This window comes from Streptomyces sp. RPA4-2 (assembly GCF_012273515.2).
Taxonomy (GTDB): domain Bacteria; phylum Actinomycetota; class Actinomycetes; order Streptomycetales; family Streptomycetaceae; genus Streptomyces; species Streptomyces kaempferi.
Genome location: NZ_CP050975.2, coordinates 9,515,999 through 9,572,480, shown reverse-complemented (window position 1 = coordinate 9,572,480; position 56,482 = coordinate 9,515,999). Strand labels below are relative to the sequence as shown.

Annotated in this window: 50 protein-coding genes and 1 pseudogene (1 of these 51 only partly in view); 29 read left to right on the top strand and 22 right to left on the bottom strand. The window is 70.1% G+C overall.

What is annotated here, in order from left to right; genetic code table 11:
* The first annotated feature begins 406 nt into the window (after window positions 1-406).
* Both HEP85_RS42285 and HEP85_RS42280 read left to right on the top strand, forming a co-directional pair.
* Window positions 407-535: a hypothetical protein gene (locus HEP85_RS42285; protein ID WP_365769223.1), complete on the top strand. Its 129-nt coding sequence runs from the start codon at window positions 407-409 to the stop codon at window positions 533-535.
* 35 nt (window positions 536-570) lie between these two features.
* Window positions 571-900 carry a transposase gene (locus tag HEP85_RS42280; protein WP_168532723.1) on the top strand — a complete coding sequence of 110 codons (330 nt, stop codon included), beginning with the start codon at window positions 571-573 and terminating at the stop codon, window positions 898-900.
* Window positions 901-1,233: 333 nt separating this feature from the next.
* On the opposite strand, the pseudogene HEP85_RS42275 reads toward HEP85_RS42280, so the two are convergent.
* From HEP85_RS42275 to HEP85_RS42265, 3 genes and pseudogenes are all read right to left on the bottom strand, one after another.
* Window positions 1,234-1,500: pseudogene (locus HEP85_RS42275) on the bottom strand (transposase family protein); the annotation flags it as partial.
* Between the two features lie 77 nt (window positions 1,501-1,577).
* The gene (locus tag HEP85_RS42270) at window positions 1,578-2,138 is read right to left on the bottom strand and encodes an SUKH-4 family immunity protein (protein ID WP_168532721.1); all 561 of its coding nucleotides are present in this window, start codon (window positions 2,136-2,138) and stop codon (window positions 1,578-1,580) included.
* A 245-nt stretch (window positions 2,139-2,383) separates the two neighbouring features.
* The gene (locus HEP85_RS42265) at window positions 2,384-4,192 is read right to left on the bottom strand and encodes a glycoside hydrolase family 76 protein (protein WP_168532719.1); all 1,809 of its coding nucleotides are present in this window, start codon (window positions 4,190-4,192) and stop codon (window positions 2,384-2,386) included.
* 400 nt (window positions 4,193-4,592) lie between these two features.
* On the opposite strand from HEP85_RS42265, the gene HEP85_RS42260 reads away from it, so the two are divergent.
* The 3 genes from HEP85_RS42260 (at window position 4,593) to HEP85_RS42250 (ending at window position 9,613) form a co-directional block, all read left to right on the top strand.
* Entirely contained in the window at window positions 4,593-7,505 is a 2,913-nt protein-coding gene (locus HEP85_RS42260; protein WP_248002388.1) for a trehalase family glycosidase, read from the top strand.
* 480 nt (window positions 7,506-7,985) lie between these two features.
* Entirely contained in the window at window positions 7,986-8,918 is a 933-nt protein-coding gene (locus tag HEP85_RS42255) for an NADP-dependent oxidoreductase (RefSeq protein ID WP_168532717.1), read from the top strand.
* A 215-nt stretch (window positions 8,919-9,133) separates the two neighbouring features.
* Window positions 9,134-9,613 (top strand): MarR family winged helix-turn-helix transcriptional regulator, encoded by a 480-nt coding sequence (locus HEP85_RS42250; protein WP_168532715.1) that lies wholly within the window; start codon window positions 9,134-9,136, stop codon window positions 9,611-9,613.
* A gap of 402 nt (window positions 9,614-10,015) precedes the next feature.
* Here the strand turns inward: HEP85_RS42250 and HEP85_RS42245 are convergent, their stop codons facing one another.
* Window positions 10,016-10,891 (bottom strand): helix-turn-helix transcriptional regulator, encoded by an 876-nt coding sequence (locus HEP85_RS42245; RefSeq protein ID WP_168532714.1) that lies wholly within the window; start codon window positions 10,889-10,891, stop codon window positions 10,016-10,018.
* 465 nt (window positions 10,892-11,356) lie between these two features.
* Here HEP85_RS42245 and HEP85_RS42240 point away from each other — a divergent pair, with 465 nt between their 5' ends.
* The gene (locus HEP85_RS42240) at window positions 11,357-12,196 is read left to right on the top strand and encodes an SDR family NAD(P)-dependent oxidoreductase (RefSeq protein WP_168532712.1); all 840 of its coding nucleotides are present in this window, start codon (window positions 11,357-11,359) and stop codon (window positions 12,194-12,196) included.
* A 175-nt stretch (window positions 12,197-12,371) separates the two neighbouring features.
* Complete coding sequence (locus HEP85_RS42235) at window positions 12,372-13,148, top strand: SDR family oxidoreductase (RefSeq protein WP_168532710.1); 777 nt, start codon at window positions 12,372-12,374, stop codon at window positions 13,146-13,148.
* 136 nt (window positions 13,149-13,284) lie between these two features.
* Here HEP85_RS42235 and HEP85_RS42230 read toward each other — a convergent pair whose 3' ends face one another.
* Window positions 13,285-14,478, bottom strand: a complete 1,194-nt coding sequence (locus HEP85_RS42230; protein ID WP_248002387.1) for a hypothetical protein — start codon at window positions 14,476-14,478, stop codon at window positions 13,285-13,287.
* 278 nt (window positions 14,479-14,756) lie between these two features.
* Between HEP85_RS42230 and HEP85_RS42225 the strand changes: the two genes are divergently transcribed.
* Together HEP85_RS42225 and HEP85_RS42220 are read left to right on the top strand one after the other, a co-directional pair.
* Window positions 14,757-15,203: a hypothetical protein gene (locus tag HEP85_RS42225; RefSeq protein ID WP_168532708.1), complete on the top strand. Its 447-nt coding sequence runs from the start codon at window positions 14,757-14,759 to the stop codon at window positions 15,201-15,203.
* A gap of 259 nt (window positions 15,204-15,462) precedes the next feature.
* Window positions 15,463-15,867, top strand: coding sequence for an SsgA family sporulation/cell division regulator (locus HEP85_RS42220; protein WP_369658082.1), 405 nt, complete (start codon window positions 15,463-15,465; stop codon window positions 15,865-15,867).
* A gap of 87 nt (window positions 15,868-15,954) precedes the next feature.
* On the opposite strand, the gene HEP85_RS42215 is transcribed toward HEP85_RS42220, so the two are convergent.
* From HEP85_RS42215 to HEP85_RS42205, 3 genes are all read right to left on the bottom strand, one after another.
* On the bottom strand, window positions 15,955-16,659 hold the full coding sequence (locus HEP85_RS42215) for a TetR/AcrR family transcriptional regulator (protein WP_168532706.1): 705 nt from the start codon (window positions 16,657-16,659) through the stop codon (window positions 15,955-15,957).
* A gap of 142 nt (window positions 16,660-16,801) precedes the next feature.
* Window positions 16,802-17,029 carry a hypothetical protein gene (locus HEP85_RS42210; protein WP_369658081.1) on the bottom strand — a complete coding sequence of 76 codons (228 nt, stop codon included), beginning with the start codon at window positions 17,027-17,029 and terminating at the stop codon, window positions 16,802-16,804.
* Between the two features lie 73 nt (window positions 17,030-17,102).
* Window positions 17,103-17,507 (bottom strand): hypothetical protein, encoded by a 405-nt coding sequence (locus HEP85_RS42205; protein WP_168532702.1) that lies wholly within the window; start codon window positions 17,505-17,507, stop codon window positions 17,103-17,105.
* Between the two features lie 145 nt (window positions 17,508-17,652).
* Here HEP85_RS42205 and HEP85_RS42200 point away from each other — a divergent pair, with 145 nt between their 5' ends.
* Window positions 17,653-18,198, top strand: coding sequence for a hypothetical protein (locus HEP85_RS42200; protein WP_168532700.1), 546 nt, complete (start codon window positions 17,653-17,655; stop codon window positions 18,196-18,198).
* A gap of 261 nt (window positions 18,199-18,459) precedes the next feature.
* Here the strand turns inward: HEP85_RS42200 and HEP85_RS42195 are convergent, their stop codons facing one another.
* Window positions 18,460-19,026, bottom strand: coding sequence for a YbhB/YbcL family Raf kinase inhibitor-like protein (locus HEP85_RS42195; RefSeq protein WP_168532698.1), 567 nt, complete (start codon window positions 19,024-19,026; stop codon window positions 18,460-18,462).
* Window positions 19,027-19,268: 242 nt separating this feature from the next.
* On the opposite strand from HEP85_RS42195, the gene HEP85_RS42190 reads away from it, so the two are divergent.
* The gene (locus tag HEP85_RS42190; RefSeq protein WP_168532697.1) at window positions 19,269-19,724 is read left to right on the top strand and encodes a MarR family winged helix-turn-helix transcriptional regulator; all 456 of its coding nucleotides are present in this window, start codon (window positions 19,269-19,271) and stop codon (window positions 19,722-19,724) included.
* 305 nt (window positions 19,725-20,029) lie between these two features.
* On the opposite strand, the gene HEP85_RS42185 is transcribed toward HEP85_RS42190, so the two are convergent.
* Together HEP85_RS42185 and HEP85_RS42180 are read right to left on the bottom strand one after the other, a co-directional pair.
* Complete coding sequence (locus HEP85_RS42185) at window positions 20,030-21,724, bottom strand: serine protease (RefSeq protein ID WP_369658080.1); 1,695 nt, start codon at window positions 21,722-21,724, stop codon at window positions 20,030-20,032.
* Window positions 21,725-22,330: 606 nt separating this feature from the next.
* Window positions 22,331-22,864: a DUF4232 domain-containing protein gene (locus tag HEP85_RS42180; protein ID WP_168532695.1), complete on the bottom strand. Its 534-nt coding sequence runs from the start codon at window positions 22,862-22,864 to the stop codon at window positions 22,331-22,333.
* Between the two features lie 316 nt (window positions 22,865-23,180).
* Here HEP85_RS42180 and HEP85_RS42175 point away from each other — a divergent pair, with 316 nt between their 5' ends.
* Complete coding sequence (locus HEP85_RS42175; protein ID WP_168532693.1) at window positions 23,181-23,900, top strand: hypothetical protein; 720 nt, start codon at window positions 23,181-23,183, stop codon at window positions 23,898-23,900.
* Window positions 23,901-24,082: 182 nt separating this feature from the next.
* Here HEP85_RS42175 and HEP85_RS42170 read toward each other — a convergent pair whose 3' ends face one another.
* The 7 genes from HEP85_RS42170 to HEP85_RS42140 form a co-directional block, all read right to left on the bottom strand.
* On the bottom strand, window positions 24,083-25,573 hold the full coding sequence (locus tag HEP85_RS42170) for an alpha/beta fold hydrolase (protein WP_168532691.1): 1,491 nt from the start codon (window positions 25,571-25,573) through the stop codon (window positions 24,083-24,085).
* 88 nt (window positions 25,574-25,661) lie between these two features.
* Window positions 25,662-27,026 carry a carotenoid oxygenase family protein gene (locus HEP85_RS42165; RefSeq protein ID WP_168532689.1) on the bottom strand — a complete coding sequence of 455 codons (1,365 nt, stop codon included), beginning with the start codon at window positions 27,024-27,026 and terminating at the stop codon, window positions 25,662-25,664.
* A 37-nt stretch (window positions 27,027-27,063) separates the two neighbouring features.
* Window positions 27,064-27,504, bottom strand: coding sequence for an SRPBCC family protein (locus tag HEP85_RS42160; RefSeq protein WP_168532688.1), 441 nt, complete (start codon window positions 27,502-27,504; stop codon window positions 27,064-27,066).
* Between the two features lie 91 nt (window positions 27,505-27,595).
* Window positions 27,596-29,071, bottom strand: coding sequence for an MFS transporter (locus HEP85_RS42155; RefSeq protein ID WP_369658079.1), 1,476 nt, complete (start codon window positions 29,069-29,071; stop codon window positions 27,596-27,598).
* Window positions 29,072-29,186: 115 nt separating this feature from the next.
* Window positions 29,187-31,187 carry an ATP-binding protein gene (locus HEP85_RS42150; protein WP_168532687.1) on the bottom strand — a complete coding sequence of 667 codons (2,001 nt, stop codon included), beginning with the start codon at window positions 31,185-31,187 and terminating at the stop codon, window positions 29,187-29,189.
* A 142-nt stretch (window positions 31,188-31,329) separates the two neighbouring features.
* The gene (locus tag HEP85_RS42145; RefSeq protein ID WP_168532685.1) at window positions 31,330-31,722 is read right to left on the bottom strand and encodes a nuclear transport factor 2 family protein; all 393 of its coding nucleotides are present in this window, start codon (window positions 31,720-31,722) and stop codon (window positions 31,330-31,332) included.
* A gap of 97 nt (window positions 31,723-31,819) precedes the next feature.
* Window positions 31,820-33,070, bottom strand: coding sequence for a cytochrome P450, cyclodipeptide synthase-associated (locus HEP85_RS42140; protein ID WP_168532683.1), 1,251 nt, complete (start codon window positions 33,068-33,070; stop codon window positions 31,820-31,822).
* A gap of 369 nt (window positions 33,071-33,439) precedes the next feature.
* Between HEP85_RS42140 and HEP85_RS42135 the strand changes: the two genes are divergently transcribed.
* Window positions 33,440-34,384 (top strand): ADP-ribosylglycohydrolase family protein, encoded by a 945-nt coding sequence (locus HEP85_RS42135; RefSeq protein WP_168532681.1) that lies wholly within the window; start codon window positions 33,440-33,442, stop codon window positions 34,382-34,384.
* Between the two features lie 107 nt (window positions 34,385-34,491).
* Here HEP85_RS42135 and HEP85_RS42130 read toward each other — a convergent pair whose 3' ends face one another.
* Window positions 34,492-35,703 (bottom strand): alpha/beta hydrolase, encoded by a 1,212-nt coding sequence (locus tag HEP85_RS42130; RefSeq protein ID WP_168532679.1) that lies wholly within the window; start codon window positions 35,701-35,703, stop codon window positions 34,492-34,494.
* A 117-nt stretch (window positions 35,704-35,820) separates the two neighbouring features.
* Between HEP85_RS42130 and HEP85_RS42125 the strand changes: the two genes are divergently transcribed.
* The gene (locus HEP85_RS42125) at window positions 35,821-36,750 is read left to right on the top strand and encodes an Lrp/AsnC family transcriptional regulator (RefSeq protein ID WP_369658078.1); all 930 of its coding nucleotides are present in this window, start codon (window positions 35,821-35,823) and stop codon (window positions 36,748-36,750) included.
* A 202-nt stretch (window positions 36,751-36,952) separates the two neighbouring features.
* Here the strand turns inward: HEP85_RS42125 and HEP85_RS42120 are convergent, their stop codons facing one another.
* Window positions 36,953-37,786: a PIG-L family deacetylase gene (locus HEP85_RS42120; protein ID WP_168532675.1), complete on the bottom strand. Its 834-nt coding sequence runs from the start codon at window positions 37,784-37,786 to the stop codon at window positions 36,953-36,955.
* Window positions 37,787-38,562: 776 nt separating this feature from the next.
* Here HEP85_RS42120 and HEP85_RS42115 point away from each other — a divergent pair.
* The 7 genes from HEP85_RS42115 to HEP85_RS42085 all read left to right on the top strand — a co-directional run bounded on the left by HEP85_RS42115 (window position 38,563) and on the right by HEP85_RS42085 (window position 44,404).
* Complete coding sequence (locus tag HEP85_RS42115) at window positions 38,563-38,844, top strand: hypothetical protein (RefSeq protein WP_369658077.1); 282 nt, start codon at window positions 38,563-38,565, stop codon at window positions 38,842-38,844.
* A 193-nt stretch (window positions 38,845-39,037) separates the two neighbouring features.
* Window positions 39,038-40,192 (top strand): inorganic phosphate transporter, encoded by a 1,155-nt coding sequence (locus HEP85_RS42110; RefSeq protein WP_168532671.1) that lies wholly within the window; start codon window positions 39,038-39,040, stop codon window positions 40,190-40,192.
* A 19-nt stretch (window positions 40,193-40,211) separates the two neighbouring features.
* A complete protein-coding gene (locus tag HEP85_RS42105; RefSeq protein WP_168532669.1) occupies window positions 40,212-40,445 on the top strand; it encodes a hypothetical protein in 234 nt (77 codons plus the stop codon).
* A gap of 57 nt (window positions 40,446-40,502) precedes the next feature.
* The gene (ppk2, locus tag HEP85_RS42100) at window positions 40,503-41,408 is read left to right on the top strand and encodes a polyphosphate kinase 2 (RefSeq protein WP_168532667.1); all 906 of its coding nucleotides are present in this window, start codon (window positions 40,503-40,505) and stop codon (window positions 41,406-41,408) included.
* Between the two features lie 494 nt (window positions 41,409-41,902).
* Complete coding sequence (locus tag HEP85_RS42095; RefSeq protein WP_168532665.1) at window positions 41,903-42,277, top strand: hypothetical protein; 375 nt, start codon at window positions 41,903-41,905, stop codon at window positions 42,275-42,277.
* A gap of 211 nt (window positions 42,278-42,488) precedes the next feature.
* Complete coding sequence (locus tag HEP85_RS42090; RefSeq protein ID WP_329294211.1) at window positions 42,489-42,860, top strand: metalloregulator ArsR/SmtB family transcription factor; 372 nt, start codon at window positions 42,489-42,491, stop codon at window positions 42,858-42,860.
* Window positions 42,861-43,237: 377 nt separating this feature from the next.
* On the top strand, window positions 43,238-44,404 hold the full coding sequence (locus HEP85_RS42085; RefSeq protein WP_168532661.1) for a hypothetical protein: 1,167 nt from the start codon (window positions 43,238-43,240) through the stop codon (window positions 44,402-44,404).
* A 60-nt stretch (window positions 44,405-44,464) separates the two neighbouring features.
* On the opposite strand, the gene HEP85_RS42080 is transcribed toward HEP85_RS42085, so the two are convergent.
* Complete coding sequence (locus HEP85_RS42080; protein WP_168532659.1) at window positions 44,465-45,070, bottom strand: GPP34 family phosphoprotein; 606 nt, start codon at window positions 45,068-45,070, stop codon at window positions 44,465-44,467.
* A 319-nt stretch (window positions 45,071-45,389) separates the two neighbouring features.
* Entirely contained in the window at window positions 45,390-46,316 is a 927-nt protein-coding gene (locus HEP85_RS42075) for an SGNH/GDSL hydrolase family protein (RefSeq protein WP_168532657.1), read from the bottom strand.
* A 566-nt stretch (window positions 46,317-46,882) separates the two neighbouring features.
* On the opposite strand from HEP85_RS42075, the gene HEP85_RS42070 reads away from it, so the two are divergent.
* The 8 genes from HEP85_RS42070 to HEP85_RS42035 form a co-directional block, all read left to right on the top strand.
* Window positions 46,883-47,410 (top strand): hypothetical protein, encoded by a 528-nt coding sequence (locus HEP85_RS42070; RefSeq protein ID WP_168532655.1) that lies wholly within the window; start codon window positions 46,883-46,885, stop codon window positions 47,408-47,410.
* A 511-nt stretch (window positions 47,411-47,921) separates the two neighbouring features.
* The gene (locus HEP85_RS42065; RefSeq protein ID WP_369658076.1) at window positions 47,922-50,057 is read left to right on the top strand and encodes a hypothetical protein; all 2,136 of its coding nucleotides are present in this window, start codon (window positions 47,922-47,924) and stop codon (window positions 50,055-50,057) included.
* Window positions 50,058-50,143: 86 nt separating this feature from the next.
* A complete protein-coding gene (gene pelF, locus HEP85_RS42060; RefSeq protein WP_248002383.1) occupies window positions 50,144-51,673 on the top strand; it encodes a GT4 family glycosyltransferase PelF in 1,530 nt (509 codons plus the stop codon).
* Window positions 51,670-53,046, top strand: a complete 1,377-nt coding sequence (locus HEP85_RS42055; protein ID WP_369658075.1) for a hypothetical protein — start codon at window positions 51,670-51,672, stop codon at window positions 53,044-53,046. Before pelF ends, HEP85_RS42055 begins: the two co-directional genes overlap by 4 nt.
* A gap of 209 nt (window positions 53,047-53,255) precedes the next feature.
* Window positions 53,256-54,257, top strand: a complete 1,002-nt coding sequence (locus HEP85_RS42050) for an SDR family NAD(P)-dependent oxidoreductase (RefSeq protein ID WP_168532651.1) — start codon at window positions 53,256-53,258, stop codon at window positions 54,255-54,257.
* A 31-nt stretch (window positions 54,258-54,288) separates the two neighbouring features.
* Complete coding sequence (locus HEP85_RS42045; protein ID WP_168532649.1) at window positions 54,289-55,002, top strand: sugar phosphate nucleotidyltransferase; 714 nt, start codon at window positions 54,289-54,291, stop codon at window positions 55,000-55,002.
* A gap of 7 nt (window positions 55,003-55,009) precedes the next feature.
* Window positions 55,010-55,936, top strand: a complete 927-nt coding sequence (locus HEP85_RS42040; RefSeq protein ID WP_329294197.1) for an NAD(P)-dependent oxidoreductase — start codon at window positions 55,010-55,012, stop codon at window positions 55,934-55,936.
* Window positions 55,933-56,482 carry the 5' portion of a spherulation-specific family 4 protein gene (locus HEP85_RS42035; protein ID WP_168532647.1) on the top strand. It continues 113 nt past the right edge of the window, so 550 of the gene's 663 nt are visible here — the first part of the coding sequence; the start codon lies at window positions 55,933-55,935; the stop codon falls past the right edge of the window. The genes HEP85_RS42040 and HEP85_RS42035 overlap by 4 nt, the downstream gene beginning before the upstream one ends.

Here is a 56,482-nt window from a genome sequence, read left to right as displayed (position 1 = left end):
GCCTCGCTGTGAGGGTTAAGGGTCGGTCACTGCCCGGCCGCGCGCCGTCGTCGGTCTCGGCCTGCCGCACCAGCCGCGCAGGGCCTCGGGGTGGATGTCGAACTGGTCGGCGATGTGACACCACGAAGGGCTCGGAGGTCGTTTACTACGTGGGCAAGGAAGTGCTGGTGGTGAAGACGCCATACAACATCCACGCCTTCCAGTACTCCGCCGATCAGTGGGCGCAAGGTGTCCATGGCGGCCGGTACGTCTTGATAGACCCCGGAGGCACACCGTGAGGTCTAGGCCATTCGTACGGCGGGAGGGAACGGGTTACTCCGTCCGGTTCGTCGGCGAGCAGTGCACCGTCGTTAGAGACGCTCTGCTGTGGCTTGCCCATCGACGTGGGGAGGAACCGGCCCTGACTGTGCGAGCAGGTTGCGGCAGGCAGCGGTTGGAGCAGCTCCACGAGCGGCTCGTCACAGGCGAGACCGCGACCTTCTCGCTGGAGGAACTGCACACTCTGCATGCCGTCCTGCTTGAGGTCCCCTCGTAACGTGGAGTCCGTGATACCAGGGGAAGTTGAGGTTCATGGGGTCCAAGCAACGGAAGTACGACGCGGAGTTCCGTGAGGGTGCTGTACGCATCGTGATCGAGACCGGGAAGCCGATCCCGGAGGTCGCCGAGGATCTCGGGGTGCATCCGGGGACGCTGCACAGCTGGGTCTCGCGGTGGCGCCGCAACGGCTCGGCCTCCTCCGACCGGCCCGCGCCCTCCGCCTCGGGCGGCCAGCTGCGCGATGGCGAACGCGCGGAACTGGAGCGGCTGCGGCGCGAGATGACCGAGAAGAACGAGCACATCCGCGAGCTGGAGATGGAACGTGATGTCTTCAAACGCTGCATGGCCTTGTGGGTGAAGTAGCTGCGGCGGACCCGGCCCAGCTGGCCGGAGTGATCAGCGACTGCAAGGTCGAGCAGAACATTCCGCACACCACAGCATGCCGCGTGCTGGGGGTATCGGAGTCGTGGTTCTACAAATGGCGGGATCGGCCCGTCACTGCCCGCGAGGTGCGGCGCGGCCAGCTCACCGACGCGATCAGGCGCGTCTTCGACGCCTCGGGCGGCACCTACGGCTCCCCGAAGATCTGGATCACGCTCGCGCCTAGTGGCGTTCCTTCGCGATACACGTCCCGCCCGGGGGCGTCCGAGTTCGAGCGGATGGCCACTACGTTCTGGAGCAGGCCGGGCGCGGACAGGGCCCGAGCTGGTTCACGATCCGACCTGCGGCCGACTTCGAGATCCCGAACAGGGGAGCCAGCTGCCGCAGGGTCAGGTTCGTCCGCCAGTAGGCAGCGACCAGCAAAACCCGGTATTCCAGCGGCAGACTCCACGGACGGCCCCTGCAGACCAGGTGCGGACCTCCGCGCCGCAGCACGGTGATCAGCTTTCCGAACTGCTTCGGACTCAGCCCGGAGTACGGCGCTGTCCAAGACGGCTCCGACGCCGTGATCACAGCCCCCACAAGAAGATCATCTCAGTGGCTGGCCCGGCATCCCCACGTGCTCCAGATACACGGGCCGTGGCTCTACCGGGCCAAGGTCAGTAGAGCCATCGATCCAGGAGCCCTGGCCAGAGAAACCCCTCGTAGCCCTTGAAGGCCGCAGGATCGACTTCCTTCAGCTCCTCGGCCAGCCGATTCAGCTCGGCGAAAGCCCGCTCTTCCTCCTCTTCGGAGAGGTACTCCTCAGGGCCGTCCGGCTCGCCGAGAAACTCTGAGGCAGCGACGCAGCTGCCGTAACGATGAAGGACGTCGAGCCACACGTCGACACTCGAGTTGGCGAACCATGCCTCCCCGTCCGGCATGACGAAGTAGACCACCCCGGTCTCCGGCTCGACGCCGAACAATGACCGCTCGGCCGGCTCATCGAGATCCGCCTGCTCGGTGAGACGGTAGAGCGGACCGCGGAACGTGAGCAGAACCGGATCAGCCTCGCTCTGAATCACGACTCGCTCGATGAGACGCGGCGCTACCGGAATGCCCACCTCGACTAGCTGCACCTTCATGAAGTCCGGGATCCGCCAGTCGGCCACCACGTCCCGTCTGGCACGCGTGACATGGCCGAGACCGGCCCACTCAGTCAGCTGGTCATACGTCGCCATCGAACGGTCCTCTTCGGTCGGCTGCAGTGCCGACCCTACCGAGCCGGGCCTCTGCTCAGAGCACGGCAGCACTTGCGGGACAACCCTTAGCCAACGCACCCGATCTCCGACCTCGTCGACTACGGCGTGATCGGCGACCTCCTCGCAGCCGTCCCGTAACTCACCGACGAGATCAAGACCCGCAAGGGCTGATCCACAGTGCGTCCCCCGTGCGGGTGCGCCCACCTCCCGAAGCCCGCGGCCGTTCAGCCAGCGGCGGCGGTGAGCGCGCCGAGGGCGCCGGCCTGGGTGCGCCAGTCGGTCTGGTTGGGGGTGGTGCCGGCCCAGCGTTCGCCGAAGGTGTTGAGGGAGCTGCGGTCCTGTGCCCACAGGGTGTCCGCCTGCTTTTGGACGTAGTTCTGGTAAGTGCTGGAAGCGGTGGCCTTCGCTAGGTCGGCGAAGTGCCGCATGAAGATGCCCTTGAACTGCTTCTGGTTGTCGTCGCAGGACGCCGAGCCGATGTCGCAGGATTCGGTGAGCACTCCGGCGCGGGTCAGCGTCGCGCTCGTGATCGCGGCGTCGGCCAGGGTCCGCGCGGTGCTCAGCAGCGAGCTGTCACCGGTCGTCCTCCACAACTCGGTGAAGCCGCCGATGGCCAGTCCCTGGTTGTAACTCCACACGGTGCTGCCGTTGTTGGCGCAGGCCGAGGTCAGCCCGTCGTTCACCAGCCCCGAGGAATTGATCATCCCGCTGGACCTGTACCAGGCCGCGGCCGACTTTGCCCGCTGGAGCCATACGGTGTCGCCCGGGATGCGCTGATGCAGCGCCGTGGTCAGCCAGAGGTACTGCCCGTTGGTCACCGCGTTCTTGTAGGTGCGTTCGCGGTCCCACCACACGCCGCCACCGCACGTGCCGGTGTCCCAGTACCGCTGGACGTACTGGCCGATGGTGACCGCCTCGTTCAGATAGCGGGAATCGCGGGTGTAGTCGTACGCGTCGAGCCAGGCGATGGCCCACCAGCCGGAGTCGTCGACGGCGCGGCTGATGAAGTCGCCCTCGATCGCGTCCGAACTGCGCACGCCGGCGGCGAAGGTGCCCTTGTTCTGGTCGAAGGTGCGCGCGATGACCCAGTCGTAGTCGTGCGTGCCGGTGGTCCTGGCGAAGTCGATGAGGGAGGTGAGGGTGGCGGCGGAGTTCCACCAACTGCTCGGCCACCAGCCGTTGTAGGGGTCGTACGAGGCCATCAGCGCGTCAGCCGCCGCACGCGCTCTGCTCGGCGCGGGCCTGACCCATGCCGTGCAACTGCCCTCCTGGTGACCGGCTTCGCGCCCGCAGGCGCGGACCGCGCCGCCGTAGAGGAGGCCACGCGGGTCGCGGGTGGCGTACATCGCGGTACGGGTGGTGGTGGTCCCGGACGGGATGCTGGTGCGGCCGAGTGAGGAGCCGTCCGGCCAGGTCGAGCCGCCGTCCCAGGAGCGGTCGAGCCAGATCTCGTCGCCCGCACCGCCGGTGTCGATGGCGGCCCAGGCCATGGAGTTCCTCTGGTCGACATGCAGCCGGATCGCGCGGCCGTAGAGGGTGGTCGAGGGTACCGGCTGGTCGTCACCGGCCGCTTGGCCGGCGTCGGTCCCGTCACAGAGGGTGTCGCAGACGCTGGGGTAGGCCCAGTTCGTGCAGCCGACGGCGGCGGCGTCCCCGCAGGCCCGGACCAGTCCTCGTCTGTGGTTGCGCGGGTCGGTGATGTTGTACATCAGTGTCCTGGTACCGGTCCAGGTGGCCGGGATGCTCGCCTTGCCCAGCAGTCCTTCCCAGGTGGCACCGCCGTCCCAGGAGCGGTCAAGCCACACAGAGTCGCCGGTCACGCCGCTGTCGATGCTGGCCCAGGCCATGTCGTCCGTGACCGACACGTGCAGTTCGAGACGACGGCCATTGAGGTCCTTGTTCGGCACCGGAAAGCTCTCCTGGTGGGCCAGCGAAGGATCCTGGGTGTCACAAGCCAGGACGCACACCGCGTTGGCGGCGGCCGCGGGCGTCGTAGCCAGGCCCAGCCCGACGGCCGCAAGAAAAGCCGCCATCAGGTAACTGAGCAGCCGCGGAGGTCTGACAACGATGTCGGATCTTCTTGAAGGCACCTCAACCCGCCTCGATTTCACCATGAGGAGACGTCGTCAGCGGGCCCGTCGTCAGCCGACAGCCTCGATATGCCCGCCAGGAACCGAGCGTTGGTCCATACCTGTCCTCGAAGGAGTGAATAGGCTTGGTGCGACCCTGTCAATACCTCAAGACGGCTGCGATACACAGGAGTTCACGGCAGGCTCGACAGGTTGACACTTCGTTTTCCGGCACCCATCATCGGTGCAACTTCGGCGAGGCACCTCGCACACCCACTGCTCGATCAGTCGTGGCCTTCGTAGGCACATGTTTTGAATCGATTCAAGCCTGCCCCGTTCCCGCACCCGATCCGGGAGGTCCCCCATGCGCCGCCTCCGTCCGCTGCCGAACAGACCGCCCGGCCCATGGCGTCTGCTCGACCTGGCCATGGTCATGGTCGTGGCCACCGTGCTGGCCACGGCTCCCGCGCCGTCCGCCGGCGCCTCCCCTCCCGCATCCGTGGCCGCGTCAGCGACGACAACAGCCCCGCCCCAGGCGGAAACTGACGCGCTGAACTTCTCACCGACCTCACGCACCCTCAAGCCGACCACCGTGCGCTCCACGTCCGGCAATGTCACGAACCCGCAGAACGTCCTCAGCGGGCAGCCGACGCGGATCTCCGGCTCACAGTCGGCCATCACCCTCGACTACGGCAAAGAGGTCGGCGGCCTGGCGACGTTGTCCTTCGGCAGCACCAGCGGCAGTGGCCAGCGAGTGGGCATGGCCTTCAGTGAATCGTCTCTGTACGCGGGCACCGACAGCGACCGGAGCAGTGGGCGCGACGGCGAGGACGGGGCTCTCTACGCCACGGCCTCCGCCGACGGAACGTACACGATGCCCACCGCGAGGCTACGGGGCGGCTTCCGCTACCTGACGGTCTTCCTCGACACCTCGGGATGGGTTGACCTCACGGGCGTCAGTCTCAACTTCACTGCGGCTCCGGGAAAAACCAACCCGGCCGACTACGCCAACTACTTCCTCTCCAGTGACGACCTGCTGAACCGCATCTGGTACGCCGGGGCGTACACGGTGCAGCTCAACACGATCGCCTCCAACCAGGGCCGCGTCTGGCCCCCGCCGGCCTCGGAGTGGGACAACAGCGCCACCGTCGGGGTGGGCGGCTCCGTCCTGGTCGACGGGGCCAAGCGCGACCGTACGGTGTGGCCCGGCGACCTGGGTATCGCCGTGCCCACGCAGTACGCGTACTCCAACGACCTGGCCTCGACTCGCGACGCGCTCACCACGATGTACAACGCGCAGTCGACGGACGGTGAAATCCCGTGGTCGGGCCCGCCGTTCAACCTCACCGGTTCCGACACCTACCACACCTGGACGCTACTGGGGACGGCCACGTACTACACCTACTCGGCCGACCGGGCGTGGCTCGACTCCGAATGGGCCGACTACAAGCGCGGGATGGCCTTCATCATCAACAAGATCGACGGCAACAACCTGCTCAACGTGACCCGCACCCAGGACTGGGCCCGGGTCGGCCAGGGCGGTGAGAACGTCTCGGCCAACGCGCTGCTGTACGCCGCGCTCAAGGCCGGTGCCGCCCTGGCCACGGTCGAGGGCGACAGCTCACTCGCCGCGAGCTGGACCGGCAGGGCGGCCGCGATCAAGACCGCGGCCAACTCCCTGCTGTGGGACTCCTCGAAGGGTATGTACAAGGACAACCCCACCAGCGGGTTGTACCCGCAGGACGGCAACTCGCTCGCCGTCTGGTACGGGCTCACCGATTCGACGGCCAAGTCGCGGAGCGTCATCACCGGGCTCGGGGCACGCTGGGGTGCCTACGGCCCCACCACCCCCGAGTGGGGCGGCAACGTGTCACCCTTCGCAGGCGGGATGGAGCTCAACGCCCGCTTCACCGCCAATGACGACTACGGTGCGTTGGCGCAGATCCGCCGCACCTGGGGCCACATGTTGAACAGTGACATCGGCACCAAGAGCACCTTCTGGGAGGGCATCAAGGCCGACGGGGGCCTCGCCTACGGCGGTTCATTCATGAGCCTGGCCCACGGCTGGTCCACCGCGCCCACCTCCACGCTCACCTTCGATGTACTGGGCACCGCACCGGAGTCGGCGACCGGCGCGTATCGCTTTGTGCCGCACGCAGGCGATCTGACCAGTGCCCAGGGCCGCATCACCATGCCGCAGGGCGCCGTCGACGCCTCCTGGTCCCGTGCCCCTGCCGCCGGCACGTATACGGCGCACCTCACCAGCCCGGCGGGGACCACCGGTCGTATCGGCGTCCCGAAGTTCGGCGGCGGCAACATAGCGGTGTCCGTGAACGGCAACGTCGTCTGGAGCAACGGAGCCTTCACTCCCACCGGTGGTATCACCGGCGCGAGCCAGGACGACGCCTACGTCTACCTCACCGGCGTCGCCCCGGGCAGCTACACCGTGACCGCCACAGGGCAGGGCAATCCGCCGGCACCCGCCGAGCCGGGTACCGGTGCCCTGCGCTCGGGCTTCACCCGGTGCGCGAGCGAGGGCGGCACCTGCGCCTTCAGTGGCACCCGGGCGGTGGCCTACGGAGCGGGGGCCTACACGTACAGGACAGCGACCGACCGCATCGCCTGCACCAACGCCTCCTTCGATGGCGACCCGGCGTCGAATCTCGTCAAGTCGTGCTACGTCGCCGACGCGGGCGGCCCTCCCGGATACACCCGTTGCTCCGCCGAGGACGGCACCTGTTCCGTTCCCGGCTACAACCGCGACGTGGCGTACGGCGCCAACGGCAACTTCGTCCACCAGGTCACCAACGGTTCCGTCGCCTGCACCAACGCCCACTTCGGCGATCCCATCGACGGCGTCGCCAAATCCTGCTATCTGCCGCCCGCGGGCGGGCCGTCCGGTGGCTGGACCAAGTGCGCGGACCAGAACGGCACTTGTCCGGCCGTCGCCGGCCAGCCGGTGATGTACGGCGCTTACGGCGCGTTCACCATGATCACGGCCACCAGCGATACCCCGTGCACCGACGCCACGTTCGGCGACCCGATCCCCGGCGAGTCGAAGGCCTGCTACACCTACACCGGCGGCCCACCCGGCTATGCCACCGCTTGCTCCGCCGAAGAAGGCACGTGTGGCTTCAGCGGACAGCAGACCGTCGCCTACGGCGCACGAGGCCGCTTCGTCTACAGGACTTTCACCGGTGGTACCCCTTGCACCACGGCGGCGGTCGGCACGGATCCGCTGCCCGGCGTGCGCAAGACCTGCTACCTCACGTCCTGAGGGGCAGGACAGTGCCAGAGCGACGGTCCGGTACCGGTCAGGAGCGTTCGCCCGACGGCCTTCAACGGACCTTCTGGGAGCGATCCACCTGCGACACCCCGCTGACCTGGTGCCGGATCAGGCAACGTTCGGCCCTCTTGTGAAGTGATGCGCCGCCCAGGCCCTGCCCTGGGCGGCGCATGGCCGTCCCGCCGGACATGATCAATGCGGCCGCCCGGCGAGGTCGTCCCCGTATACCGGTGGGACGACCAGGACAGGCCGGGCGGTCTCCCTCGCCTGCACAGCAGGGCCGCCAGGCATCCCGCGCCTCACCACCACCCCCGAGCCCACCGGCAGGCAACACGCCATGACACTGTTGACACATCAACAATGAGGCCTATTGTGGATCCGTCAACAAACATCTTGGCGTGACCGACCCCAAAATGAAGCGACTCCCGGTCCTGGCGTGCACTGACGTCGAACACCTCGAGGAGAACCCCCGTGAAGGCACTTGTCGCCCGCTCCTACGGGCCCGTTGAAAATCTGACCCTCGCGGACGTGCCGAAGCCCACTCCCGGACCGGGCCACGTCCTGGTCCGCACCGAGGCTTCGGCGTTGAACGCCATCGACCTTGCCCTGATCACTGGAGCGGTCAAGGATCATCTGCCGATCCAGCACCCCTTCGTACCGGGTGTCGACGTAACCGGCGTCGTCGAGGCTGTCGGCGAGGGCGTGTCCCGTTTCAGCGTCGGGGACCGCATCCTTGCCTGGAACGGCGTGCCCTCCGGCGGCCTCGCCGAGTACACCCTCGTCCAGGATGCCCCTTCCGCCGCTCTGCGCCCGGCCACACTGAGCCCGGCGGAGTCGGCCGGGCTCCCGACCGCCGCGCTCACGGCGGCCGCACTCATCGATGAAGCCACACCGCGGGCCGACGAGAAGGTGCTCGTGGTCGGCGCCTCCGGAGGCGTCGGCTCCTTCGTCGTACAGCTCGCCAAGCGGACCGGCGCCAAGGTCCTGGCCACCGCTCGAGCCGACGAGGAGGACCTTCTGCGTCGGCTCGGTGCCGACGCGACCGTCAACTACCAGACCTCTGACGTCACCGCCGAGGCCCTGCGCTGGGCCCCGGGCGGCGTCGACGTCGTGATCGACCTGACCCATGCGGGCCCCGCATTGGCCGGCGCCGCTGCCGCGGCACGCCCAGGTGGCCGTCTGGCCTCCCCCTTGATGGGCCCCTCCGCCTTCGACCGCGGCGTCACCGCCGTCTACACCGGCACCCGCACCCCTGCGGGCCGGCTCGAAGCCCTTGCGGCCCAAGCGGCCGAGGGGCACCTCCACGTCGAGATCGGTGCGCGCTACTCCTTCACGGATGCGCTGCGGGCACTGGCCGACTACGCCCACAAGCACCTGCACGGCAAGGTCGTCATCACCTTCTGACCTGTTCCAGCGACCTTCCGGCTGCCGAGCCAGGTGCGGCCCGTGTTCGGAAGAATCGCCACGGCGCGCGGGAACAACGGCCCGTCGGCAGCGACATCCCGATCAGGTCGCACGTCACGCACAGGGACCAGTCATCAGCGGAACGTTCCAGTCCGAGTGCCGTCTCCAGGCAGCACACATTTTGTTGGCATGTCAACTTTTGATATCGTCGCGGCATGGCACGAGAGCAGTGGCTGAACAAACAAGAGGCTCATGTTTGGCAGTCGTTCCTGGATCTGCGTCGTCGCATCGAGTCCGTGATCAACCAGCAACTCAGCGAGGACGCCGATCTGTCCTCGGTGGACTACGAGCTCCTCGTTCCCTTGTCCGAAGCCCCGGATGGAGTACTCCGATTCCGGGAACTGGGGCGCATGGTGGGCTGGGAACGCAGCCGCTTGTCCCATCAAGTGCGACGGATGGAGCAGCGGGGACTCGTTCAGCGTGAGGATTGCGCCACCGATGCCCGTGGTTTGATGATCCGCCTCACGCCGACAGGCCGTGCGGCCATCACTGCCGCCGCGCCGGAACACGTCAAGGTCGTACGACGGTACTTCTTCGAGTCCCTCACCAAAGAAGAGCTGGCCACTCTGGCGGACGTCTACGACCGCCTGCTCGCCAAGATCAATTCAGACGTGCCCGGTAGCGATACACCCTGACTCCTTCGTCCCCGGGACAGCCATCCGGTTGAGGGGACCAGGACGGAGTACCTCTGGACCACGGCCAGGACGTCGACCGCGGTCAGCGGCGGGACGGCGCCGGCCGGAGCGCGTGACCGCGCCCATGACGGTCGGCGCGGTCGTATGCCGGATACCGCTTCACCCGGGTAGCCAGGCCGCGGTGTCCCCGGGTGTCTCACACTCACCTTCGCTCTGGGTGGCGATGGCCCGGGGCGGCAGTATCGAGGACGCGAGTCGCCGCGATGGACCGGATCCCCCGGACCGACCCAACACCCTTGACGCACGTCGCCATTTGACCGTGACCATCGAACGTGACACCGCCTGCTCCGCAGCAGTCCGCGATGCAGCGACCGGCGCAAGTGCCCCCTTCGGGTCCCGTCCTCACTCCGGGTCGACAAGTGGGGCACGCTGAAGAGTCGGCAGCGCGCTCAGGGAGCCGAGCAACGCCAGAGCGTCGGCGGAGGGACTGCCCGGTTCGGCCTGATAGACGACCAGTTGCTGGTGAGGGGCGCTGTTGACGGTGAAGGCTTCGTAGTGCAGCTCCAGGTCGCCGACCTCGGCGTGGTGGAAGTGCTTGGCCTCACGGGTCTTGCCCCGTACGTCGTGGCGGGCCCACAGCGCACGGAACTCGGCGCTCTTCATGGACAGTTCGCCGACGATTTCGATCAGCCGCGGGTCGTCGGAATCGGCCCCGGCCGCCCGTCGTAGGGCGGCCACGCATGAGGCGGCGGCACGGTCCCAGTCACGGTAGAAGTGGTGCGCGGCCGGATCGAGCAGGGTCATCCGCAGCAGGTTGTCGCACGACGTGAAGCCAGTGAACAGCGCGGCCGCCAAGTGATTGTGGGCCAGGATGTCCAAGGCGTTGCCCAGGACGAAGGCGGGTGTGTCGCGCCAGGTCTCCAGGAGCCTCCGCAGATGTGGGCCGACGCGTTCGACGCGGTGCGCTCGACGTGTGCGGCGTGTCGTGGGGGTGGCCACTCGATACAGGTGTTCCACAGCGTCGTCGTCCAGGCGCAGGGCCTTGGCTACGGCTTCCAGGACCTGCCGTGAAGGATGCCGTTCGCGGCCCTGTTCCAGGCGCATGTAGTAGTCGGTACTCACACCGGCCAGGGTGGCGACTTCCTCGCGGCGCAGACCGGGCACCCTGCGGCGGCCGGAGGCGGGAAGTCCGACGTCCTCGGGGCGCAGCTGAGCACGTCGTGCGCGGAGGAAACCCCCCAGCGCGTTCTCGGCGGCGGGATGCTTGTCCGTGTTCATGCCGTCGAGGTTAGAACGCTCGAAAGCCCTGCGTCGGGCCGGAAGGGGGGTGCGCTGCTCCCAGGATTTCCGGCCCCCCGCGCAGTCGACCGCCACGGTGGTCTGATCACCTCCCATGGCGCGCACCGCGAAGCGGAGCGGGCGGCTGTGCCATCCGTTGTCCAACGGTCCTGCTGGCCTACTGGCCTACTGGCCTGCGAAGACTAGACTCGAGGTTGCCGCTCGGCACGCGCGTCACCACAGCTGCCGGCCGAGTTCTGAGTACGGGCAGGGTCGTGCAAATGCGGGCGCGTCCACCGTCGGCCCAGCCCATGACAGCCCCATGCCGAACGGGGCTCTCCGTATCCTGGGTGTATTTCTCCCAGGAAACTCCCGGCCTTCCTGTCTCTCTCGCTGCCTCGCAGTATCGAATGCATCGGAGGAAAGCTCCGGTGGACATGTGAACGAGAGAAGAGAGATCTCATCATGACTACGTGGTTCGTCACCGGCGCGTCCCGGGGCATCGGCGCGGAGATCGCCCGTGCCGCACTCGCGGACGGCAACAACGTCGTGGTCGGCGTACGGAACCCGGAGCGGGTGCCCGCCGATCTGAGGAATTCCGACAAGGTACTCGCGGTCGCGCTGGACGTGACCGACCACGACAGCATCCCGCAGGCCGTCGACGCGGCCGTGGACCGGTTCGGCGGAATCGACGTCCTGGTCAACAACGCCGGCCGCGGCCTGCTGGGCGCCCTGGAGGAGATCACCGACGCCGAAGCGCGCTCCCTGTTCGACCTCAACGTCTTCGGCCTGATCAATGTCACCCGCGCCGTCCTGCCCGTCATGCGCAAGCAGGGCGCCGGCAAGCTCGTCCACATCGGCTCCCGTTCCGGCTTCGAGGGCGAACCCGGCGTCAGCCTCTACTCCGCCTCGAAGTTCGCCGTCGCCGGCATCAGCGAGGCCCTCTCCGCCGAGATGGCACCCTTCGGCATCCAGTCGATGGTCGTCGAACCCGGCGTCTTCCGCACCGACTTCCTCGACGCCAGCTCCCTCTCCGTCGCCGCGAACCGCATCGCCGACTACGACAACACCCCCGCCCACGTCACGCTGGACTGGATCGACCAGGCCAACCACGCCCAGCTCGGCGACCCCGTCAAGGGCGCCGCCCTCATCGTCGAGGCCGCCTCCGGCGAAAACCTCCCCACCCACCTCTACCTCGGCCGCGACACCCTCGAACGCCTCGACGCCAAGTACGAGCAGGTCCAGAAGGACCTCGCCCCCTGGCGCGAGAAGTCCGCAGCCACCGCACACGACGACAACACCTGAGCCCCACCCCCACCCAACACCAGGGCCTGAGTGCTGTGCCCTGTGCGCGAGCCTCACCACCGTCACCACCGCACGTCTGGACCGCACCCCCTCACGGCCCAGCTTAAGCCACCCCCGGCCCGCCACGGATTCCCCCCACGAATCCCTGTTCCCCCCGCATACGAAGGAACCTGTCATGCCTGCTCTCCTGTCCGGCTCCCCCCTCACGGGCCGTGTCGCCGTCGTCTCCGGTGCCTCCAGCGGCATGGGCGCCGCCACCGCCGAACGCCTCGCCGAACTCGGCGCCACCGCCGTCGTACTCGCCCGCCGCAAGGACAAGCTGCAGGACGTCGTCCACCGCATCGAGGCCGCCGGCGGCACCGCACTGGCACTCCCCGTCGACGTCACCGACCGCGCCGCCGTCCAGACCGTCGCCCACCAGGTCGCCGACCGCTTCGGACACGCCGACCTGGTGTTCAACAACGCCGGCGTCCAGCTCATCTCAGGCATCGAGGAACTCAAGGTCGACGACTGGCAGCGACAGATCGACCTCAACATCACCGGCCTCATGAACGTCATCGCCGGCTTCCTCCCCCACCTGACCGACTCCGCCCAGCAGGGCAAGCCCGCCGACCTCATCAACACGTCCTCCATCGCGGCCACCCGCATCCTGGAGAAGTTCTCGGTCTACTCCGGGACCAAGGCCTACATCAGCCACCTCACCCGGCTCCTGCGCGTCGAACTCGGCCCCAAGATGGTCCGCGTCGCCACCATCGAACCCGGCATGGTCGACACCGAACTCCCCGACCACGTCACCGACCCCGATGCCTCCCGGCTGATGGCCGACCTCATCCACGACATCGACTGCCTCCAGTCCACCGACATCGCCGAGACCGTCGCCTTCATGGCAGCCCTCCCCCGCCACGTCAACCTCACCGAAATCACCATCATGCCCACCGCGCAAGCCATCTGAGCCACAGAACCCGGTGGGGCTGCCGTCCACCACGGCAGCCCCACCGGGATGCGCGTTCCTGACCGGACAACCTCACCCAGGACCAACGAACCGCGCTCACCGGATCCGGAGTTGAGTGGCCAGCGGGAGGTGCACTTCAGGCACCTGCTGCGCTGACGGACCTGATCTCTTCCAGCAGTGCCGGGTAGTCCTCGCCGTAGGTGGCAACGGCGGCATACACCGCGTCCAGGGCGGCACGGAGCGGATCGGCTTCGGCGGCGCCGGTCACGGCGGGCAGGGCCAGGTGCGGCTGCGACATCCGCAAGGACGGATCCGGCGCGCCGACGGTGACCGCCATGACGTGCGGCGCCGCCCCGGTCCGGGGTACCGGGGGTCCGGGCGCGTACTGCCGGTTCACGGCGGCGGCGGGCCCCATCGGTCGGGGCGCCTGCTCGGGCTTCGGCATCGGCTCGCACCCGGTGCCGAGCGCGGGCGGCCGGGAGGAGGGCCGCTGGGGCGGGACGGGTAAGCCGACGGTCCGCTGGGGGACGCGCGGGTCGCGGGCCAGGGTCTGCCACATGAGGGACGGCTCGTCGAAGGGCGGTGGCAGCGGGCGGCCTTCGGCCAGAGCGGTAAGCGCCGCGGCGATCCAGTCGAGGCATGCCACACCGGCCGCCTCGCAAGCGCGGCGAGCCGCCAGCAGGGCCACGGCGCGCTGGACATCGGGGCCGGCGGCATCAAGGGCATGGACGAGTACGGGGTCGAAGCTCCGCAGGCCGCGGACATTGCCGCCCACCGCGCGCAGGGCCTGGCTGGGCAGCCGGCCACCCCACTGCCAGCAGTCCAGGGCGAGCCGCTGCTCCCTCTCGTCCTGTTCCTGTCGCAGGCGGGCTTGGCGTTCGGCTTCGGCTCGCTCGTCGGGAGTGGGTGGCGGCGGCCGCTCGCGGGCGTAGCCGTGCCAGTAGGCGGCGATCGCCGCCGTCTGCTTCAGGACGCGGTCCGCAGCGGGCTCGGCAGGCCACAACTGTAGGAGGTAGCTGTCCAGTTGGGGCTCGTCGTCCATGCGGGTGTCTTCCCGACGGGCCTGGTCCATGCCCTTCGCGCAGTAGCGCACCCGGTAGTCGGTCTCCTCCAGGCCCAGGCCCCAACAGGCCTCGCCCGCCCACTGCATGAGCGTGCTGTGCGGCGAGGCCGGACGGAAGGACACCTCCACGACGTCCTCCCACACCGCGTCCAGAGACGGGGCCTGGTCGTGGACTTCGACGGTGAAGCCGACGTTGCCGGGCGCGCGGGAGTTGGACCGCAGTGGTCGCCGCAGGCAGCAACCGCGATGGCCGCTGCGGCAGGTCACCCACTGCCGAGGCACCCCGCGCGCCCTGCTTGACCGCTACCAGGCTCGACTGTTGCGGCGCCGCTCATGCCGGTCCATCCCTTCCGACCTGCTGTGATGAGCCTCACCGATAACATGAGGCATCCCTCGAGTACGCTGGCAGGGCCGAACATGAGGGTCCCCTCCGAATGGCCCTCATAGCCCGGTACCCGTTGATTCGGAATCTCCGGATCACAGATCACGGACATGGCAGCGACCGCCTGACCGGCGGAATCGAGGCCCATTACAAGGAGACGACTATGCGCAGGTGGATCAGGCGCGTCTCGCTCGCTCTCGCTTCCACGGCGATGGCGAGCGGCGCACTTGTCGGAGCCGGCGGCTCGGCATCAGCGGCGGCTTCGGAGCCCCTCGAGCGCACCCAGTCATCGATCTCCACCTTCGGGACCGACGGTGGACGTAACGGCTACCGCGACCACCGCGACGACGGGTACGGAATCGGTCACCACGGGGAACGGGATGACTGGCGGGACGAGCACCGTGGCTCGTACGCCGACGGCGAGCTCCGAGGCCACCACCGTGGCCGGCATCACCACCACGAGCGGGAAGAGCGTCGGGACGGTCACCACCGGTACGTGCGGTACGGGGACCGGTGGGTCGAGGTTACGTCGCGGCCCGGTGCCGGTGCCGGTGTCGGTGTCGGTATCGACCGCTGGTACCTGGACCAGCTCCTGTTGGTCCAGCGCTGACGCGGCTGCGGGGCCTCGCGGGCGGCTAGACGAGTCACGAGGACGTGGCCCGGCGGTTGCGTCCCGGCCCCGCCCGATGACCGTGCGCCGGGCCGACATCGGACCCGGCCAAGGAGATCGCTTCCCGGCCGAACGACGCACACGCGGAAAGCGCGTGCGCTGATTTCGACTTCCAGTACTTCCGGCCGTGCCGGGCGACCGGAAGTAGCCGGACGAGCGGGATTATGGGAGTTGAGGAACAGTGAGATCGATCAGAACCGTGGTGTACGAGCTGCCCGTAGAGTTTGTCGTGTCCCACGACCTGTCAGTACCGATGGGGGTAGCACTGCGGTACGAGGCGGACGATCCCTATGCCGTTCGCGCCGCCTTCCACCCACTTGCTGAGGGCAGGACGGTCGAGTGGCTCCTCAGCCGTGACATGCTGACCGAGTCCCTGAGCGAGAACACTGGACACGGAGACGTGCGGATGTGGCCGGCCGGTGGCTCGGAACGGGGCGCGCTGTACATCGCCCTCCGTTCACCTGCGGGATCGGCCCTGCTGAAACTCCCCGCACAGGGCGTGGAATCCTTCCTACGCGATACGCGGTCCGTGGTACCACAGGGGGCCGAGTCCAGCCGCTTCGACGTGGACGCCGAGCTGGCAGAGTTGCTGGCGGGAAGCTGAACGCCCCCTCGGGCGTGGGGCTCCGGTCGCCGACCGCGACACCGGCCTGTATGCCCTATCGCCCGGCGGCCTCGCCCGCCGGGACGGTCATGCCTCCTCGAGGCACTCGCGGCATTCCTCTTCAGGGCACTCGAGAGTGGTGAGGGTCTGGTCGACCTGCCGACGGGTCAGCGGGGGCTCGGGCAGCTCGTGGGCGCCCTCGGTACGGAAGGCGTCGAGCATCAGGTGAAGGTGGCGGCGCCAGGCGGTGGGGGCCACGGCACGGGTGGCCCGGATGATCCCGGCCTGGGACCAGATCACGAAGATGATGTCTTCCGGGGTGACATCGTCGCGCAGCTCGCCCTGCTCCTGGGCGTTGCGGAAGATTTGACCAGCCAGTTCTTGCGCACGCTCGAACATTCCCCTGCCGAGCGCGTGGACGGGCAGCCGGGCCGAGGCGAGGTCATTGAAAGCGCGGTCACAGGCCTGCAGCTCACAGAGCTTCTCCAGGTAGTGACAGAACCCCTCCCAGGCGTCATCCATGGCCGCGGCCTCTTCGGCGGCGCCGAACAGGTCCGTGAACTTCGCGGTGAACAGCTCTTCGACCAGGTCGAGTCGGGTGGGGAAGTGCCGGTAGACCGTCCCGATCGCGACGCCGGCATCGCGGGCGACGCCTTCCAGGGAAGCATCCACGCCCTGCTCGGCAAAGGCCTTGCGGGCGGCGGCCACGATCGCATCCCTGTTGCGCTGCGCGTCACGGCGCAGCGGTTTGGCCGACGCCCGGGTCGCGGACAGGACATGTGGGTGGCTCATGAACCCATCCTAACCTGAGGGGTCCCTCGGATTCGCGGATGTGACCTTTCTCATGACACGGACCGCAATATGCGCGAGTCACCGGAGAGACCCGTGCCGTCCTTCACATCCGCTCGCCAGGCCGAACCCTACGGGCATCGCCTCAACGCTGCCCCAGACGCTGGTTCTCCGCACTCGACCTCTTCTTCCTCGATCTGAGGCGGGTGAAGATCCAGAGCACCGCGCAGGAGGTCAGCAGGCCCCCGACCAGGTGGATCAGAGCGTCCGCCAGCTTCCCGGCGGAGAACCCGAAGCTCAAGGAGAACACGGCGAACACGAACTTCAGGACCGCGTTGCCCAGGAGCATGAAGGCAACGGGCGCCAGCGACACCTCGCGCCAGCCCTTGCGCGGCTTGTGCCCAACTCCTTTTCCTTGTCCGTCGGCCGCACCGCAGGACACACCCCTATCGCTCATCCGCAAGGAAGCAGTTCTCGGAGCGGGCAGCGGTGGCGGTGAGATCACGCGCGGCCACATCGACCTCCTCCTCAGTCGGGTGCTGCCGCAAAATCGCGGCTTCCGCACGAGTCCCGGCATCGAAGCAGGTCGGATTCCGCACCACGATCACACTGAGGATCTTCACCTGCGTGGCATCCAAGTCCGACTGCACGTCGACGTCGTCGTCATCGAAGGACACCAGTTGCTGATGCTTCCGGTACTGGCCGGCCCGCGTCGTGAACTCGTGGTTCGCCTGTTCGCACGTCGCGGACCGCTCGGGCCCGCCGCCGTGTCGCGTCGCCCCGACGACATACCCGCCCAGGGCGAGGGTGACTGCTCCCGCGCAGGCCGGCGCGATCATCGAACGCTTCATGGCCGTGGATCGTATACGCCCAGGTGAGGCCACTCACCACCGCCTGATGTGCCAGCCCCGCGCCTCGACGCGGCTGTCCCGCACAACAGGCCCAACGAGTGTTGTCCCGCTGAGCGTTGTCAGTGCTCGTTCATAGGATCACGGCATGTCCGATGCCTTTACCGTCCTGTGGACCCATGACACCTGCCGTGCCCTGCGCAAGGGAGGCCGCGTGGGTGAGCGTCCGCCAGTCGCCTTCGGCGGCATCCATTCCTCGCTGCCCTCCTGGTCGGGTGCCCGTGTGGGGGACGAGGTGTACGCGCTGCACGTCAACCGATGCATCGTGTTCGTGGTGAGCCGGATGCGGGTGATCGACATGGAGCGGCGCGACTGCTGCGGCAACGCCCCCGAGACGAGGCAGGACCCGGCGTTTCCCGGGCACGGCGACTGGTCGATGCTGGGCGCCGGCGGCTGCGGCGCCGCGGCGGTCCACGTGGACGCGACGCCCGTACGCTTCGACACCCCGCTCCCCGGCGATCTTCTGGCGGGGCTTGCCTGGCGTAACCGCCGCGGCCTGACCCGCGGTCTGAAACACGTGGTGGACGGCCGTCTCGAACGCTCGGCCAGTCTCCAGGGGTTCTACCGTCTGACTCCCGAGTCCGCCGACGAGTTGGCGAAGGTCGTCGGCGACGCCCCGCGAACGCCGGCGTGACACGGAGACCCAGCGACTCACATGCGTGGAAGACGTTCGGTCGGCGGCAGGGCGGTCGGCGGCGGGATCGGGTCGCGGTCGCTGGCCGGTCGTCACCTCACCAGCGAGCGAACGTGAGGGGGCTCCCCAGCTACTGTGCTCGACCGCGAGGACGACGCGACTCCCGCCGGCAGGTCACCTCAAGTGGCACACCTGTCCGGAGACCTCACTCTGTCCCCGCGCACAGAGCCCGACACCGCCAACTGCGGCGCCGTGGCGGTGTCATCGGATTTCGTATGTTCCGTCCAGCCGGGCGCGGCCGGTGGCATGGCCTGCGATGGCGGCGGTCACGCCGTCGAGGGTGAAGCCGGCGGGCAGCCTGGGGGCCTTGTCGAGGGCGAAGAGCTGGAAGACGTAGGAATGGGGTCCGTGTGATCGGATCGGCATCGGTCCGGCCCAGCCACGACGGCCGAGCGCGCCCTTCCCGTGCCGGATCCCGGGAATCGGGCTGGGGTTGACGAGGGCGTTCTCCGGGATGCCGTTCAGCGCGGGGTCGATGCCCAGCGTGAGCGCATGGATGGCCGGTTTGCCGACAGGGACGTCGGGGTCCTGCACGATGAGCACGAGCTCAACGGTGCCGGCCGGCGGGGGCGTCCAGTCGAGGGCCGGTGAGATGTTCGCGCTGAACAGTCTGCCGCGGTGCTTTTCCGGTATGGGTGCGCCGTGGTCGAAGGCGGGACTGGTCAGGGTGAAGTTCTCTGGGGCCTGCAGGTCGGGGCGGGCCCAGACGAGGGTGTGGTGGCCGGCGCGCCGGTTGCGCAACGCGACGCCGAGGGGGTTTGCGGGCATGGCTTCGACGCTTCCTCACTCTGAAACCGGCTACCGGTGAGCCTGGGCCACGGTCGTCGGCGGGCGGCGCGGTCGGCCCCCGAGGAGCGGGGCCGCACCGTCCGCGGTGACCTGCCTGACTGGCTGCGCATCGCCTCTCCGGCTCTCCACGCGCCTCGTGACACGGGCACTGTGAAGTGGGCGCGGAAGTCGCGCTCACTGGTTAGGCACAAGAAAGATCTCTTTAGGTATACTAATGAGCTATGGAGAAGCATGCAACCGAAGGGCGGTCCGCCGGGGTCGAGGAGGCCGACCTGGGCGGGCAGGTGCGCTCCGCCGTCGGCCGTCTCTACCGCCGCTTCCGCAGCGAGCGTCCCGAAGGCGGCCTCGGAGATGTGGCACTCGAGGTGCTCACCCGTCTCCACAAGCACGGACCGCAGACCCTCACCGAACTCAGCGCGCACGACCGGGTCTCCCCCGCCTCCATGAGCCAGACCGTGAACCGCCTCACCTCAGCCGGCTACGCCGTACGCACCAGCGACCCGGGCGACCGCCGCAAAGTGCTCTTCCGCGCCACCGCGGAAGGCGACGAACTCGCCGGCGCCACCCGGGCACAGCGCAACGCCTGGCTCGACGAACAGCTACGCGCGCTCAGCGCCGATGACCGCGCGGTCATCGCCCGCGCCGCGGCACTGCTCAGCGATATCGCCGGCTCCTGAAGATGTCGGCGACGACATGCGGACAGCCCCGGCCGGGACGGATCCCTGCCGGGGCTGTCGACGTGCGTGGTCGTGAAGGGCGGTCGCCTACGCGGCGAAAGGCTCCATGAGGCTTCAGCCGAACGATCGTCCTCATGGGCTGGGGGTGAGGCCCGGGGACACTGTCCCCTTCACCACCACGCTTGGTCCAACCACACCGCACTCGCGGATGTTCCCGGCGCCGTCCGGGAGTTCAGGATCGATGTGCTGCCCCCCGGCGCGGTCCCGTGCCGAGGACATCGGGGGTGGAGCGCGGTCCCTGGGGCTCAGCCGGCGTGAACCAGGGTCTCCTCGCTGCCGAGTCGGGCGGCGCCCGTGTCCATGTACAGGGTGGTCTCGCCGTCGGACCAGCGGATGACGAGGTCGTCGGTCCGGTGGTTCCCCGTGAAGTCGCCGGTCGTCATGACCGTGTCGTGCGTCCAGAGTCCGTTGGGGTTCAGGATGCGCTGTTCGGTACCGAGGCCCGACGCGGTCGTGCCGACGTAGTTGTCGAGTTCGCCGTCGGTCCAGCGCACCATGAGGTCCCACTTCTGGTTGCCGGAGAACTCACCGCTGGTGAGAAGGGTGGCGTTCTTCCACGTGTCGTTCCTGTCCTTGAGCCTGTGCTCCTGGCCGAAGGTGCCCGCGCTGACATTGGTGTAGAGAGTCACTTCGCCGTCGGCCCAGCGGACGATCAGATCGGTGACGTACTGGGAGGCGTTGAAGCGGCCCGCCGCGATCTGCGTCGCGTTCTTCCACAGGTCGTTGGGCTTGATCATCTGGGTGCCGGCCCGGTCGAGGCCCTTGGTGCCGACGTCTCCGTAGAGCGTGACCTCACCGTCCACCCAGCGGACCATCAGGTCGAAACGGTTCGACCCGGTGAAGTCGCCCGCGGTGATGGTCCTGGCGTTCTGCCAGGTGGGGTTCTTGGGCAGTAGCTGCCGCTCGCCTGTGAAGTGGCCGCGTCCGTCGCTGTTGTAGAGCGTGACCTCGCCGTCGGTCCACGCCACGACCATGTCACTGTGGCCCTTGCCGTCGAAGTCGCCGGAGGCCATCGGGCCGGCGTGTTTCCAGATCGCGCCGGAGCCCATGGTGTAGGGCAGCGACGGCTGTTCGTAGGGGCCATAGTCGGGGTTGCGCCCCTGTTGGGCATCGGCGTAGAGGCGGAGGAAACGCTCACCGTGCAGCGGGCTGTAGGTGATCTCGTTGTATCGCGGATCCGACCCGCTCACATCGGGGCCGCCCTGAAGGAACCCGCCCACGTTGCCGATGATCGTGCCGGTGTCCCCGGAAGGGTCCAGCTCGGAGAAGAAGGGGCCGCCGGAGACTCCGCCCCACATCCCGGCGCAGTAGATCTGCATCTGGTAGTAGCCCGACAGCGCGGTCGTGTAGATGTCGGGGCAGCGGACCGCCTGGTCCGTCGGGTTGTGGGCGATCTTGGGGTAGCCGATGACGGTCACCTTGTTGGCGTAACCGGGTGTGCGGGCCAGGGTGTTGGCGCCCACGACGTCCTGGACGTTCTTACGGCCGTTCGGCTTGAGGCTCGCGAAGGCGTAGTCCAGGTCGGAGGTCTTGGCCTTGTCCCAGGTGGCCCTCTTGTCGCGGAACCACTTGTCGACCGCCCAGACCCCATAGGGCTGCGCGGCCGCAGTCCTGGTGTGGTCGTACCTGGGTACGAACATGGAATGCGAGCCGGCGCAGTGCCCCGCGGTGAGGATCAGGTTGTGTCCCCCGCTGCGTACCACGCTGGCCGTGCAGCGGTGTCCCTTCAGCCCCTTGTCCTCGCTGAAGATCGTGCCGACGGACTTGATGCCCTTGAAGTGCTGGGCGGTGACGCCGTCGGCGGAGGGTCGCCGGGCCGCCGCGGTCGATCCCTCCGGCGGGGCGGTACGGCCCGAGGGGTCGGTGGCCGAGTCCATGCGCTCGGGGGTCCAGAAGCGGATGGCGGCCTCGGCCGTCCAGTCGCCATCGGCGGCCGGCACCGCCGCGTCCGAAGCCGAGGGTTCGGCGGACGGGCCGGTCGGGTCCGCGGGAGTCGGACCGGTCGGATCCGTGGGAGTCGGGCCCGTCGGGTCGGCGGAGGTCAGGCCCGTCGGGTCCGCGGAAGTCGGGCCGGACGGGCCCGTGGAAGTCCGGCCGGTCGGCGGCTTCGGCGCGGGGGCAGCGCTCCGCGAGGTCCTGGAAGGGTCGGCGTAGGGGTGACGGGGACGGGGGCGCGGTGCTTACCTGGGCCACGGCGGCGGTGCCCAGCAACGCCACGGCGCTCAGTACCGCGACGGCCCCGAGCCGTATTCGTCTGCCGGGCGATTCGGTTCTCTGCATTCAGGATTCTCCAAGAGGCAGGCCGGACGGCACCAGGACCCGACGGGCAGGCGCCTGCCGTGGGACAGCGGGCGGGACACCGCTGCGGAGTCCGACGCGTGATCCTCCGCCGACGACCTGCTCCGCACATACCGCGCGCGACAGCAACCCCCGTTGCGTTCCCCCGTGCCGCCGTACGGCGGCTTTCGATCGACCGTGGTCAGCGGTCGCAGCCGTCATGATCGCATGGCGGGCACGCGAATGCTCACTATTCATACAGATTTGCGTCAGTTTAGTTCGGGGGCGCCCAGCAGCATGTCGAGGTCACACACCTGGGCCCGCCGGTGGTGCCCCTTCGCATCGGTCAGTTGCACACGGGAGCCGTAGTCGTGCGTCGTGGGGTGCGGGGGCCGTACGTCGACACGTGGGTCGTAATCGGCCATGACCTCACAGGACCCGGACGGAGAGCCGACCGCGTCGTAGAAGACCGGGATCGCGATGCTGTGGCCCGGCTTCAGCACCAGATGGACGGGCGTGGGCTTCTTCGGCCTGGAGTCGGCCGACGGCCCCTTGCCGATGTACACACTCAGCTCCGGGTAGCCGTCGAAGGCGCAGGGCTTCGATCCCTTGTGCGCGGCGCTGAGCGTCGCCGTCGGCGTGTTGTGCGGCTTGCCCGGGAGAAGGGTCATCTTCCAGCTCAGCTGGGGCGTCCGGCACGCTGCGATCCGGGTTCCCGAGGCGCTGTCGCCCTTGCCGCACGCGGTGGCACCCAGCAGCAGCATCAGACCGGCCGTGCAGACCGCCGCTGTCCGCCGTGACATGAGATCTCCCCCGGGCGACGCCGCTCCCGCGGGACCGAGTGGCCACCGCTCCTGCCTCGCCGGACAACTAGATGCGGGCATGCGCGCAGAGGTTCCACAACGGCCGGCGGGATGACCAGCGGCCGGGCACGCGGGATCGCCGCGGTCCGGCGACGGGAAGCCGGGCAACAGCTGCATCCGTGCCGTCCTCGTGCACGCCGGATCCGAACGTCGGCACGGGCAGCCGGGTGACGCAGGGCCCGGCGCCGGCCCATCCGGCCGAATCGCCGGCCCACCTGCCGTACGGACGGACGGAAAGTACGGTAGGAAAACCCACGTGAATGAACTGCTCACCGAAGTCGTCGAGGCCCATGGCGGGACCGGACGCTGGCAGGAACTGACGCAGGCGCGAGCCACCCTTGTCAGTGGTGGCGACCTGTTCGCCATCAAGGGCCTGCCGCAGGATGTGACGCCCCGCACGATGACCGTCAGGCTGCACGAGGAGTACGCCTCGGTACAGCCCTTCGGCGCGCACGACCAGAAGACCGGTTTCACGGCCGGGCGAGTGAGCATCGAGAAGCTCGACGGGCACGTGGTCGCCGAACGCGTGGACCCTCGGGCGTCTTTCGCCGGACACACACTCGAGACACCCTGGGACCCGCTGGACCGCGCCTACTTCAACGGCTACGCGTTGTGGACCTACCTCACCACGCCCTTCCTGCTCGCCATGCCCGGCTTCACGGTCACCGACATCGAGCCGTGGCGGGAGGGGGACGAGGTCTGGCCAGGGCTGCGCGCCACCTTCCCGCCCCGGATCGCGAGCCACAGCACCCACCAGGACTTCTATTTCGGTCCCGACCGGCTCCTGCGGCGCCACGACTACCACGTCGACGTGGCCGGCGGATTCGCCGCCGCCCAGTACGTCTACGACCTCGCGGAAGCGGACGGCATCGTGCTGCCCACCAGACGCCGGGCCTACCGCCGCGACACCGACGGTCGCCCCCTCCTGGAACAGGTCATGGTCTCCATCGACCTCAGCGACGTCCACTTCAGCTGACACGAGCCTTCTCTCGACGCCTGCCTTCCCGCGCGGCCTCGCCGGTCGCGAGGTGATCCGGCGCGGGCGGTTGTTCACGCACTCCGCCCTCTGAGCGGCGAGGTCGCCGCTCAGAGGGCTCGGAGGGCCGGGGTGACCGCCGGGCGCGCGGCCGGCGGTCACCTTCGGTGGGACGAGGCTCCTCAGTCGGTGCAGGTGGTGCCTGGGGCCGGCAGCGCGCGGGTGGTCAGGTAGCGGTTGGTGGCCTTCTGGACGCACTCGGAGACCAGGAACATGCTGTAGTCGTCGCCTTCGCGGCCGAGTACGACGCTGCCGGGCAGTTGGGCGGCCATGGCCGCGCCCGCACGGTACGGGGCGAGGGCCTGGTGGGTGGACTGGAGGACCAGCGCGGGCGGTGCGCCGTGGACCGGGGCCCCCGCCTTGACGGGCTCGGCCGGGGTGGGCCAGCCGAGGCAACCGGCGATGGTCTTGTAGGAGCGCACGGCGCCGCCGAGGTGCGGGGACACCCGGGCGAGTTCCTTCCGCAACCGGGTGAGCTGGGCGAGGGTGTGAACCGGGCGGGTGTTGTCGAGGCAGGCGGGCACCCGTATCTGGACCTGCGCCGGGTCGAGGGTGTCGTCCGGGTCGTGGGTGAAGTCCGCGGCGTCGCCGCCCTGGGCCTCGACGATGGTCTTCGCCAACGCCGGCCAGGAGTGACCGGACAGGGTGAGGTAGTCCTGGGTGGCCTCGCGGATGTCCTCGCCGGTCAGCGGCTGGTGGCCCGCGCTCCCGGTAGGGATCGGGTCCCGGTCGGCTCGGGTGACGAGGGCGTCGTACTCGGCGGCCACGTCCTTGCCGTGCAGGGCGCAGTCCTTCGAGGTGGCGCACCAGGCGGCGAAGCGGTCGAAGGCCGTCTCGGCGGTGGCCGCCTCCTGGGTGACCCGCGACAGTGGCGAACCGGTGTCGTCCAGGGCGGTGTCGAGGACCATGGTGCGCAGCCTGCCGGGGTAGAGCTTGGCGTAGGTGCGTCCGAGGAGCGTGCTGTAGTGGATGCCGTACCAGTTGAGCTGCCGTTCGCCCAGCCCGATCCGGACCGCCTCGAAGTCCCTTGCGGTGCTGGTGAGGTCGGTGTGGTCGACGAGCGGGCCGTTGCGGCGCAGGCAGTCCTCGGCGAAGGCCCGGTTGTGGGACACGAGTGCGTCGAACGCGGCCCGGTCCTTCGGGAAGTGGCTGACTCCGGCGGGCTTGGGCGGTTCGCCGCAGAGGATCGGCGTACTGTGCCCCACTCCGCGCGGGTCCACCGCGACCAGGTCGAAGTTCCGGGTCATGGCGCCGGCGAAGTTCGGCATGCCGATGTGCATCGCCAGTCGCAGCTGCTCGATGGAGGAGCCGCCTGCTCCGTCGTTGAGGAGCAGGGTGCCCTGGCGGTGGGCCCGGTCGTCCGCCGGGCGGCGGACCAGGGCGAGGGTGGTGCTGCCGGCGTCGGGGTGGGACCAGTCCACCGGTACCTGGATCGAGCCGCACCGCATGTGCTTGAAGTCGCTGTCGGCGCAGTCGTGCCAGTCGATGTCGCTGTGGGCCGGGGTCCGGTGGCCGTCCTGGTCCGCCTGGGCGAGTGTCGGTACGGCGAGGGCGGTCGCCAGCGTGGTGACACCGGCGGTGATCCAGCCGACGTACTTCCGGTTTCTTGTCATGATGCCATTCCTTGGTCTGTGCCCCGGCCCGTGCGGAGTCGAGGGGTTGTACGAGGTGGTGCGGGTGAGGACGGGCTCTCGCCCGGCGTCAGCCCTGGGCGTCGTCCATGGCGGTGTCGGGGATCCAGGAGCCGTGGATCCCCGCGGTCACCCGGCGGGGCAGGTGGACGGTGGCGATGCGGTCGAGGCCCGATGCGTCGAGGACCAGCAGCTGCGAGGCGTCCTGCTTCAGGTCGGAGACCACGGTCAGGAGGTAGCCGTCGTCCTCGCGGGTGGCTCCGGCGGCGGGGACGAAGACCGCTTCACTGGGCAGCCGGGCGTCGCCTGCCTGGTGGATGCGGCGGGCGCCGGTGGTGCGGTCGTACTTGACGACGCCGTAGCCGCCGAAGCCCTTCTCGTCGGGGAAGGAGATGGCGTACTGGTAGCGGTTCTCGGAGCCCAAGTAGTCCTCGTTGAGGGTCGGGAACTCCACCGCGAGGTCGTCGATGATCTGCTCGTCGACGGTGCCGACGGCCATGTCGATGACCCAACGGCGGGTGTAGGAGCGGGCGTTGGGCTCGGTGCTGCGACCGGGGGCGCCGATCCACCAGTTCCAGGACAGCTGGAAGCCCTCACGGTCCACGGTGGGACCCTCCAGGACGATGCGGCCCTGGCCGTCCTCGTAGGCGTTGGCGACGTGCAGCATGTTGCCCGGTTCGATGGAGAACCAGCGGATGTGCCGGGCGCCGTCCGCTCCGCGGGGCATGACGCCGATACGGGAGGGCTGCTGGTCGCTCCAGCCGTAGGGGATGCCGGAGTGCTCGGCCGGGTCGAAGGTGACGTTGCCCTCGATGAAGAGCACGTGGCGACGGGTGATGGCGAAGTCGTGCTTGAGCGAGGCGGTCGCTCCCGGGATCTCGGCGCTGTGGACGATCTCGCCCTTGGCGTCGGAGACGTAGTACGTCAGGAACGGTGGGAACGGCGAGGACCCGAAGAAGTGGAGCTCCCCGGTCACCGGGTCCTCCTTGGGGTGCGCGGTCATCGCGGTGCGCAGCTTGCCGTCGAAGTCGTACGCGCCGACGGTCTCCAGGCCCGGGGTGAGTTCGAAGGGGAGGTTCGCCTCGCACATGGCGAGCAGGCGTCCGGCGTGCTCGATGACGTGGGTGCCGGCGGTGCTGGCGGTCAGGTCGGGGCCGCGCTCGGTCATGTAGGGCGCGCCGTCGAGGGCGGGGGTGTGCACCCAGCGGTTGCGGTACCACTCGGCGCGGCCTTCGCGGAGGCGGATGCCGTGGACCATGCCGCTGCCCTTGAACCAGTGGGCCGGGGTGACACCGGGCTTGGGGTTGTGGCCGTTGCGGATCAGCCGGCCGTTCAGCTCGGGAGGCAGCGCGCCCTCCACGGTGAGTCCGGTGGCGGTCACCTCGTCGGTGACGGGGGTGTAGTGGCCGGTCAGGTAGGGCTGCGCAGCAGTCATGGCGGGAACCTCTCTCAGTGGGGGCGATGCTCTGGTGTCAGACGGCTTGTTCGGCACGGGCCTTGAGGTGGGAGAGCCAGCTCTCCAGGGAGTCGTGGAGGGCCTTGCCGAGGTCGTCGGCCGCGGCTTCGGCGGGGGCGCCGCTCCAGGACTCCTCGGTGCGGACGATGACGTGGCCGCCCTCCTCCTCGAACGTCCACACGTGGACGCCGGAGATGCCGTCGGCGGGGCCACCCCACACGATCCGCTCGCCGGGGACCAGTTCGCGCACGGTGGAGGTGATCTCCAGGCCGTGGGTTCGCCAGCTGAAGCGGTTGCCCGGTATCAGGGGGCCGTTGGGCTCGGCCCGGTCGATGTCCGTGTTCCAGGTGGGCCAGGCCGCGATGTCGGTGTGCAGCCCCCACACCGTCGCGGGCGGGGCGTTGATGTCGATGCTCAGGCGGACGATGACGGGGGCGGTCTCGTCGATGGTGACCATGGTCGGTTCTCCTTTGTCGGTGACATGGATCGGTGGCGCGGCTGATCCGTCTCTTCGGCCGGGTTAAGGGGATTCAGCGGATTCGGGGGATTCAGGCGGGCTGCGGGTCTGAGGCCGGCCCGGTGGGGGTGGTGGCCGTCCGCCGACTGGTGCGGCGGGTGAGGAGCAGCGCGAGGAGGGCTGTTGCGAGGAGGACCGCGGCAGCGACGGCGAAGACGGTGCGGTAACCGGCGGTGAGGGCTTCCGGAGGAGAAGTAGGCCGGGTGGACGCGTGGGCGGTGACGGAGTAAGCCAGGGTGGCCAGGGCGGCGAGGCCGATGGCGCCGCCGACCTGGCGGGTGGTGTTCACCAGGCCGCCGGCCAGGCCGGCGTCCTCCCGCGGGACGCCGTCCACGGCGAGCGCGGTGAGCTGGACGAAGGCGATGCTGAGGCCCAGGCCGATCAGGATGCTCGGGCCGAGGAGATCGGCGAGGTAGCTGCCGTCGGCACTGATCCGTGACAGCCACATCAGGCCCGCGGCCTCGGTGAGCAGGGCCGCGGTCACGGCCGCGGGGCCTCCGATGCGCCGGGAGATGCGCGGCGCCAGGGTGGCGCCGAGCATATTGGCACCGGCGAGGGGGAGTTGCCCGGCTCCGGTGGCCAAGGGGCTGGATCCGAGGACCTGTTGCTGGTAGAGCGGCAGGAAGTAGAACAGGGCGATCCACACCGAACCCAGCAGTGCCATCAACAGGTTGCCCGCGGCGACCTGGCCGGTGGTGAACAGACGCGGCGGTATCAGTGCGTCCGGACGGCGGCGCTCGATGACGGCGAAGGCCGCCAGCAGCGCGGCGGCGGCCCCGAGGGCGCCCAGCACCCGGCCGTCGCTCCAGCCGGCGCCGCGTGCGGTGGTCAGGCTCCAGACCAGGCAGGTCAGGGCGAGGGTGACGGTGGCCGTGCCCAGGAGGTCGAACCGTCCGGCCTCGCGTCCGGCGGTGCGTGGCACGAGCGCGGCCACGGCGGCCAGGACCAGCACCGCCCCGAGCGCGACCGCGTGGAAGATCCAGGGCCAGCCCCACGCCTGGGTGAGCACACCGCCCAGCAGGACGCCGCCCGCTCCTCCCGCGCCGGAGACCGCCCCCCATACTCCCAGTGCCTTGCCGCGCCCCGGGCCGGAGGGGAACTGGTCCATCGTCAGAGCGAGCGCGGCCGGGGCGATGGCGGCGGCGGCCATGCCCTGAACGGCGCGGGCGGCGATCAGGACGTCCGCGGCGGTGGCCAGTCCCGCCGACAGGGAGGCCGCTGCGAACAGCGCGAGTCCGGCGATCAGCATCCGGCGGCGGCCGAGGAGGTCGGCCGCTCTCCCACCCGCCAGGAGCAGTGCGCCGAACGCGAGACCGTAGGCGTTGACCACCCAGGTGGTTCCGCCGTCCGACAGACCGGCTCCGGCGCGGATCTGCGGAAGCGCCACATTGACGATCGAGGTGGCGAGCATGACGGTGAACTGCGCCGCGGCGAGTGCCGCGAGCACGGCTCCCGGCCGGGGTGCCTGGCGTGGTGCCTGGTTCGACTGCGTGCGTGCAACGTTCATGACGCACAGGCTCGTGTCGGACGGTGTCCACTTTCCAGGCCCGACAGTGGCGGGGACTGTCCACTGCTGTCCGCACCCGTCCACTCGCGTCTGCCGGAGTGCGCGGCTTCGGATGCTACCGGGGGCCGTGCAGCTCCTGCTGCCACAGGGCTTCGTAGAGCAGGTCCAGGCCCTGGCGCAGGTGGCGCCGGTAGGTGCCGTACGGAAGGCCCAGGCGGCGGGCCGCGGCCTCCTGGGTGGGTGCTCCGGAGAAGTAGCCCGCCGTCAGGGCCTCGCAGGCGCGTACTCCGCGCGGGTCGTGGGCGAGGTCGGCGACGGCCTGGCGCAGCAGGGCGCGCAGCTCCTCGACGGGATCACCGAGGTCGGCCGCGAGACGGGTGCGCATCAGGGCGCAGGCGGCGAAGGCGCGCGGATCGCGCCAGTGCGCCAGCGCTTCGCGTACGGCCTGGTCGAACGCGGTGCGCGAGATGGGCGACGGTCCGGACGGCGCCGGTGCGTCGGGGGCCGATATGAAGCGGAGGAGCCAGGTCTCCACGGGGACCTGCCGCCAGTCGACGCTGAACAGCCCGTAGGTGTGCTCTCCCACACGTGGGCGCGCCCCGGTGTCGACGAGGGTGCCTTCGACGCGTCCGGCCCAGGTCTCGGCGTCCTGGTAGACGGCGAAGCCGTAGGCGCGGCCGTGGGCACGGGCTGCCTCGGCCTGGGCCCGGGAACTGCTCAGGTCGATGACGCGCGAGGGCACTTGGTAGCGCTCGGGGTAGATCGTGAAGCGGCTCACGCCGATGTGTTCGCCGGGGCTCACCGGGGCGGTGGCTTCGGTGTACCGCCACGCGGCGGCGACGACGGGGTCGGTGGCGAGGTCCTGCGGGTCGGGAGGGGCCGGCAGTGCGAGGCGGGCCGTGAAGGCCACGATCCGGCCCGTGCTCACGAGTCGGTAGACGCTGAAAGCCCGCGGCTGGCGCTGCGCCCAGTAGCGGACCAGTTCCGCGGAGGCTGCCCCTTCGGTCTCCTCGGCCATCCGCAGTACGACATCCATGTCGTCCGGGTGCAGGGGGCGATCGTGCACCTCGTCCTCGCGGGACCAGGTGCGCAGCCGGGCGAGGGCCTCCCCTTCCCGGAAGAGGTAGAAGAGCTCGTCGGTGACGGTCCACACCCGCTCCTCGGGGGCCTCGCGCAGGATGCGCAGGTACTCGTCCGCCAGGCGTCGGCGCATCGCCTCGAACGCGTGGGGGGCACGCCAGCGCAGGTCGGCGGCCAGCGTCTCGCGGGCGGCGTCGTGCGGGTGGAGCCCTCGATGCGTGGACTCCATGAAGGGCAGGTCCCGCAGCCAGGAGAAGAGCTGATGGGCGTCCTCCCCGGGCAGCACGGCGGCGAGCAGTTCCTCGGAGGTCGAGTGGGCCTGCGCGCCGACCTCCAGGGCGCGGCGGTGGGCAGCCGTGGGGACCTCGCCGATCAGGCCCGCCACCAGTGTGCGCAGGACGTCAGCGGACGGGGCCCAGATCTCCTCCCTGGAACAGCCCGCCGATCCCGCGGCGGCCGCGAGGGACAGGGCCAGCGGGTTGCCGCCCGCGAAGCGCAGTACCCGGTCGCGCAGTTCGGGCCGGATCCGCGCCGCGGCGAGCAGGCTGCGGGCCTGTTCCGCGGAGAACGGCTCCAGCTCGGTCACGTGCAGCAGCCGGGACCAGGCGGGGTCGGTGGTCCACTGCGGCTGCGGAGCCCGTCGTCCGCCCAGGACGACCAGGGTGTCGTCCGCGGCACGGGGCAGGAAGTGGTGCCACAGCCAGCTCTCCAGCCACTGGCAGTGCTCGAAGGAGTCCACGAACAGGACCGTGCCCGGAACATCCAGGAAGGGACCCGCGGCGTGCTCGAAATCGGCCGGGTCCCGGCTGACGAACCGGCCGTCGAGTTCGACGAGCGGTCGGCCCGCCGCACGAGCGCCGTCCGCCAGACGCCTGAGCAGCGTCGACTTCCCGATGCCGCCCGGCCCGTACACGTAGAACGCGAACGGTGCCTGCGGATCGCCGGCCAAGGCCTCCTCGAAGCGCCCGAGTTCCTCGTCCCTGCCGATGAAGGCGCGCCCGCGCGCACTGCTCAGTCTCTCTCCCACGGACACCATGGCGGATCTCTCTCCCCTTGCTTCGGAGGCCGTTCTCCCCTGAGGAGCCGCCGCTACTCCGCGCAGAGCCTAACGGAGGCCCTGTCCGGCCCACTTGACGAGCCCGATCACTTGACGAGCCCGATCACTTGACGACCCCGGATCACTTGATGTGCCCGAGGTTCCCGTCGTCGGAGTGGCCGGTGATAAGGAGGGTGGTCTCTTCGACGCGGTGGAAGCGTCCGTCGGGGGCCAGTTGGGCGAAGAGGTAGACCTCGGTGCTGGAGACGCGGCCGTTGTGCTGGGTGAGCGTGACGGTGTGGCGGTCGGCGTAGCGCGGCCCGTCCCGGAGTTCGTCGTGGACCTCGATGTGTCCGCTGCGGATCAGGGAGCGGAGGCGGGTGATGTGCTGGGCGAAGGAGGCCCGGTCGCTCCACACGCCGTCGGTGCGCTGCCGGTAGTCAGGGGTGAAGTGCCGGTCGAGGGCTTCGGCGAGGTCGAGGCCCGGGTCGAAGAGCAGGTCGTTGATGGCTCTGGTGATGTCGGTCGTATTCATCGGTGTGTTCGCCTGAAGGGAGTAGGGACATGGAGTTGTTCCGGGCTGCCGGGGGCGTGGAGGTCAGTACGCCGGGCCGGCCCCGGACGGGCCGGGGTCACGGGCCGTCGAGCGGGGGCGGTACCGCTTTCGTGGACGGAGTGAAGTCCAGCGACAGGGACACGGGGCCTCGGGTGTACAGGCCGGTCTCCTGGTAGCGGAAGCCGGGGCTGTAGCGGACCTGGTCGAGCAGGGGCAGGAGCATCGCGGCGACGGTCTCGATCTCGGCGCGCGCGAAGGCCGCGCCGGCGCACTGGTGGAGTCCGGTGCCGAAGGCCAGGTGCTGGGCGGCCGCGGTGAAGGAACGGGCGGTGCCCAGGTCCGGGCGGTGGATGTCGAACGTGTCCGGGGCGGTGAAGGCATCGGGGTCGCGGTTGGCCGCGCCGATCAGGCAGAAGACCGTGGCACCTGCCGGGACGGTGGTGCCCGCGAACACCGCGTCCCGCTCCGCCTGGCGGGGAATGAGCTGGACCGGCGGGGTGCGGCGCAGGGTCTCGGCGATTGCGGCGGTCAACAGGTTCGGGTCCTCGCGGACCTGTGCCATCTGCTCGGGATGGTCGATCAGGTGTTTGAAGAGCAGGGCGAGGGTCTTGTCCGCGGGTTCGGTGGCGGCGGCCAACACGTTGATGATCAGCGCGGTGACGTCGCGGTCGCTCAGGGCGATGCCGTCGAACTCGGCGGCGCACAGCTTCGATATCAGGTCCTCACCGGGGTGGCGGCGCCGCTGTTCGATGACGGGTGCGAGATAGGCCTCCAACTGCTCCGCGCAGTCCATGCAGTGCAGGCGGCGCTCGGGGGTGAGAGCCATGCTGGTGATGAACTCGGCGACCCCGCTGTGCCAGGCGGCCACCTGCCGCCAGTCCTTCCTGTCCAGACCGAGGACGTCGAGCGTCACGTGGATGGCGAAGGGCTTGCCGAAATCGTTGACGAGGTCCATCCGGCCCCGGGACAGGAAGGGCGCCATGAGTTCGGCGGCGTTGGCGTGGATGGCGCGTTTCTGGTGCTGGAGGGCCTGGCCGGTGAAACCCCGCACGACGATCTTCCGCTTGGCGGTGTGTTCGGCCCCGGTCATCTGGGCGAGGACCGGCCCGCGCATCACCGGCTCGGCGCGCGCCTGCAGGGTCCGGGTGGTGAACATCTCATGGTCGGTGAGTACCCGCTTGACGTCCTGGTGGCGGGAGAGGAAATAGCTGTCGATCGCCGGCTCGTAGTGCACCGGAGACTCTTCCCTCAGCCGTGCGAAGTGGCGGTAGGGGTCCGCGGCGAAGGCCTCGGACAGGATGCCGGGACGGGGACTGACCACAGGCATGGTGAAGGCCTCTCCAAGTACACGGTGTGGGGGAGGAACCATCCTGGTCGGAATACGTGACCTGCCGTGTGATGCGCCCCCACCCCCGTATGTCGCGTCCGCGAGACGGGTGAGCGAACAGGTCCACCCGGGGTACAGGATGGGCGAACGGCGGCACGGGTTCCGGTCACGGGGCGCGCTTCTCGCCGGGCCCCGCCGGGCCGGAGGTCGCGGAGAGCCGTTGCCGTGGTGAGCGGGACCCGTCCCGCGGGCGCCGCGATCTCCCGCCCGTACGGACCTGAACAGGCGCTACGGAGGTAATCCACTCGCCTGCCCGGCTTGCGTACGGCGAGAATGCCGGGACCGTCAACGATCCGGAGGAACTTCGCCATGACCGGTCAGCAGCACGCCCGCGACAGCTTGGACGGCCTGGTGATGGGCGACGCCTTCGGGGACGGTTGGTTCACGCGCTCCGACGAGGACACCGAAGGCCAGTGGGCGGCACGGCAGTTGCGTCCGGCGCCCTGGGCGTGGACGGACGACTCCGCCATGGCTCTCGTCCTGTTCGCACACCTCGTGACCCACGGGGAGGTCCGGCCGGGCGAGCTGGCAGAGGAGTTCGCCGCCGAGTACGACCGGGACCCGGGACGCAAGTACGGTCCGTCCATGCACGGTGTGCTGCGACGGATCGGGGAGGGGGAGGACTGGCAGGCCGTCACCACGGCGCAGTTCGGCGGGCAGGGTTCCCACGGCAACGGCGCCGCGATGCGGGTCGCCCCTCTGGGGGCGTGGTTCCGGGACGACGTGGCGGTCGTGTGCGAGCAGGCCCGGCTGTCCGCTGTGGCCACCCACTCCCACCCGGAGGCGGTCGCGGGAGCCGTGGCCGTGGCGGTCGCCGCGGCGCTGGCGACCGCCGACAAGGGCTGGGACACCGCGTCGCGCGCGGAGTTCCTGGAGGAGATCGCCTCGCACGTGCCGGACAGTGACGTCCGCTCCGGGCTGCTGGTGGCCGCGAACCTCTCGCCGCGCGCGTCGGTTCGTCACGCGGCGTCCGTACTGGGCTCGGGAACACTGATCTCGGCTCCGGACACGGTGCCGTACGCGCTGTGGTCCGCCGCGGGTCATCTGGACGATCTCTCCGAGGCGTTGTGGCAGACCGTCGCCGGCTGGGGCGACCGCGACACCACCTGCGCCATCGCGGGTGGCGTCGTCGCGGCCCGGACGGGCACGGGCGCGCTACCGGCGGCCTGGCTCCGAGCCCGCGAGGACATCCCCGCCTGGAGTCACTGGGATTCCACCGGGACCGGCCGCCAACACGCCAAGCACGCCGAGTAGGACGGAGCCACGTCTTCGCGTATTCCCGAGGCATCCGGCACGCCGGCACGCCGGCGCGCGGCACCCGGCACCCGGCACCCGGCACCCGGCGGGCCCTCACCCCTTGCTCACGTGAGGTCCCCTCCCCCGGGCGCGCCGTTCGTGCGGGCCAGGTGCTTGTGCAGGAACGCGATCTCCGCCGCGACGGCCTCTTCGTGCGCCTCCAGGAACGGGGCGTAGTGACCGCCCTCCAGGTGCAGCACCTCGGCGTCCGGGGCGTTGCGGGCCGCCTCGACGGCGGGTCCGGGGAGCGCGGTCCGGTCCTGGTCGCAGACGACCACGAGCAGGGGGCACCGGGTCCGGGGGGCATGGAGGCCGGGCCGGTATCCGCCGATCCGCAGCGCGATCCGTGCGGCGACCGTCCGGTCCCAGTCCGGATAGCGATGGTCGGGGTCCAGGGCCCGGTCACCGTCCATGGCGTCGGGCGTGGTGAGCGAGGCGACGGCGCCGCGTACTCCGGCGGTGGGGACCAGCAGCGGAGGCCGACCCAGGAGGCCGCCGAGCGCGTCCGCGACGGCCCGGCCGAAGAGCCGGAGCAGCGCGAGGGGTGTCATGGAGCGCAGCGCGTTGGGAGCCACCGCCCGGCCGTCGACGAGAGGCGACTGTGCGATCACGGAGGCCAGCCGCGGGTTGTCGGCCGCGACGCGGAAGACGTGGCCGCCCGAGAGGGAGAAGCCCCAGAGGGAGATGCCGCCGGGATCGACGTCGGGCAGACCGGCCGCGAAGTCGATCGCGGCCTGCCAGTCGGCGAGTTGGTCGTCGAAGCGGACGACCTGGCGCGGCGCGCCCCCGCTCTCCCCGAATCGCCGGTAGTCGATGGCCAGGACGGCGAAACCGGCGTCGTGGAACCGCCGGGCGAAGAGGTCCGAGGCGGGCTCCTTGGTCACGGCGGTCCCTCCGGCCATGATCACGCAGCCGCCGTTGGTCCCCGGATAGTGCCAGGCGGCGCATGTGGTGTCGCCGCTGGCGAAGCGTACTTTTTCGCGTTGCCTGGACATGGGCACAGGGACCTCCGTGGGTGGTGAGTCGATCCGTCGTTCTCGGGGCTTTCTCGGGGCTTTCTCGGTTCCCGGGTCTTTCTCGCGGTCGTACGGAGCGCGGAGGGCGAGCGCGGGAACGGCGAGCCCGGGTAGCGCGGGCCCGCGGCCCGGCACGAGCCGTGGTCGCACCGCGGGCCCCTGCACCGGGTCGCGGGAGGCGACCCGGCAGCCGCCGGCTGTCAGCCGGTCAGGACGGGCATCCCGTTGTGCGGGTCGAGGATCATCGGGATCTCCTTCCATGGCCCGGGTCCGCCGACGCGCGTCAGGGACGGCGCGGGGTACGTGACACGTCCATGGTTGGGGCGAGGCCTTCGGGACGGGCCGCGCGAGGCGCTGGAATGAGCGAAACTTGCCGCCATGGCACACGTGTCGGCGGATTCCGTACTGAGCCTCACCGACCAGCGGTTGGTGGCCGCCCTGCAGTGGGACGGCCGTCTCACCGCGGAACGGGCGGCCCAGGTGCTGGACCTCAGCCCCGCCACCGTGCGCCGCCGCCTGCACGCGTTCAGCGCCGACGGGACCGTGCGCGTGGTGATCTCACCGGTCGCGCGACCGCGCAACGGGGGCTCGGCCGGGGCTCTGTTCCTGCGGATCCGCGTGCTGCGGGGAAAGCTCGACACCATCGTGGCCGCGCTCGCGGCACGCGAGGACATCCCGTTCATCGACGTCACCACCTCGGGTGACGAGATCTTCGCGGTGGCCCGTACGGAGCCGGGCTCGCGCGACCCGCTCGTCTTCCGCCAACTGCCCTCCACCCAGGCGGTCACGTCCCTGGAGAGCGCCACCATCCTGCACGTCTTCCGGCTCACCTCGGAGTGGCGTCACGCCGTCCTGACACCCGCCGAGCGTGCGGCCCTGAGCCCGGCGGTTCCGGACCCGGGGCCGGCCCCCTCCAAGTCCCCGGGCCCGTACGGTGTCGACACCGACCCCCTGGAACAGTCCCTGATCGACGCCCTCACCCCCGACGCGCGCCTGTCCGCCGCCGCCCTGGCCACGCACACCGGTCACCCGGAGACCACGGTCCGCCGGCGGATCGCCCAACTGTCCGCCCAGGGACGTCTGGTCACCCAGGTCCTGGTCGATCCCCGTCGTATCGGGCTGCCCATCGAGGCCAAGCTCCTGCTGCACGTGCCCCCCGGTCATCTGGCCGCCACGGGCCAGGCACTGGCCGACCATCCGTCGGTGCACGGCGCGTTCGCGACCTCCGGGCCCTCGAACCTGCACGCGGCGGCCTACTTCCCCGACCTGCCCGCCCTCTACGGATTCCTCTCCCGCGACCTGGCTTAGCTCTGGGCATCACACACGTCGAGACGGCCATCGTCAGCCGCGCCGCCAAACGCACGCCCCCGTTGGGCCTCCCCCAGCCCTCCGCCACCGTCACCCGCCCCGGGCAGCTTACCCGCGCGAGGCTGCGCAAGGGCTGAGAGCCAGCCGCCTGCCCAAGGCCTCCTTCGGGTACGGCAGCCGGATGCGACGGAGGCCGGGCGTATCAGCGCAGCCCGGCGAAGAGATCGTTCTCCGGTACGGACGCACCGGTGGCGTCCTTGACACGTACGAAAGTCTCCATGCCCATGAACTCGCCGAACCTCTCCTTGCCCATCTTGAGGAAGAAGATGTTCTCGCCCTGGCTGGCGTGCGCGGCCAGCGCATCGAACTTCTGACCACTGAACGCGGTGGTGTCCACCCACGTGGTGATCTCATCGTCCGGGAGGCCGATCTCGGCCATCGCGGCGGCCTCGGCAGGATCCGGCTCCGGCATGTCCTCATGGAACTCGCGGATGATCTCGCCGAACCGCTGCATCATCGAGCGGGGCATCGTCGTCCAGTACACCTTCGGTGTCAGTCCCGTCATCTCCAGCGCCGCCATCGTGATGCGGTGGGCCTGGATGTGGTCGGGGTGGCCGTAGAAGCCGTTCTCGTCGTAGGTGACGACCACATCGGGTCGGTAGTGCCGCATGAGTTCCGCGAGTCGGGCGGCGCCTTCCTCCACGGGGGTCCGCCAGAAGGACCCGGGGGCGTCGTTGCTCGGCCAGCCCATCATCCCGGAGTCGGCGTAGTCCAGCATCTCCAGTTCGCTGACCTTCAGGACGTCACAGCTCGCCTCGAGTTCTTGACGGCGCATCAAGGCGACGGCCGCCGGATCGTGCCCGGGATCGCCCGGCTTGACACCCTCCGGTCCGTCACCGCAACCGCCGTCGGTACACGTCACGAGAACCGTACGGATGCCTTCCGCCGCGTACCGCGCGAGGACCCCTCCGGTCCCGGTGGCCTCGTCGTCGGGGTGGGCGTGTACTGCCATGAGCGTCAAGGGCCGGTCAGTCATGAAAAACAGTCCTCCTGCAGAAATACGTCTTGGTACGAGTGCGCGGCGGGCGTACCGCGATCCTGGGGCCCGGATCCTGGTGGGGCGGACGACCTCGTGGTCTCCGTGTTCCCCGCCCGTGCGGCGCCGGTCACCCGGTCTGTGCAACCGTGACGGGCGGACCGGCTGTTCCCGGCGCGGCCGCCCAGTCCGGCCTTCCAGGCGTCGGCGTTCCGACGCGAACGAGGTGGAGCCGCGGTCTGGACGTCTCGGCGCCACGTGGGATCCGACTTCCGTCCGGCACCAGCCGTGAGATTCCGACACGAAAATTGAGACCCTACATGGGTTGTGGGATCTCAGCTCGCATGCCATCCGTCAATGCTGTGACCTGCTGCTCTCCCGGGCAGGGTCCACGAGGATGTCGGCCGGATGCCCTTGACCCTGATCCCGTCGACAGCTCAGGTCAGGTCGCCGGAGACCTGACCCGCACGGTCCACCACGTACGCTCCGGCGCCACCCCGCCGAGGACAATTCGGGGCCGCCTGTGCCTGAGGTCCAGGCGAACGCCCAACTCGGACAAAACACCCCACATGCCACATCCGCGCATCGGCCGCGTGACCGGGCGGCAGCGATATTGGCGCGACCCGCGGCCACGCTGTGGCTCCGCTGCGGGGGGGGGGGGGGGGGGGGGGGGGGGGAGGTCTGCGTCCGCTGGGTGTGGAACGCGGTGATGACCCCTACCGGGTCGGCGTGGATCTGACGCCTGGTAAGCGACGCTGTGGCCGCTGCTCACGGAGGTGCAGCTCGAACTGGAGCAGGTCGACACCTTGCCGTTCGCGCCGCCGAGCCTGGACAACCGCACCGAGGCCGAGGTCGACGAAATGGTCGCGGCGGCAGGGCCGTTGGGGCTTGACGTCCACTGGTACGCGGCCCCGCGCGGACTGCCGGCCACCAAGCCGTGCGGAGTGCAGCTGTGCGTCAACAGCGCCTGGACCGTGGAGCGTTCGGAGGCCGCGCCAGGAAACCACGCCGTCCACCTCTCCATCGGCACCAGGAACCGGGACGTCCTGGACGACTGACTGCGGGCCACCGGCCTGAGCCTCGGCCCGGCACGGACAGGCTGGTAATGACCGGTCCTCACGGGTCGTCGGGTCCCGGCGCGCGTGAACGTTGCCCGATACGACCGCAAACACACGTTCACCTTCACTCGGCCATGCGTGGGCTTCGCCTCGGGTTCTCCCCCCGTACGTCTCCGATTGCTTCCATCGAGGCATGGACCACATCACGTTCCTCGTGGCGGTCGTCATCGTCACGGCTCTGGCCTTCGATTTCACCAACGGGTTCCACGACACGGCGAACGCGATGGCCACGTCCATCGCGACCGGGGCGCTCAAACCGAAAACAGCGGTCCTCGTCAGCGGCGTCCTGAACATCGGAGGAGCGTTCCTGTCCACCGAGGTGGCCAAGACGATCTCCGGTGGGATCGTCGACGACACACTCGTCACTCCGGGCATGATCTTCGCCGGTTTGGTCGGGGCGATTCTGTGGAATCTGCTGACCTGGCTGCTCGGGCTTCCCTCCAGTTCCTCACACGCTCTCTTCGGCGGACTCATCGGCGCGGTGTGGGTCGGCGCGGGTGAGCACGGCGTGCACTTCGACAAGGTGTTCGAGAAGATTCTGATCCCGGCGGTGGCCTCGCCGATCGTGGCGGGTGTCGCCGCGCTGCTGGCCACGTACCTCGCGTACCGGATCACCGCCCGGGCCCGCGAGAAGTCGGTGACGAAGGGCTTCCGGCTCGGGCAGATCGCCTCGGCCTCGCTGGTGTCGCTGGCGCACGGCACGAACGACGCGCAGAAGACGATGGGCGTCATCACGCTGACACTGATCTCGGCGGGTGCGCTGGGCCATGACGCGGGTCCGCCGGTGTGGGTCATCGCGTCCGCGGGCCTGGCCATCGGACTCGGCACCTACCTGGGCGGCTGGCGCATCATCCGGACCATGGGCAAGGGACTCACCGACATCCAGTCCCCGCAGGGCTTCGCGGCCGAGGCGGCCTCCACGACGGTGATCCTCACGTCCGCCCACCTGGGTTTCGCGCTCTCCACCACGCAGGTCTGCTCCGGCGGCATTCTCGGGGCGGGGCTGGGCAGGCGGCTGGCCGAGGTGCGCTGGGGCACCGCGGGCCGCATGGCGGTCGCCTGGCTGGTGACACTGCCGGCCGCCGCGCTGGTGGGCGGGCTGTCCGCGAGCGTCGTGACGCACGGCGGGACCTTCGGCACCGTGGTGATCGCGCTTGTCGCGGTGGCCGTCGCGGCGTTCATCGTCGCCGCCTCGCGCCGCAACCCGGTCCACGCCTCGAACGTCAACGACCACCACGAGGTCTCCGTCCGTACCGCGACGCCGGCCGGCGTCGGTACGCCCGCCTGAGCCTAGGAGAGTTCCGGACATGCATCTCGACTGGACCGCACTCGGTGAAGTCGCCGCGGTGAGCACCGGTGTCACCGTGGCAGTGGTCGTCGTCTTCGCGCTCGGCGTACTGGGCATCGCCCGGGTCGAGGCCACGCGTGACGGCGGCGGTGGCAGCGACACCCTGGGGTTCGCCCAGGCCGGGCTCTGCTTCCTGGCCTGCGCGGCCGTGGTGGCGTACGGCATATATCTGATCGTGCCGCAGTTCCACTGACACAGCGGGAAGAACCCGAGTGGCGGGAAACGCGGAGCACGGAAAAAGGAGGGCCGGATGACGGAACTGCTGGCTGGCATGCGGGTCGACTACTCCGACCACGACGACCCCGTACTGATCCGGCCGGACGGCAGCCCGGTGGACACATGGCGGGAGAACTACCCGTACGAGCAGCGCATGGAGCGCAAGGAGTACGACTGGCACAAGCGGCTCCAGCAGATAGAGCTGCTGAAGCTGCAGAGCTGGATCAAGGAGACCGGCCGACGGCTCGTCGTCGTCTTCGAGGGGCGCGACGCGGCCGGCAAGGGCGGCACGATCAAGCGCTTCACCGAACATCTGAACCCGCGCGGGGCTCGGGTGGTGGCGCTGGAGAAGCCGACGGAGCGGGAACGCGGGCAGTGGTATTTCCAGCGGTACGTGGAGCACCTGCCGACCGCGGGCGAGATCGTGATGTTCGACCGGTCCTGGTACAACAGGGCGGGTGTGGAGCGCGTGATGGGTTTCTGCACCGACGACGAGTACTGGCGCTTCATGCGGCAGGCGCCCGCCTTCGAGCGGATGCTCGTCGACGACGGCGTGGACCTGGTCAAGTTCTGGTTCTCGGTCTCCCAGAGTGAGCAGCGCACCCGCTTCACGATCCGGCAGGTCGACCCGGTTCGGCAGTGGAAGCTGAGCCCGATGGACCTGGCCTCTCTGGACCTCTGGGACGACTACACGGCGGCCAAGGTCGCCATGTTCCGCGAGACGGACACCGAGCAGGCGCCCTGGACCGTGGTGAAGAGCAACGACAAGAAGCGGGCCCGCGTCGAGGCCATGCGCAGCGTGCTGGCCCGCTTCGCCTACGCCGACAAGGACGAGGAGGTCGTCGGCAGCCCCGACCCCAGCATCGTGGGTGCGGCGGCGAACCTGCTGGAGGAGGGCGAGGACGACGCGGTGCCCGCCGGAGGGCCGACGGCGTCCTGACGACAACGGCCGCCGTTCGGTGATACCGCCGACACAGCCCGTGTCCGCGGTCCTGACCGATCGGTGAGCCAGGCGCACGCGGCTCGTACGTGGGCTACCGCGCGGCTCGCCATCCGCTCGGCGGTACGTCAACGGGTCATGTGGTACATCAACGGGTCATGAGGACCGCCCGGAGTGCGTTGTCGACGAACTCCTGCTGCTGGGGTCCGACGGCGCCGAGCCGGGTGGCGGTCTCGAACCGTGCCTCGGACAGCTGGAGGAGGTCGAGCGCGACGACCGGGGCGTCCGGGGTTCGAGGCCGTCCGCCGTACCAGGAGTACGGGAACGGTCACTCAGCGCATATTGGCGATCGGAAGAGATCGGTCTGCTCACCGCCCCGACGCACCTTCAGTCAGTCCCGGAACAACTCGGCCGACCGGCGGGCACGGTACGTAGGGTCCGGCTCACGGAGCCGCCCGGGGATTCCGGGCCGCGCACAGCGAGGAGACACCGCTATGGCAAGTGTGGACATCTCTTTGAAGGAGACCATGACGTCGATCGAGGGCGCGCTGGGTGCCGCTCTCGTCGACTACACCAGCGGCATGGCGCTGGGCACCTTAGGAGGAGGCAAGGACCTCGACCTGGCGGTCGCCGCCGCGGGCAACACCGACGTCATCCGCGCCAAGACCCGCACCATGGAGCACCTCGGACTCAAGGGCGACATCGAGGACATGCTGATCACCCTCTCGAATCAGTACCACCTCATCCGGCCGCTCAAGGGCCGGGACGGGAACGGCCTGTTCCTCTACCTCGTGCTCGACAAGGCGAAATCCAACCTGGCCATGGCCCGCCACCAGCTCAAGCGCATCGAGGCCGAACTGGAGGTGTAACCAGCCGCTTCCTCCACGCCTCCGCACGCCCACGAATTGAAGAGTTCTTCATCTGGGCACATCCAGATCAGGCCAATCCGATGGGTGTGCGGAGCGGGAGACGCGAGGATCGGTCATCGGTCCGCGAGCCCGCACCCGCTGCGGCCCGTACACGGCCGCCGTGCCGGCCAGAGCCCAGTCCGTCAACCGCGGTAGGGAGCGAACGATCACCATGCAGGTCCCCCTCTACCAGGCGAAGGCCGAGTTCTTCCGCATGCTCGGGCACCCCGTGCGCATCCGCGTTCTGGAACTGCTCCAGAACGGCCCCGTCCCCGTGCGCGACCTCCTCGACGAGATCGAGATCGAACCCTCCAGCCTCTCCCAGCAACTGGCCGTGCTGCGCCGTTCCGGGATCGTGGTGTCCATCCGGGAGGGTTCCACCGTCAGTTACGCGCTCGCCGGCGGCGATGTCGCCGAACTCCTGCGTGCCGCCCGCCGCATCCTGACCGAGCTCCTCGTCGGCCAGAGCGAACTGCTGGCCGAGCTCCGCCAGGCCGACGGCCGGCCGGCCCTGACCCAGGGCAGCGTGAGCCCAACCTCCTGAGCTTCTCCGGCGATTGACTCCCGGTCGGCCGCCTGCCACCTGCCCAGCCCTCACGTACTCACCACAGGGGCGCCACATTGGGCGGGACCGCGGCTCGGTTCGACCACGCCAGGAATGTGGCCACGCCAAGAAAAGGCAAAAGATCAAATTCTCCGCGATGCGTCGCGCCCGCGAACACGGCGGCCGGATGAATGCGGGCTTCGCGGCCACAAGCGTCGATTTCGCCCCTTAATACCCATGGGCGAACGCAAAGCGAAAAACCGTCCATAGGGGGACGGGGGCGGAGGTCGGTGATCCACACGGCCCTCGCCTCGCCGCCCGCGGCCCGCAGCGACCATACTGGGAGCGCACGCCGCCTCCCACCCGCAAAGTGACTCATGCCCAAGTCGACCACCGCCCGCCCCACCGCTCCGGACACCGTCTGGCTGGCCAGAGGACGCCAGGCCGGGCCCGCGCCGCAGGAGCTCCTCCGGCAGAACCTGCGGAGACTGAAGGCCGACGAGACCATCCAGGACTTCCTGGAGACCGGGAACTCCACGGAACCCGACGCGCACGTCTTCGAAGCCCGCTGGGTCGTCGACGACGCGATCACCGTGCGGGCGCGCCTCACGACCGACGGACGCGCGCACGTCGACGGCGAGCGGCGCTGGACGCTGGCCGCCGAGGCCGACCGGCCCTGGGACCTCTCCTGGCCCTCTCCCGCGACGATGTTCTGGCCAGTGGGCGGCGAGGTCCGCTGGGACCGCGACGTGGTCGGCGATCTCGCCCTCCAGGACATCAACCCGCTTCCGCAGGAGGACAAGGCGCTGCGCCGTCTGCTCCGGGAGTCGGCGCAGCACAGCTGGAGCATCAACGTCGTCGTCCACGAGGCGATGACGACCGACGAGCGCGGCCGCCTCCCCCTGGTGCGGCTGCTGCCGCCCGCCCTGCGCCACCGCGTGGTGGAACACCGTGCCGCGCCCGACCAGTTCCAGACCGTCAACTGGGCCCTCTACGACCTGGGGGTACGGGTGCCACGCGGAGGTGCCGTGATCCTGCCCGGCTCACCGGCCCGGACCGGGTACACGGAGGAGGACTTCACCGTGCGCAGTGTGTTCTTCGACGGGTCGGAGCCGACGGAGCTCCTGGAGAAGGTCGTACGCTACGCCGCCCTGCCCCGGCCGCTGGTCGAGGAGGCGCAGGAGGCCGTGACCGCGCTGCGGGAGCAGTGGCAGCTGCTGACGATGGAGGAGGAGCTGGACCGCGCCCGTGCGCTGGTGGCCGCCTACGCCGAAGCGCTCGAAGCGATGACCAAGTCGCGCGACCAGTACCGCGAGGCGACCGAACTCGCGCACGCGGCGCTGGCCGAGGTCAAGGAGTTCCGCGGGGCGGCGTCCCGTGCCCACGAGGCGTTCGACGACGCGGACGGGCGCGGGCTGCCCCAGCAGCTGACGCGGACGTTCCAGCGGGTCGCCGGGGCCATCCGCCCACGCCGTACGGCACGCGACGACGTGTCCGGCCGGAACGCGGGCGTGTCCGGGGACGAGCCCGACACGTCCGAGTGAGCGTACGACCGGTGAGCGTACGGCGGTGGAGGCCCTCTCGGTTCAGGACGTCCCCCGGCCTCACGCTCCCCGCCACACGTTGGCGAACGCCGCGTTCTCGAAGGACCGGCGCTGGCGGACGGCCTCCAGCTCCATGACCGCGTCGTGGACCGCGGCCAGTACGGTCGTCACCGCGTCGTCGGTGACGACCGGCTCGTCCGCGGTCTGGTCGCCCTGGATCCCGACGGCCGCCGCGAGGGCGAGGACCACGGGCTCGTCCGCCGCCCAGCGGTGCAGGGCGCGACGCCGGGCGGGCGAGTCCGCCACCGTCATCCGGGCGGCCGCGAAGGACATCCGGCGACGGCGTTGCCGCGTCAGCTGCCCCTCCTCCTCCAGGACGGCGGTGTAGGCCGAGAACAGATCGCGGCCCCTGCGCCACAGCCAGTCGTCGACCGTCTCGTACGGCACTTGCCGCACCAGCGACGCCACGGCCTCGGCCAGGAGGCGGTCCTCCGCCGCCGTGGGCCCGGCCGGCACGACGCGGTCGCCCGCCAGGGTGACGGCCCGCGCGCCGAGGAGATCGATCAGCTCGGCGCCGGCGAGCGCGAGGGACAGATCGCCCTGTCCCACGGGCCCGCCGGGGTCCACTTCGATGGCGATGATCAAGAGGTCCTTGGCCGTGGTCATGAAGGGATCTCCCACAGAGTCATCGCCGGCGACAGGTCGCTGAGCAGGTGTCCTGGTACTGCGCGGACAACGGACGGGCATCCGGTGTGCGGCCGCACGGCACGGTCCGACGTCGTCGTCGGCGGCCGCCGCGATCACGGAACGGACCGCCGGGCCGACGGACGTCAGGTCCGGCCGAAGTGGCCTCCAGCACTCGGGACTCTAGCGCCCCCACCTCGCCGGGGCCGTTCGGCGTGAGGGACGACACGGCGATGCCCCCCGCACCGGACGCGGTGCGGGGGGCATTTCGCCGGCGCGGTCATGCCCCGGCGGCCGGGGTTCAGTGGCGGTGTCCGTCACCCCTGGACATCTGCGCGAGGACCGCGCGGGCCATCGCCGCCTCGCCCTTGGCGTTGGGGTGTGCGGGGCCGGCCGGTGAGGCGGGCTTCAGCGGTTCGATCCAGCGGTCGGCGGGCGCCTTGCACATGTCGTGCCCGATCGTGGGTTTGTAGGTGTCGACGTAGTCGGCGCGGTTGAAGAGCGCCACCGCGCGCATCACCAGGTTGAGCCGCTTGCTCACGTCGCGAAGGTAGGGGAAGTCCCCCGCGGCGAACGGGACGGACGGATAGCAGCCGCTGCCGTCGTCGGGCAGCAGGTCCGGGTAGCCGACCACGAGCACGCGCGCGTGCGGGGCGCGGTCGTGGACCGCGCGCAGTACCCGGGCCAGCTTGGGAGCCGTCTGCAGGATGCTCATGGTCAGCTGGTCGACACCCGACGCGTTGTAGTACTGCCGGCAGGGGGCGCCCGACAGGTCCTTCGAACTCAGCGCGACGCAGGTGCCGATGATGGAGCTGAAGCCGACGTCGTTGCCGCCGATCTGCACCGTCACCAGATCCGTGGAGCGGCCCAGCGCGTTCAGCTGGGGACCGTTGGTCCCCTGGGCCTTCCACATGTTCTCGGTCGTCGCGCCGCTGCAGCTGACGTCCGTGAAGGCGCCGGTCTTCCGCGCGGCCGAGACCAGCGAAGGGTAGTTCTGGTCGGACCGGGCGCAATTCGTGTCGACCTGACGCGGGATCAGAGGTCCGGAGGTGTACGAGTCGCCGAGCGCCACGTACTTCTCGCCCCGGTGCGAGTGGCCTCCGTCGGCCGCGGCGGGGGACGCCGCGACGGCGCCGAGGAACAGGACGCCGCAGCCCAGGGCCGCGCCCAGTGCGGGTGCGTGTCGCCGTCGTGGGGCCGTGCCGCTCGGGGCCATGTGATGGTTCATCAACTCTCCTCCGTCGTCGCTGACACAGCAAGCCCGATCACAGCCGTCGCCGGCGCTCCGGTCACGCCGAGCGCCACCACGGTCAGGAGAGCGCTGCCCTTGCAGATTCAACATCGCTTGTATACCGGCCGGTAGGTCGCTGGAACAGAGATCTGACAGGGGTGGCTCGGACGCGCCGGACGGACCCGCGGCTTCCGGGGCCGGCGAACGGACCGGCGGGGGCCTCCCCGCGACGCCCGGCGCCCGGAGCCGGGCGCGACCCGGCCGGAAATCACGGGTTGGCCGAGAACTTCCCCGACGGGAATCCGGTAGGAATCGTTCCGCCGGGCCCGGCACACCCGGTACTGGCCAATAGCGCCCGGTGACGCCCTGGAATCGTGAAACGCCGTGGGTTCGCCCCTCCCGCCCCCTCACACCTCGCATGTCATGCGGAGATGGGAGGGATCACCATGTGTGACAGCGCGGTTACACCGCCTTCACGAGACGTACACTTCCGGCCGACCGGCGCTTCCGGTGTGCCGGCAGGGGCAGACGGTGCGCTCGCGGTTTGCCTAGCCTCCCGGCCCATGCGATCCACTCAGATGAGACGCCTTGGTCTCGCCGCCGTCTTCGCCCTTGTCCTCGCCGTGTTCGGTCTGGCGCCGCAGGCCAGCGCGGCCGACCCGGCCCCGGCCGACCTGACGTTCACGACCGACAGCGCCACCACCCACCCGGGCGGCACGGTGAACCTGTCGATGACGATCACCAACAACAGGACCTACGACATCTGGTTCGTGTACCAGACGATCGACCCGACGTGGCTGACCACGCAGCGGCCCGATCTCAAGTACAGCTTCACCGGGTGCAGTCTGGCGACGGCGGCCGGCAGCACACCCTGTTCCGGCACCGGACCCGCCAACCTCGGTGCCAACTACGGCGCGACCGTCCCGCCCGGCCAGAGCCGGACCGTCACCCTGACGCTGCAGGTCGCCGCCGACTCCGGATGCAACGGGAACATCGGCTTCTACTCGTACTACTACGCCGAGTTCAGCGACAGCACGAACTCCAGCGGTGGCCCGGCCTACACGCCCGAGACCCGCGTGCTCTGCTCCTGACAAAAAGGCCCCGACCGGGGGCCGTTGCCCACCTCGGGCAAGCCCCCGTACAGGGCTTCCGTGGGACACCGAGCCCGGGTGGCGGCCGGTCCGCGCGTCGCGCGGGCCGGCCGCCACCGGCGTTCCGGGCTCCTGGGTGACTCAAATCCGATCAGGAGCCGAGGAGTTCACGTGGTCTGGACCACTGGCGGCCGGATGAACGGACGCCACCGCTCCGCATCGGCCCCGGCTCAGGTCACGACCAGCCCACGGGGCGCGGAGTCCCTCCGCGACCCTTGTCCCACGACGACCGCCGGATGGTTCTTCCGGACACTTGCGTGACCAATTCGACGCCTGCGCTTTTCCGTCACGTTTCGCAACATGACCACGAAAGCTACACACAGACACCACTATGTGACGCGACGGATGCGTCGACGACCAACACCTGAGGGGGGCGGCGGCGTCGCGCAAGGGGGTGCGTCCGCTCCGGTGGAGCAGTACTCACCCCTGCCCGGGGAGGGGACTTCGCCGCATGAAGCGGACCATACGCACGACCGCGCTCACCGTGGGCGCACTGATCGCCTCGCTCGCCCTGCCGGCCGGCGCCGCACGGGCCGACGCCACCGCACCCCGCATCGACCTGCGGGTACTGGTCGTGAGCGACGGGGGACCTTCGACCGACGCCATCGCGGCCGAACTGGACGCCTCCGGAACGCCGTACACCAAGGTCGACCTCCAGCAGTCCGGGCGGCCCGTGATCGACGCCGGGTTCCTCGCGGACACGGTGGACGGCCGGCCGCGCGCCAAGTTCCAGGCCGTCGTCCTGCCCAACGACAATCCGTTCCCGGCCGGCTCCGCCGAGATGGCGGCACTCTCCGCCTACGAGCAGTCGTACGCGATCCCGCAGGTCGACGCCTACACCTACGCACGTCCGGAGGCCGGTCTCCAGTACCCGGTCTACGGCGGCTACTCCGGAAGCCTCGATGGCGTACAGGCCCAGGTCACGACGGCGGGCAAGGCCGGTCCGTTCGGCTATCTCGACCAGGCCGTGCCCTTCGAGGACAACTCCCCCACCGTCGGCGAGAGTTACGCCTACCTGTCCACACCCGCCGCCGGGGCGGACTTCACGCCGTACGTCGACGCGCCGATACCGGGGCAGTCGACGCGGGGCTCGCTGGTGGGCGAGTACCGGCACGACGGGCGGCGCGAGCTCGTCGTCACGTTCGTCTACAACCAGTACCAGCAGCAGTTCCGGCTGCTGGCCCGCGGCATCGTCGAGTGGATGACCGGGGGCGTGCACCTCGGCGCCTCGCGCAACTACTTCGCCGTCCACGTGGACGACGTGTTCGCCGCGGACGACCGCTGGGACACCCAGCTCAACTGCACGCCCGGCGACGTGGACTGCTCACCGGGGCAGGGTGTGCCGAACCCGATCCGGATGACCCCCGCGGACGTCGACCACGCCACCGCCTGGGAGAGCAGCCGGAACTTCACCCTCGACCTGGCCTACAACGGCGCCGGCAGCGTCGACCAGCGTGAGGACAACAACGGCGTCGACCTGCTCGCCGACAAGCTGATCGCCGACCGCAACCGGTTCCGCTGGATCAACCACACCTACACGCACGCCTTCCTCGGCTGCGAGCAGGACACCACCGTCGTGCCGTGGAAGTGCTCCACCAACGCCGACGGCAGCACCAAGTGGGTCGGTCGCAACACCATCTCGGACGAGATCGCCAACAACCGCGTCTGGGGCCAGACGGCCGGACTGCCCCTGGATACCAGCGAGTTGGTCACCGGCGAACACTCCGGCCTGGGCGTCACCCCGCAGCAGCCGCAGGACAACCCGAACCTGGCCCCCGCACTCGCCGACAACGGCGTCAGCTGGCTCGGTTCCGACAACTCCCGCGATCCGCAGCAGCGTCAGGTCGGTCCCGCCGTGACCGTCCCCCGCTACCCGATGAACGTCTTCTACAACGCGGGCCGCGCGGCCGAACAGGTCGACGAGTACAACTGGATCTACACCAGCCGGGCCCAGGGCGGCAGCGGCATCTGCGAGGACCACCCCGACACCTCCACCTGCCTGCCCGCCCCGCTCGACACCAGCACGGGCTACACCGACTACATCGTGCCGCTGGAGACCCGGATCGACCTCGGCCACGTCCTCTCCAACGACCCCAAGCCGCACTTCATCCACCAGTCGAACCTGGCCGAGGACCGCATCGCCTACCCGGTGCTCGACGGAGTCCTGAACGCCTACTCCGGCCTGTTCGCGGACAACACCCCCGTGGTGAACCTGCGGATGAAGGACATCGGCACCGAACTGCGGCGGCGTGCCGCGTGGAAGACCGCGGTCGGGGCCGGTCGGGTCACCGCCTACCGCATCGGCAACACGGTCACCGTCCAGGCGCCCGCCGGTGTCGCGGTGACCGCCACCATGCCCGCCGGCACCACGAACGGCACTGGCGGCTTCGGCTCCGCGTACGCCGGTGAGGTGTCCGGCTGGACCGCGTCGGCCGGCGCGCCGCTCACGCTCACCCTGCCGTCGGCCGCCGCACGGATGCCCGCGGCCGTCCACCGCACGGTGAGGGCGCCCGCCACCCGCACCGCGCCGCACACCCGGGTGCCCTCCGGCGTCACCCGGCCCACGGCGTACACCCCGCACAGCTGAACGGCGCACCGACCGCAGTTCCCGGCCGCCCGCCCGGCGGCCGGGACCGCGGTGACCACCTCACACCTCGGCAGCGGAGCACACCGATGCACGTTCACCACGGCGCGCGACGCCCCGGCGCGACGCGCGTCACCCTGCTCACCGAAGGAACGTATCCACACAGTCACGGTGGCGTGAGTGTGTGGTGCGACCAACTCGTCGGCGGTATGCCCGACATCGACTTCGACGTCGTCGCCGTCACCGGCACCGGGCGCGAACCGCTCGTCTGGGACATCCCCGGACACGTCACGCGCGTCGTCTCCGTACCCATGTGGGGACCCGCGCCCGAAGGCCGTCCGCCGCGCGGACGCCGCCGCAACCGGCTCGCCACCGCGTACGAGCAGTTCCTGACCGCCCTGCTCGACCCGTGCGCCGAGGACAGGTTCGGCGCCGCCCTCCAGGTGATGGCGCGGGCCGCGGCGGACGGCATGCTCAGCCCTTTCCTGCGGAGTGACCGGGCGATCGCCATCCTGACCTCGGTCTGGAACCGCCCCGGACTGGCGGTGCGCGAGGCCCGGCCGACCCTCCACGACGCGATCACCGCCACCGCCCTGCTGGAACACGCGCTGCGTCCCCTTGCGGTACCGCCGCCCGAGGACGGCGTGGCCCACGCGGTCAGCGGCGGCGTGGCCGTCCTGCCCGGACTGGCCGCGCTCGAACAGCACGGCGTACCGCTGTTGCTGACCGAGCACGGCGTCTATCTGCGCGAGCGCTACCTCGGATACCGCACGGCGCCCTACCGCTGGCCGGTGAAGGCCGTCGTCCTGGGCTTCTTCAGGCTGCTGGCCGAGGAGACCTACCGGCGGGCCGCGCTGATCACCCCGGGCAACCGCTACAACCGGCTGTGGGAGGAACAGGGCGGCGCCGACCCCGAGTCGATCCGCACCGTGTACAACGGCGTGGACCCCGCCGCGTTCCCGCCCGCCGGGCCCGAGCCGGCCGAGCCCACCCTCAGCTGGGCGGGCCGTGTCGACCCGATCAAGGACCTGGAGACCCTGATCCGCGCCTTCGCTCTCGCCCGTACCCAACTCCCCGCTCTGCGGCTGCGGTTGTTCGGAGGAACACCACGGGGAGGCGAGGGCTACCGGGAACGGTGCGAGGCGCTGGCCGCCGAACTCGGTCACGCGGACGCGGTCACGTTCGAGGGCCGCGTCGACGACATCAAGGACGCCTACGCCGCGGGCAGCGTGGTCATGCTCTCCAGCATCAGCGAGGGCTTCCCGTTCACCCTGATCGAGGCCATGTCCTGCGGACGCGCGACCGTCTCCACGGACGTCGGGGGCGTCCGGGAGGCCGTCGGCGACACCGGTCTCGTCGTACCACCGCGCGATCCCGCCGCCATGGCCGCCGCCGCCCTGGAACTGCTGGGCGACCCCGCTCGCCGTCGGTCGATGGGCGAGGCGGCACGGCTGCGGGTGATCGAGCAGTTCACCCTCCGCCAGACCGTCGACACCTTCCGCTCCATCTATCTGGAACTGTCGGCGCTCGGCCGGATCACGACGCGCGACCCGTGGGCGGCGGACCCCGCCGCCGAACTCACGACAGCGGACGAGCGGCAGAGGAGCCTGGCCGGATGAGCGGACCGATGGCGCTCGAACCCGGCGCGGCGGAAGGGGACACGCTGTCCTTCCGGCTCGCCGAGGACCGCACCCTCGCCCTGCGTCTGCCGGACCAGGGCCCGGACCACGACGCGGTCGACCGGCTCGCCGCCGAGCTGGCCGACCGCGTGGGACCCGCCGTCCACCCCTACGAGGTGGCGGCGCTGCTGGAGTCGGAGGGACTGACCGCGGAGGTGATCCAGCAGCGGTACGGACACCCCCATCTCTTCTCGCTCGCCTCCACCCTGTTCGAGCGGGTGCCACGCACCTTCCCCGAGCCCGCGAAGCCGTCCGATCCGTGGCGCCCCGACCATGTGCGGTGCGCCCTGCGCGGAGCCCTGTTCGCGCTGCCGGGACTGGCCTATCTGCTGTCCGCGCGGCTGTGGCAGGCCGACCGCCACACCCATGTCCTCATCCTGGCCGGGCTGGTGTCCTGGGCCTGGGGGCAGGCGCTGGGGCACCGGGCCTATCTGCGGATGACCACGGGTCGCAGGGAGGCGGGCCGCACGCTCCTCAAGGGCGCGCCCCTGGGCGCGCTCGTGGCGACGCCCGCCGGGGCAGCCCTCGCCGGGGCCGGTACCGCGACCCTGGTCGCGGCCGCGCAGTCGGTGTATCTGGCGGCTGCCGGGGTGTTGCTGGTGCTGGGCCGGGAGCGGCTGCTGCTGGCCGCGCTCACCCCGCTGATCGGCGGCGCCGCGGTGCTGCCGTGGTGGGAGCCGGGCACGCTGCTGCGCGCCGGGCTGCCGCTGCTGGCGCTCCTCGGGACGGTCGCCGCGGCCGCCTGGGCCCTGCGGACCACTCTGGTCGCCGTCCCGGTGGCGGACGACACGCGGCCCCGGCTGCTGCGGTCGCTGCCCTACGGACTGTTCGGCCTGGCCGCGGGGTTGCTGGTGCTCCTGGAGGGCCACCGGGATCCGTACGGCGTGATCGTGCTGACCGTCAGCATGGGACCGGCCGAGTGGCTGCTGTACCGCTACCGGGGACTCTCGGTGGCGGCCCTGCGGGCGACCGCCACCCCGGCCGCGTTCCGGTGGCGTTCGGCCGGTGTCCTCGCCCTGTGTCTGCTCGTCTATCTGCTTCCGCTGCTGCCCGCGGCCCTGCTCACCGGTGCCGAGCCGGCCTCGCTGCTGCCGCTCGCGGCGACGCTGTGGACGGCGCTGCTGCTCCAGGCGTTCGGGGTGGCCTGGACACCGGCCGGGGTGTGCCTCACGGCAGCGGCGGCGGCCGGAACGCTCACCCTGTTCCCGCTGCCACCTGGCACGGCGGTGCTGCCCCTGTCCTGCGGAGCCGCCGCGCTGTGTCTCACGGTGTGCGCGCTGCGGCTGCTCGGGCGCCCCGCCTCGCATGCCTGACCCGCCAGGCCGGGGCCGCCGTACGCCACCACGCGCCAACGGACACCGCGCCGTCGTACGGAACCAGGCACCGCCGGCGCCCGGCCGTACGGAACCACGCACCACCGGACACCGCACCACGTCCGGCACCACCGCACGAAGCCGGCCCCCGTAGGGCCGTGCGCGACGCCTCGAACCGATCCGCGCAACCGACCGGAAGGAAACACGCGTTGACCTCCGCACCGCTCGCCGCCGTCACCGGAGCCGAGGGTTTCATCGGCTCTCACCTCACCGAGGCACTGGTCGCCTCCGGGCACCGGGTGAGGGCCATGGCGCAGTACAACTCCTTCGCCTCCTACGGCTGGCTGGAGACCCTGCCCTCCGACGTCCTCGACCAGGTGGAGATCGTCCTCGGAGACGTCCGGGACCCCGGCTCGGTCCGTGGTCTCCTCGAAGGCGCCGACTGCGTCTACCACTTGGCCGCCCTCATCGCCATCCCGTACTCCTACCAGGCCCCGCACAGCTATGTGGACACCAACGTCACCGGCACGCTCAACGTCCTGGAGGCGGTGCGCGCCCTCGGCATCCCGCGTCTGGTGCACACCTCCACCAGTGAGACCTACGGCACCGCGCAGACCGTCCCGATCACCGAGGACCACCCCATCAACACCCAGTCGCCGTACGCCGCTTCGAAGGCGGGAGGGGACCGGCTCGCCGACAGCTACCACGCGAGCTTCGACACCCCGGTGGTGACGCTTCGGCCGTTCAACACCTTCGGCCCCCGCCAGTCGATGCGCGCGGTGATCCCGAGCGTCATCGGACAGGTGGCGGCCGGCGCGCACACCATCACCCTCGGCGATCTGCGCCCCACCCGCGACTTCACCTACGTCAAGGACACCGCGCAGGCCTTCCTCGCCGTCGGTACCGCACCCGCCGCACAGGTGGTCGGCCGTACCTTCAACGCCGGTACCGGAGGCGAGATCTCGGTCGGCGACCTGGTCACGCTGATCGGCAAGGTGATGGACACCGCCATCGAGGTGTGCGAGGACGCCCAGCGCATCCGGCCCGCCAACTCCGAGGTGATGCGGCTGGTCGCCGACGCGACGCGGCTGGCCGAGGCGACCGGCTGGAGCCCCGGCCACGACCTGGAGCAGGGTCTCGCGCACACCGTGGAGTTCTTCCGCGACCCGGCCAATCTCGGCCGCTACAAGACCGGCATCTACAACATCTGACCGTCCGGCACGTCCATGAAGGAGGAGTCCCATGCACGCAGTGATCCTGGCGGGAGGCAAGGGCGTCCGGCTGCGGCCCTACACCACCGCGCTGCCCAAGCCGCTCGTTCCCATCGGTGACCAGCACGCCATCCTCGAGATCGTGCTGCGCCAGCTCGCCACGGCCGGATTCACCGGCTGCACCATCGCCATCGGGCACCTCGGCGAGATCATCCGCGCCTATGTCGGCGACGGTTCGCAGTGGGGCATGGCCGTCGACTACGCCACCGAGGAGAGCCCGCTCGGCACCATGGGCCCGCTGCTCACCATGCGCGAGCGCCTGCCCGAGTCGTTCCTGGTGATGAACGGCGACATCCTCACCGACCTCGACTACGCCGACGTCCTGCGGCAGCACCGGGCCTCGGACGCTCCGCTGACCATCGCCACCTACACCCGCAAGGTGCACATCGACTTCGGGGTACTGACCACCCACGCGAGCAGGGTCGTCGGGTTCACCGAGAAGCCGAGCATGGACTACAACGTCTCCATGGGCGTCTACGGACTGTCGAAGTCGACTCTCGACGGCTACACCGCGGGCCTGCCACTGGGCTTCGACGAGCTGGTGCTCGACCTGCTGAAGGCTCAGAAATCCCCGCACGCCTACGAGTTCGACGGGTACTGGCTCGACATAGGTCGCCCCGACGACTACGACCGGGCCAACGCCGAATTCACCACCCGCAAGTCGATGCTGCTCAAGGGAGCCTGACCACCGCATGCGCATTCTCGTCCTGGGCTTCACCGGCTATCTGGGCGCTCACGTCGTCGAGCGGCTGCGTGCCCTGCCGGGCACCCACGTGCTCGGCGGCGGGCGCTCAGCCGCCGCGGACCTGGGCGTCGACCTCGCCACCGCCCGAACGGACCTGCTGGCCAAGGCCATGGCGTCGGTGGCGCCCGACGCCGTGATCAACTGCGCGGGATCCACCGACGGCGACGCCGTGACGCTCACCGAGGCCAACTCCCGTGGCCCCGCCGTGCTGTGCGCGGCACTGCGGGAGGCGGCACCCGCCGCACGTCTCGTCCATCTGGGCTCGGCCGCCGAGTACGGCCCCGGCGTCCCGGAGACGGCGGTGGGCGAGTCGGCGGCCACTGGGCCCGTCACCGCCTACGGCGCCAGCAAGCTCGCCGGCACGGTCGCCGTCACCACGTCCGGACTCGACGCGGTGGTGCTGCGCGTGGGCAACCCGGTGGGACCCGGTGCGCCGGCCACCGGGCTGCCCGGCCGGATCGCCGGGCTGCTGCGCGCGGCCGGTCAGGACCCGGACGCGGTGATCCGGCTGGGCGACCTGTCGGCCTACCGCGACTTCGTGGACGTACGCGACGTGGCGGAGGCGGCGGCGCTCGCGGTCACGGCGGCCGGGCCGCTGCCCCATGTCCTCAACATCGGCGGAGGGGAGGCTGTCCCGGTGCGCGAGCTGGTACGGACGCTGGCGCGCACCGCGGGCTTCCGGGGGCGGATCGAGGAGAACGGCGGTGGATCCGCGCGCTCGGGTCAGGTGTCGTGGCAGTGCTCCGACATCACCGCCGCCGCCCACGCCCTGGACTGGCGGCCGTCCCACACCTTGGAGGACTCCCTGACTGCGCTCTGGGCGGCCACGACCGCGAACCCGCCCCTCGGCCCGGAAGGCGGCCGCGCGCCATGAGTCTGCTGATTCCGCTGTATGTCCATCCGGCCGAGGACCCCGGTGCCTGGCACCGGCTGATCACGGCCGCCACCCACACGTACGCGGTCGTCCTCAATCCCGCGAACGGACCCGGCACGAGCCCCGACCCCGCGTTCACCGCGGCGGCCGGGGCGCTGCGGGCGGCCGGCGCGCGCCTGCTCGGATATGTGGACACCGACTACGGCGCGCGTCCCCGGGCGGAGGTCGCGGGCGACGTCGCGCGGCACCGGGAGTGGTACGCGGCCGACGGCTGCTTCCTGGACCAGGTGACCTCGGCTCCGGCCGAACTCCCCGCCTGCAGAAGGCTGGTGCGGGAGGTCCGCCGGCTGGGCGTCGGGACCGTCGTCCTCAATCCGGGGGTCCATCCGGCTCCCGGCTACGCCCGCGTCGCCGACCTGATCGTCACCTTCGAGGGGCACTGGTCGACGTACGTGTCCGCGTTCAGCCGACCGGCGTGGACCGCCCGGCACCCGCCCGAGAGGTTCTGCCATCTGGTCTACGGTGTGCCCGAGGCGCTGGTGCCGC

Bases quoted from the DNA above. Each gene is read 5' to 3' on its own strand.
- HEP85_RS42280 (WP_168532723.1), top strand. From the start codon at position 571: ATGGGGTCCAAGCAACGGAAGTACGACGCGGAGTTCCGTGAGGGTGCT.
- HEP85_RS42270 (WP_168532721.1), bottom strand. From the start codon at position 2,138: ATGGCGACGTATGACCAGCTGACTGAGTGGGCCGGTCTCGGCCATGTC.
- HEP85_RS42265 (WP_168532719.1), bottom strand. From the start codon at position 4,192: ATGGCGGCTTTTCTTGCGGCCGTCGGGCTGGGCCTGGCTACGACGCCC.
- HEP85_RS42260 (WP_248002388.1), top strand. From the start codon at position 4,593: ATGCGCCGCCTCCGTCCGCTGCCGAACAGACCGCCCGGCCCATGGCGT.
- HEP85_RS42250 (WP_168532715.1), top strand. From the start codon at position 9,134: ATGGCACGAGAGCAGTGGCTGAACAAACAAGAGGCTCATGTTTGGCAG.
- HEP85_RS42245 (WP_168532714.1), bottom strand. From the start codon at position 10,891: ATGAACACGGACAAGCATCCCGCCGCCGAGAACGCGCTGGGGGGTTTC.
- HEP85_RS42240 (WP_168532712.1), top strand. From the start codon at position 11,357: ATGACTACGTGGTTCGTCACCGGCGCGTCCCGGGGCATCGGCGCGGAG.
- HEP85_RS42235 (WP_168532710.1), top strand. From the start codon at position 12,372: ATGCCTGCTCTCCTGTCCGGCTCCCCCCTCACGGGCCGTGTCGCCGTC.
- HEP85_RS42225 (WP_168532708.1), top strand. From the start codon at position 14,757: ATGCGCAGGTGGATCAGGCGCGTCTCGCTCGCTCTCGCTTCCACGGCG.
- HEP85_RS42215 (WP_168532706.1), bottom strand. From the start codon at position 16,659: ATGAGCCACCCACATGTCCTGTCCGCGACCCGGGCGTCGGCCAAACCG.
- HEP85_RS42205 (WP_168532702.1), bottom strand. From the start codon at position 17,507: ATGAAGCGTTCGATGATCGCGCCGGCCTGCGCGGGAGCAGTCACCCTC.
- HEP85_RS42200 (WP_168532700.1), top strand. From the start codon at position 17,653: ATGTCCGATGCCTTTACCGTCCTGTGGACCCATGACACCTGCCGTGCC.
- HEP85_RS42195 (WP_168532698.1), bottom strand. From the start codon at position 19,026: ATGCCCGCAAACCCCCTCGGCGTCGCGTTGCGCAACCGGCGCGCCGGC.
- HEP85_RS42190 (WP_168532697.1), top strand. From the start codon at position 19,269: ATGGAGAAGCATGCAACCGAAGGGCGGTCCGCCGGGGTCGAGGAGGCC.
- HEP85_RS42180 (WP_168532695.1), bottom strand. From the start codon at position 22,864: ATGTCACGGCGGACAGCGGCGGTCTGCACGGCCGGTCTGATGCTGCTG.
- HEP85_RS42170 (WP_168532691.1), bottom strand. From the start codon at position 25,573: ATGACAAGAAACCGGAAGTACGTCGGCTGGATCACCGCCGGTGTCACC.
- HEP85_RS42165 (WP_168532689.1), bottom strand. From the start codon at position 27,026: ATGACTGCTGCGCAGCCCTACCTGACCGGCCACTACACCCCCGTCACC.
- HEP85_RS42160 (WP_168532688.1), bottom strand. From the start codon at position 27,504: ATGGTCACCATCGACGAGACCGCCCCCGTCATCGTCCGCCTGAGCATC.
- HEP85_RS42155 (WP_369658079.1), bottom strand. From the start codon at position 29,071: ATGAACGTTGCACGCACGCAGTCGAACCAGGCACCACGCCAGGCACCC.
- HEP85_RS42150 (WP_168532687.1), bottom strand. From the start codon at position 31,187: ATGGTGTCCGTGGGAGAGAGACTGAGCAGTGCGCGCGGGCGCGCCTTC.
- HEP85_RS42145 (WP_168532685.1), bottom strand. From the start codon at position 31,722: ATGAATACGACCGACATCACCAGAGCCATCAACGACCTGCTCTTCGAC.
- HEP85_RS42140 (WP_168532683.1), bottom strand. From the start codon at position 33,070: ATGCCTGTGGTCAGTCCCCGTCCCGGCATCCTGTCCGAGGCCTTCGCC.
- HEP85_RS42135 (WP_168532681.1), top strand. From the start codon at position 33,440: ATGACCGGTCAGCAGCACGCCCGCGACAGCTTGGACGGCCTGGTGATG.
- HEP85_RS42130 (WP_168532679.1), bottom strand. From the start codon at position 35,703: ATGGAAGGAGATCCCGATGATCCTCGACCCGCACAACGGGATGCCCGT.
- HEP85_RS42125 (WP_369658078.1), top strand. From the start codon at position 35,821: ATGGCACACGTGTCGGCGGATTCCGTACTGAGCCTCACCGACCAGCGG.
- HEP85_RS42120 (WP_168532675.1), bottom strand. From the start codon at position 37,786: ATGACTGACCGGCCCTTGACGCTCATGGCAGTACACGCCCACCCCGAC.
- HEP85_RS42110 (WP_168532671.1), top strand. From the start codon at position 39,038: ATGGACCACATCACGTTCCTCGTGGCGGTCGTCATCGTCACGGCTCTG.
- HEP85_RS42105 (WP_168532669.1), top strand. From the start codon at position 40,212: ATGCATCTCGACTGGACCGCACTCGGTGAAGTCGCCGCGGTGAGCACC.
- ppk2 (WP_168532667.1), top strand. From the start codon at position 40,503: ATGACGGAACTGCTGGCTGGCATGCGGGTCGACTACTCCGACCACGAC.
- HEP85_RS42095 (WP_168532665.1), top strand. From the start codon at position 41,903: ATGGCAAGTGTGGACATCTCTTTGAAGGAGACCATGACGTCGATCGAG.
- HEP85_RS42090 (WP_329294211.1), top strand. From the start codon at position 42,489: ATGCAGGTCCCCCTCTACCAGGCGAAGGCCGAGTTCTTCCGCATGCTC.
- HEP85_RS42085 (WP_168532661.1), top strand. From the start codon at position 43,238: ATGCCCAAGTCGACCACCGCCCGCCCCACCGCTCCGGACACCGTCTGG.
- HEP85_RS42080 (WP_168532659.1), bottom strand. From the start codon at position 45,070: ATGACCACGGCCAAGGACCTCTTGATCATCGCCATCGAAGTGGACCCC.
- HEP85_RS42075 (WP_168532657.1), bottom strand. From the start codon at position 46,316: ATGAACCATCACATGGCCCCGAGCGGCACGGCCCCACGACGGCGACAC.
- HEP85_RS42070 (WP_168532655.1), top strand. From the start codon at position 46,883: ATGCGATCCACTCAGATGAGACGCCTTGGTCTCGCCGCCGTCTTCGCC.
- HEP85_RS42065 (WP_369658076.1), top strand. From the start codon at position 47,922: ATGAAGCGGACCATACGCACGACCGCGCTCACCGTGGGCGCACTGATC.
- pelF (WP_248002383.1), top strand. From the start codon at position 50,144: ATGCACGTTCACCACGGCGCGCGACGCCCCGGCGCGACGCGCGTCACC.
- HEP85_RS42055 (WP_369658075.1), top strand. From the start codon at position 51,670: ATGAGCGGACCGATGGCGCTCGAACCCGGCGCGGCGGAAGGGGACACG.
- HEP85_RS42045 (WP_168532649.1), top strand. From the start codon at position 54,289: ATGCACGCAGTGATCCTGGCGGGAGGCAAGGGCGTCCGGCTGCGGCCC.
- HEP85_RS42040 (WP_329294197.1), top strand. From the start codon at position 55,010: ATGCGCATTCTCGTCCTGGGCTTCACCGGCTATCTGGGCGCTCACGTC.